Raw genomic sequence first — 57,671 nt, 5'->3', positions numbered from 1 at the left:
TTTTTCTAAAGATATTGATAAGGCTACAGAACTTGCTGAAAAGCATTTTGATACAGGAATGGTTTTTATTAATTCCTTCGGATTAGCAGAACCTTCAATGCCTTTCGGCGGAGTCAAAGATTCTGGTTACGGTCGTGAACATGGCGGGTTCGGAATGAAAGAGTTCGTTAATGTAAAGTCTATTATTATAATGGATGAGAAGTAAAAAGTGACAAAATAAAAGGCAGTCAAATGACTGCCTTTTGTCTATTATATGATTTCTATTTTTATAAACTTTCGTTAAAAAATGAATGTTCATTCTTTTTTTGTAATACCTTTGAATTGTATAAAAATAGCATATTGAATTTTCTGATGTATACCGTGTATCAACTCATAGATAACATCTGACATATTTAAAAATTAAATAAATAACTTATGATTAAGTCAATTAATTTAAAACAGCGTCCGGTAGGTACTCCTACCCTCGCAGATTTCGATTTTATAGAATTAGAGAATAACTTAAATGTATCTGAAGGTGAAATACTTTTAGAATCAAAATATATCTCTGTTGACCCTTATTTACGTGGTCGTATGAGCGATGCAAAATCTTATGTACCTCCCTTCAATGTTGGTGAGCCAATTAGCTCAGGTATTGTAGCTGAAGTTATTGAAACCAAGAACGACAAATTCAAAAAAGGAGATTTTGTTTCAGGCTTATTGCAATGGAAAGAGAAACAAATTTCAACTGGCGAAGGCTTACAGAAGATAGATAAAAGTAAAGCCCCACTAAGTGCTTATTTAGGTATTGTTGGTATGACTGGGTTAACTGCCTTTTTAGGACTTCACGAAATAGGTAAACCTAAAAAAGGAGAAACTTTAGTGGTATCTGGCGCTGCTGGTGCAGTTGGTAGTGTTGTTGGTCAGATCGGTAAAATACTAGGACTTAATGTTATTGGTATTGCTGGTACAGATGAAAAAATTGATATGCTAAAATCTGAATTTGGGTTTGATCATGGTATCAATTATAAAACTACTAATGATATGAAAGCTGCCATAAAAGAAGCGGCACCAAAAGGAGTTGATATCTATTTTGATAATGTAGGGGGTCCAATTTCTGATGCTGTTTTATTTAACATAAATCAGTTCGCAAGAATTATCATTTGTGGCGCTATTTCGGTCTACAACAAAACCGAACTACCTATGGCTGTTGCTGTACAACCTTTCTTGGTTAAGAATAGTGCTTTAATGCAAGGATTTATTGTTTCTAACTACGCCGATAAATTCCCTGTAGCTATGAAGCAATTAGCAACTTGGTTAGGTGAAAGTAAATTAAAGTATAAAGAAACTGTTGTTGAAGGATTTGAGAATACGCCACAAGCGTTCTTAGATATGATGGATGGTAAAAATAAAGGAAAAATGATAGTAAAGGTCTAACATTTAGACTCGCTATAAATCAATAACTTAAAACAAAAAACAATGAAAATATTATTTGTATTAACGTCTCACGATCAATTAGGAGACACAGGAAAGAAAACAGGATTTTGGATTGAAGAGTTTGCAGCTCCGTATTACGCATTATTAGACAAAGGTGTAGAAATTACAGTAGCTACACCAAAAGGCGGTCAAGCACCAATTGACCCAAGTAGTGATACCGAAGATGCTCAGACAAAAGATACAAAGCGTTATAAAGAAGATAAAGATGCTCAGAGTGTTATCAACAACACTAAAAAATTAGCTGATGTAAATGCTTCTGATTTTGATGCAGTTTTCTACCCAGGTGGTCACGGACCGTTATGGGATTTAGCAAACGACGCTACTTCAATCAAATTGATTGAAACATTCAATGAACAAGAAAAACCAATTGCTTTTGTATGTCACGCTCCTGCAGCTTTAAAAGGTGTAAAGGGAAAAGATGGTAAAGCTTTAGTAAATGGTAAAAAAGTAACCGGGTTCACAAATAGTGAAGAAGCGGCTGTTCAATTAACTGAGGTTGTTCCTTTCTTGGTAGAAGACATGCTACAAGAAAATGGCGGAATTTATTCTAAGAAAGAAGATTGGGCTTCTTACGCTGTACAAGATGGAAATCTTATAACAGGTCAGAACCCAGCTTCATCCGAAGTAGTAGCAGAGAAATTATTAGCTGCTTTGAAGTAATAGCATTTCATATTCAATATAAAAGCCTGCAAGCAATTTGCAGGCTTTTTTAGTTTTATATGGTAATTAAACCTTAATATTTTTGATACAAATTATTCCGCATCATATGAGAATATTAAGTTTGTCCTGCCTGTAGTCAGAAGGCATATCTATACTCGTATGCTAATTGATCTATAATTACATTTCATATCTTTAAAACGGACACGTACTTTGTTCAGCCGTATTCTTCACCCTAAATCCACAATTATTATCATCCACTTTATATATAAATTCATCAATTGAATTCATTACCTAAAACAAAACATACTGTATCAAATCCGTTTTAAATATTCTTAAATTATGATTTTGGAACAATATTCTGGTTTACCCTAAAAAAGTTAGTGGGGTCATATTGATGTTTTATAGCTGCCAAACGATTATAGTTGTGTTTATAACTCGCTTGTACCCGTTCTTGACCTTCATCCATCATAAAATTAGAATAGGCACCACCTGCGGTATATGGATGCAATGCATCATAATATCCTTTACACCACTCCGTAATTTTAGTAGCATTATTTGGGTTGGGATCAACACCAACGTATACACCACAATAATCAGCATCACGGTAAGCCCAAGGAGTTTCGGTTGCTCCTACCCTACTTGCGACACCTGTTATTGGGTATAAATGCATTTGTGATAGTGGCGTCGGAATTTCAGAACCAAATTTTAAATGCTGAGCGGTAATTTCAGGAGTCAAAGATTTAAAAAAATCGGCTCTCCAATACCATTGCATTCCTGTTGGAAACAAACCATCGAACATAGATTGCATAGCCGGATAAGGCATTTCTCCCATATGAGCAAATAAGGGATTCTTTTCTAAAATCGGAGCAAAAGTTTCATCCATTTTGTCCATTTCACCTGTATAACACCAAACAATGGCGCAAAACTTCTTATTATGTAGGTGTTCAGGAAATGGCGATTCGGGAATTATCATAGTAGCGATAAAGCCGTTTATATCATCTGGCGCGTTTCTTATATAACCATCAAACCAACCCATTATCTCCTCAGTTTGTTCTATGGGCCACAATGTTGGTCCTCCATATACCATTTTCTGTTGATGTGCCTGAAAAGTAAATTTAGTCACAATTCCAAAATTACCGCCACCCCCGCGAATAGCCCAAAACAAATTAGGAAGTTCATCTTTGTTAGTGGTTACTATGGAACCATCTGCCAAAACCATTTCAGCTTCCAGGAGGTTATCAATGGTTAACCCGTATTTTCTAGAAAGATATCCAACACCACCACCTAGTGTAAGTCCCCCAACGCCGGTACTTGAAACCATGCCGGAAGGTATTGCCAAACCGTGCTCATGCGTGGCATTGTCTACCTCGTTCCAAATACATCCACCACCTACCTTTACGGTCTTATTTTCTGTATTGACGGTAATTGATTTTAGACCTGATAAATCAATGACCATTCCGTCATCACATAATCCTAATCCGCCACCATTGTGTCCACCTCCTCTAATTGCAACGAGTAAATTATTATTTCTTGCAAAGTTTACAGCGGTTTGTACTTCAGTAGTATTCGTGCACATAACCATGACTCCAGGATTTTTGTCTATCATGGCATTATATACTTTACGAGACGTATTATAGTTTTGGTCGGTCGGTGTTATTATGGCACAATTTATTAGCTTTCGTAAGCTTTCAACTAAACTTTCTGAACATGATTGTGTATCTAGATTCATGATTTTATATTTTAGATTATTAAATTCCACTTTTCAAACCTTGTGGGTCTATGGTATTATTATTCGATAATTTGGTAAAAGGGATAATCATGGGAACCTTTTTTTGATAATCGATATAGGTTGTACCTAATGCCTTTTTTAGGTCTTTCTCCTCTAGAAATTTAACTGCAATTAGAATATAGCAGGTTGTTACTACTGCGAATAATAGATGACCTATAGTCATAGTTGGTGTAGCCCAAAAAGCAATTATAAAACCTAGCATAATAGGATGACGTACCAGCCCGTAGAAATAGTTGACCTTAAATGAAGGTTCTTTGGTTAACTTGTTTTTAAGATTATCTACGATTTGAGTGAGACCGAACAGTTCAAAATGGCTTATCATAAACGTAGATAATAAAACGATTAACCAACCCATAAAAAAAACTCCTTGAATAATAGAAGCTAAAACTACATTATCTACAGACCATAGCACCGAAGTCATTGGCTGCCATTGCCAATAAATTAATAGTAACGCCAGGCTAGATAAGAGTATATAGGTACTACGCTCTGCTGCTTTGCCTATAATGTTAAACCACCATTTTTTAAATGCCGGTCTTGCCATAACACTATGTTGTAAGGCGAAAACACTTAGCAAGCCAACGTTTATAAGTAAAGCATTTAGTGTATCTATTTCAACACCGGAATCTATACTTTTTGGCACCCATAAATTATTGACGAAACCTATGGCATACAGAAAAGCAATTAGGAAAATAAAATAAGCTAGAATACCGTAAATAAGGATGATAATTTTTTTCATGACATTGATTGTTTTGGTTTTATCTTCCAAATCTAGCCATGCTTTTTCATTGTAAATTCTACATTTCAACCAAATACTATAACTTTTCGGTCATTAATATAAAAGTCAAATTATTCTTTTAAACACTTTTTAAATAATTGGAAGGCAGAATATTATATTCTTTTTGAAAGCATTTTGTAAAATATGCCGCACTATTAAACCCTGTTTCAAATGCTATTCAGAAATGTTCATATCTTTTTTAATCAAAAGTTTGATAGCCTTATTCAACCGATGTCTTTGAATTAAATAATTGGTTGATGTTTGTAGTAGACTTTTGGTCTTTCGATATAATTGAGAATTGCTTAACCCCAAATGCGAACAAAAATCGTCTACACATAAATTGGGATTTTGCCATTCGCTATCTAAATAATTCATAACATCGTTTAGAAACTCTTCTTCTTGAAAAAGGAGTATTTTAAATATATCAGGATTTAATCTTTTGTTCTGATTTTCACTCTCATATAACTCTTTAACTTCTGTAGTTACAATGATATGCGAATGTTGAATATCTGTTAAACGTTTTGCAGTCTTAATCGTTTCTTCAAAAAAACCATGGTTTTGGGTAATTGGTACTCCTGCTCCAATACCAATACGAATTTGTTCTGTACTTTTTTTAGTTAGAACATAATACTTTTTCAATTCTAAAATACCATGTAGTGCGTTGGTTGTAGATGTAAAAGATATCAGCAGATATTCTTTATGACTGTCTATGAGTCGACCTGCATATTTTTCAATGATGTTTTTTATTTTTTCTAGTACTCTTTTTTTCGGAGAAGTTGAATACTGTCTATCCATAAATTTTAGTACAGCCAAAATTCGAAAACTAGGATTATTGACAATATTTAGTTCTTTTTTTTGAGATTTGGATGGGTCCTCAATGCGTCCTAAAAAAGATTCGACAATACTAGTATCGACTTCAATTATAGTGTTAGGCACATCACCATGTGAATTGGTATGCATTTCTATAATCGCTTCCATATTTGGAGCTTCGACTAAACAAAATGCGGTAGAACGGTCTTCGTCGAACCAATAGCTTAGACCTTTACAGCAATATTTATGCTGAACAATTAAATCTTGATTATGTAGATCTGCTACATCCTCTGCGGTTACTCCTTGAGACACATCGTGTCTATCCATGTATATGGGCATGTTGGTATTTTTTACAAGGTTACTGCTCGTAAAAACCGGAGGATTATGTTTTGTAAGCCATATAAAAGTAAGTATTTTTTAATAGGGGATTGATTGTTAATAGGTTGTAATTCAATTTTTAACATTAATATACCTAATACTAGGGATACAATTATATAGTCTATTCAACGTAAAACTAAGCTAGTAGATATTACATTTCTTTCAATAATGCATTTACATCGGTTATTAATTGGGCAACAGACGCTCTATTGAGTCCGTTATAAATGCCTCTTATGTGCTTGTTTTTATCAATCAACAGAAAATTTTCTGTGTGTAAAAAATCATTGATATCATTAGGAATACCTAAATCATTTTCTACAAAATATTCGTTTCTACCTAAGTTGTAAATTTCAGTTTTATCACCTGTAACTAAGTGCCATTTAGAATCTATAACTCCGTTCTTTTCAGCATATGTTTTAAGAACAGAAACCGAATCTATGGATGGAGTAACGGAATGTGAAAGAATAGCTACTTCCGGATTATCTAAAAAGGCTTCTTGTACCTTGGTCATATTATTGGTCATCTTCAAGCAAATACCTGGGCAACTCGTAAAAAAGAAGTCCGTAATATAAATTTGATTATCAAATGATTTTTGCGTCAATGTATCTCCTAATTGATCCACCAATTTAAAATCTGGAATTTTATGAAATTGTTTCTCTTCTTCAGTATTTGGAGTTATCCAATGTGGCGTAAATGACTCATCGTTATAAAATGGCAAGTGCTCTACCCTACTGGTTTCAGTTACCTGAATATTCTCTTTTTTTACCGTTTGTTTACAAGCAGCAAAAAGTAATATAACAACTATAGAAAGTACTGTCTTGTTCATAATAATTCGTTTTCTGATTTAATTACAACTTCATCTTCTAATTGATAACAAGAATTTGCTCTCCGTAATCCAAAAATACGTCCGTTTTTAGCTTCATAGTTTACGTACAAAGTTCCATTTTGCAACCATGCTTTTTGTAAACCTTCTTCCTTACCATTTAACAATTGTCTTTTTTTTGCCAATTGCCCGTCTGGATACCATTTCTTTTCAACCCCGTTCATATTACCATTAACGTAATTAGCATCTTGCGCTAATTGACCATTTTCCCACCAGCTTTTATAAGAACCTTCAAGTCGATTATTTTTATAGTGATATGCCACTCGTAAAACTCCGGCTTCAGACCATTTTTGGGCTTTACCTTCTCTTTTACCTTTTATAAAACCCACCTTTTCTGCCAAAGTACCATTTTCATGTAAGGCTATTGAATAACCATCATAAGGTGAGTTTTTATAATACCAAGTTCCTTCCAATTGATTTAATGTCAACTCTTCTTTAAATTTAGTTTCTTGCTTAATTTCTATTGGTTTCTCCACCAAAGTTTTGGGCTCTGTTGAATTCTTACAACCAATTTGAAAAATCAGTATAAAACAAATAATATGGAAGTGAACTATTCTCATTTTTAATATCCTTGGTAAGGACCGGCAAATGCTAAGTATGATCCTGTTGTTGAATAAACTTCATTTATAATATGGTAATGATATTCTACTTCACCATCAGTGTATTGAGTAATAGTGGTATGTCCGCCAGAAGCATCAAGATCTGAAGGATAATCTCCTGTTGAATTACATTTACGACCATAAATAAAAACACCATCTAACAGTATTCCTACTAAGTTTTCATCATCATCAGTAAACGCTTTTGGCTCTAAGTGATAGTGATAAACACCAGGACCGATATGAGCGCCTGTCCAATCTAAACTACCAGCTGCTTGATCTAGTGCACCACCACCTTCTTGGTCATTAAATAATGAAGAACCACTTACAGCGATACCAATAGTACCTAATTCTGTTTCAATGGTGCTACCGGTTAAATTTGGTATTGCATCTATACGAATCGTTGTCGCATTATTATTGCTAGACATAATACTTGGGGTTTTGTCAACATCAGGTTCTTCTCTATACAAGGCATTACCTTCTCCCCAATAAATTGTTTCATGATTAGGTAACCCTGTAGTTTCGATAACTACGTCAGAACCATCTAAATAAACGGTTACCGCATCGGAATTAAATGCGGCGTAGGCTGCATGTAATTCGGTAACTACTTCTTCATCTTCTATAGTAGATTCGTCACTGATAATAGTATCATCTGTGCTATCGCTGCTACAAGCGATTACAGAAATCAATACCAATGCCGATACAAAGGAAAATGAAGGAACATTTTTTAAACTATTTTTTTTCATAATATTTAATTTGAGCTAATTTTCTATTTATAATCAATACAATACTAAGTACTTAACGCATACCAAAATGTGCAAATCAGTGAATAAGACATAGTTTTCAGCGAATACCCGTTAACTTTCAGATTAATGATTTATCGATACTGACTTTTGTTTTAATTCAATCAGTTTTAGATGAAATCGCGATGATGTTTTCAATATATTCTACGCATTTATGATCTGTGTAATTCTTGATCTATTTTCGTGGCAATAGTTTTACTTCTTAAGTTTTTTGCTATAGCCAATTGACCTTTAGTCTGTAAGAGTCTATGTATTACTCCGTTTTGGTACCCTCTACTCGCCAATAAATCTGGATAGTTCGATTGTAAACCGTAGTTTTTCACACGCTGATAGCTGTATAATCACCTAAATAATTTAAAGTGTTATGTAGCATTTGAATGCTCTTTGTATAACTTACAATTGCACTATCGAGAACTATTAAATTAGTGTCCAGTTCTTGACTTAAGCTTTTATAAATTTTAAGTTATACTACCCTATTTTTTTTAATTTCATTTATGTTGTTGATTTTCCAGGCAATCAATAGACCTACTACTATTAATGCTATTTCGCCAAGCGCGTAAACGAAGTACGTTTTAAACTTTTCTAGCCTTAATAATTTACTTCTAACCTTTCTGAACAATACCATTGAAAGCTATTTTGTAATCCGTTGTAAGACTTTTGTGTTTAAATAAAGCTACATGATTTCTCACGAAGCTTTGAGCTAACATCAACAACAATTATTATCTATTTAGGTAACTATTTACTGCCGCAGTTCTACTTGTGGCATGGGCATTTAATTCATTCACCGCATTCTGAAAATCTGCACTAGAGTTTAAAAAGGTATACCCTTCAGTTTCAGAAGTTGCATAAGGTTCAATTAGCGTGGAATAGCTAGCATATAATGCTTGTACCGTTGCCTCGTTAAAAGGACCTTCAATAACTTCTTGAACGTAGGCATCATACTTAGCTTGGTAAACATCATCAGTATACAAGTATGATATTAAAGGCCATTGCGATGCTGTAATATTTGAGAAATCTAACGCTGCAGAACCTTGTTGTTTACCGGTTTGTAGAGCTTCATTATTGTCCCATGGTATCCACGTTAACTTACTGTTATCTGGGTTGTTATATAGATAGTAGTTATGTGACATTCTACCATAGGTATCCCAATTTTGAATAATAGTATTGGTAGCTAAGTATTTCAAGAATACATCAGTATCAAGTGTTGCATTTAAATTTGTTCTCCATGCTGCAGCATCTGTTGTTCTTGACGCATCATGTAGAATATTTAAAAGACTTTCTACATCAGAAAAATCGGCATCATCTTCATTTGTCTTTTTAACATATTCATCTTCATCATAAGTACCTGCGGCAAAAGTAGCGGCATCACCATCTGGCTTATACAAATTTCCGTCATCATCAGAAAACTGCTCATCTATTACGGTATCATCAACTTCTTCTACAAGGGTGTACAATCCGAAATAAATAGGGCCATCGCCATGATCGACATAAACCGTGTAAAATGCAGTGTTTGAAACGGCCAACCCTGCACTGCGAAACACATCTGCTGCCACTTTTTCACGAAGCATTGATTTATCGTCAAAGTTATTTTTAAGACTTAACTTCTTAAATCCATAAAAGCGTTGATTATCTATTTGAGGATAATCATCTTCATACTCATCAAAATCTAGTTTAAAGGAAAGTTTTAAGTTACCTGCTTGCCAAGTAGATTGTAAGCTAGAGTTTCCTTTAAATCGAACACCAACTCTATACCATTCAATACCTTCATAGAATACTTCTGCAGGAACAAATATAGGATCCTCATCAGTTGATGTAGTGCCCACTGGTCCGCCTCCTTGGCTAGATCCGCCAAAGGAACCATAAAGAGATGTCATGTTATCTAACATACTTTCCCAACGATCCTCGGTTATAACAATATCAAGGCGTTTTACCACATTATCTTCAAATACCTCGTCAAAATCTGGGTCGGCATCTTTACTGTGTGTTGCGGTGGTCCAATCTGTAGCTTCAAAATCGGTATCGTCAATAGTAGTACTAACTTCTTCCTTTTCAACTATTTCTTCTTCATCCTCGTCAGTACTTGTTACTGTGTCATCATCACTACAGGCAATAAAAACAGAAATGAATATGAAAAATAAAATCTTTTCAATCGGAAAAACAGACTTGATATCTTTATAACTCATGTGTAAAATTTTAAGGGTTAATTTGAATTAGTTTCTAGGTCTTCCTTTTGGTTTAGGAGCTTTTTCTAATTCTTCTTCAGTAAGAAAACCATCTTCATCAGTATCAATTTTATCGAAATCATCTTTTAAAGGTCCTTTTACTTCTTCTTTAGAAAGTTGACCATCTTCGTCCTTATCCATTTGCTTTAAAAGCTCGGTAGCCGTTGGTGGTTCTTTTCTTTCTCCTTTAGATTGTGCATTTGCGGTAACGGTTCCAAAAGCAACCAACATGGCAAATAATAATCCTGTTTTTAGTGTAATACGTTTCATATGTTTTAATTTAATAATTACTATTCGAGAACAAAGATGTGAGAAACTTCAATGTAATATGAGCGCATTAAGTGTTTGCCGTTTACTTTTAAGTGAAAGCCATATTTTGGACAGCGAACACTTTAATATCACCGGTTTATAGCCTTGTTTATGGGGTTTGTTTGAATTATTATTCCTTTTATTTGCAACATGAACAGACATAAGAATTTTATATTTCACGTAGCACTATGGTTACTGATTTGGTCAACTGCTTGGATTTTTAGCGGAAGTGATATTCAATTTGCAGTGGTAAACGGAATGGCTCTCGTATTTCAGATATTAGTTATTGCCATATTAATCTACTATACGGTTCCTCAACTATTATTAAAGAAAAAGTATATAGCATTTACTATTGTCTCTTTAATCACAGTTTTTGTAGTCACTTTAGTGTTAACCAACGTTGTACCAAACCAGATACTTGGGTTAGAAAACGTAGACCAGGCACCTGGACCTAGATTAGGACCGAGACCCGAAGGGCTTGGACCAGGGTCAGGACCTAGATTTGAAAATGGACCACCATTAGAAAGTAACCGTAGACCTCCATCGCGGTTCTTTATCAATTTATTATTGATTGCAATTGCCTATGTGATTGGTACGCTTGTGGAGATATTTCTATTAGCTCAGCGCAAAGAAGAGGAAATAGTCATTAATAAAAATGAAGCATTACAAACAGAATTGAAGCTGTTAAAGTCGCAGATCAATCCGCATTTTTTATTCAATGCCTTAAACAATATATATGCATTATCTGCAATAGATTCTGGAAGAACGCAAAAGAGTATTAGTTATTTGTCTGATATGCTTAGGTATGTTTTGTATGAGTGTGAGCAAGAGATTGTACCGCTTTATAAAGAGATAGATTATATTGAAAATTATATAAAATTGTTTTGTCTTAAAAGCAGTAAAACATATCCTATAACGACTTCTTTTTCTATAGAAAACCAGAATATTCAAATTGTACCCATGTTATTGATTCCTTTTTTGGAAAATGCCTTAAAGCATAGTAATATTGAAAAAGTAACTGGTACATTTATTAATCTAAAAATTAATGCTACCGAAAATAGTCTTGATTTTGAATTAGAGAATAGTAAACCTGAATTTAAGATAGTAAAGGATGATGTTGGTGGTATTGGAATAGAAAATGTAAAGAAACGTTTGGCAATTCTATATCCAAACCGACATGAATTGGTTATAAATGAAACCACAGAGGCTTTTAAAGTGAATTTAAAACTTCAATTGAATGAATAGAATAAATTGTATAGTCGTAGATGACGAAGAATTGGCACGTGCCCTACTCATAACTTATATACAAAAGTTAGATTATTTAAATTTGGTAGGCGAGGCTGAGAATCCGTTAGAGGCTTTACAATTAATGAAAGAACATGACGTAGACGTGTTGTTCTTGGATATTCAAATGCCCGAAATTAAAGGAACAGATTTTGCCAAAATGGTTGATTCCAATACTAAGATAATTTTTACCACAGCATACTCACAATACGCCTTAGAAGGCTATGAGTTAAATGCAGTTGATTACCTATTAAAACCGATAACGTTTGAGCGTTTTGTTACTGCCGTAAATAAAGTGAAACCGAGTAAAATCATTGAAAAGACCGATACCATTACTATAAAATCTGGCTATGACCTACATAAAGTAAAATATGAGGATATTCTTTATGTAGTTAGTGATAGTGAGTATGTTACCTTCCATTTAGGTGATAAGAAAATAATTAGCAATCAGCGATTAAAAGCTTTAGAACAAGAGTTGCCGAGTTCTATGTTCATGAGAGTTCATCGATCTTATATTATTAATAAGAATAGCGTAACGGGATTAAAAGGCAGAGATTTACTACTGTCTGATGTTATAATACCTATTAGCGATTCGTATTATGACCAAGTAAAAGAAGAATTGTTTTAATCGAGATTCCTTTCCATTCTTACACTTTGCAATAGTTCAAAATTCATGAATTATTCAACATATCTCTAAGTGTCTAATTTTTAGCGTACTATCATCACGACCGTTAAATTGTGAATATCTATTACATTTTTTGACGTTGCAAACTATGGCTAACGAGTATATTTAGCACCCCAAAAAAAATAGAAAATATGAGCGCAACTTGGTATGAGTGTAAAATAAAATATAGAAAGCTTGATGAAGCTTCAGGTATGTTGAAAGTGAAAACAGAACCTTTTCTGGTTGATGCTATTTCGTATACCGAAGCAGAAAGCAGAATTACAGAAGAAATGTCGGCTTATTTAAGCGATACCGAAGAAATAAAAATTACGAATATTAAGGTTGCTAATTTTGCTGAAATTCATCCGTTCGAGAATTCAGACAGATGGTTTAAATCAAAAGTATCGCTAATTGCTTTTGATGAAGAAAGTGGCAAAGAACGTAAAACCAATATGTATTTATTGATACAGGCCAACGACGTAAAGGAAGCTTATGATAATACCATTAGTGTTATGAAAGATACAATGGGTGAATACTCTGTACCTTCTATAGCGGAATCTCCAATTATGGATGTTTTTCCTTATTTCTCTGGTGAAGAGGATGATATGGAGCGTGTAGAAAAATTCAATGTTTTGAAAGATTCAGTTCCGGTTGATAATTCAATGGATGAAGAATTAGAAATGAGTGACATATTGTCTAGCGAAGAATAAGCACAGTTGGTTAAATAGTATAAAAAAGAGGATCCGATGGGTCCTCTTTTTTATTCATAGCAGTTTAAAATTTACTTCATTAAAAGCACATTATTAATAATATGTACCACTCCGTTAGAAGCTTTTACATTTCCAAGAACAACTTCAGTCTTGTTCCCTTTTTCATCTTTTAAAACAATTTTCTCTCCTTTAAGGCTTGCCGTTAAATCTTTACCGCCAACCGTTGTAAATGTATACTTTCCATTTGCTCCCTTTATAGCTTCTACCAGTTTATCGCTAGTAATTTCTCCAGAAACTACATGATACTGAAGTACCTGGGTCAATAATTCTTTGTTTTCAGGTTTTCCTAATTCTGCAATAGACATTTTTTTAGGTAGCTTCTCAAAAGCATTATTTGAAGGAGCAAAAACAGTATAACTTCCAGGTTCCGATAACATTTTATCTAAATCTGCAGCTTTCAAAGCAGAAACCAATGTAGATAGTTCTTCGTTATTGCTAGCTACTGCTGCAATACTGGTTGCCATCATTTCTTTTTTCTTCGTTTCTTCTTTTACTTTAGCCTCTTCAGCTTTCATATTACTTTCTTCCATGGAAATTTTCTCTTCCATAGCTTTTTTATCAGCGTCTATTTTTGCTTGGTCTTTACATGAGCTCAAAGCAAGAACTGCTACAGCAATACAAACTAAATTTTTAATATTTCGAGTTTTCATAATTAACTATGTTTAATTATTTACGTACTATTTTAACTTAGATTTCCATTATTGTCTTGCATTGAAATATTCTATTAAAGTATGTTACATTCAATGGATTTTAATATGTGAGGAATATTGAATTTATACCGGAACGTTATTGGTATGTTGTCTTCTTTCCCAATTTCTATGTTTAGCGATACTGCTTACAAAATTAGATGCAGTGTCATTAACATGAATAGCTTTGTCCTCTTTAAAATTAACTACGAAGGAAGCATTTAATAGCTCCTCACCTTCATCATTAACAGCGATAGCTTTGCAATACTTAAAAGTCTCATTTATAAACTTTAAATATTTTCCATTATTAAGCAATGTATTTATGGATTTCTCACCACCAGGAATGTAAATAGCATCAAATAGTACACTTTCGGTAGTTGCAATTGCAGCATCAACTTTATGTGACATACCTTCGTCGCACTTTATGGAACCACCGTGTGGAGCTACAATTTTAACTACAGCACCTTCTTCTTCTAATTTTTGTTTAAAAGGTTTGAAATTCTTCATGCTAAATCCATCGGCTGCTAATACAGCTATTTGTCTAGTTGCAATACTGTCAAATTTGGTGTTGGCCATGCTCAGTGCTTCAGACTTCTCTAAATAAATTTTCTTCTTACCAGGTTGGTGTTTTTCTATATCCGCATCTGCTCCTATGGCTTGATTAATAGGTTTATCTATAGTAGATGGTATTTCCATACCAAGTCCTTCCGCTACTTCTTTAGAGAGGTCGGTATCAATTTGTGAAATTAGCCAAAGCATACGTTGTTTAATATGATCATGGTTGCATTTTCCTAATTCAAAAGTATATGCGGCAGCTACATGTTCTTTTTCCCAATCTGCTAAACTTCTGTAAAACAATGCAGGTTGCGAGAAATGATCATTAAAACTTTCACTCCTTGTTCTTATTTTCTTAGCATCAATTCGCTCTTCATAAGAATGAAAAGCTCCTTCAGCCATTTTTGAAAGATGTGGACAACCACCACTTAAACTATTTGGAAAATATGCTGTTTGTCCTTTAGGTATATCCATCTGCATATGGGCATCACGCTGATTATTATGCGTTTCCACAATAGGACGATTAATTGGAATTTGATGAAAATTAGGACTACCCAATCTAGATAACTGAGTATCGCGATAAGAAAATAAACGCCCTTGTAATAAAGGATCATTTGTAAAATCTATACCTGGAACTATATGCCCAGGTAAAAATGCAACCTGTTCTGTCTCAGCAAAAAAGTTTTCTGGATTTCTGTTCAAAGTCATTTTACCTATTATTTTAACAGGTACCATTTCTTCAGGTATTAATTTTGTTGGATCCAATAAATCAAAATCATATTTATGCTCATCTTCTTCAGGTACAATTTGTACACCTAATTCCCATTCTGGGTAGTGTCCTGATTCAATGGCATCCCATAAATCTCTACGATGAAAATCTGGATCTGCACCATTTATTTTTACAGCTTCTTCCCAGGTAACGGAATGTACACCCAATTTTGGTTTCCAATGAAATTTAACGAAATGAGCTTCCCCTTTATCATTGATCAATCTGAATGTATGAATTCCAAAACCTTCCATCATTCGTAAACTTCTTGGAATTGCACGGTCGCTCATCACCCAAATATGATTATGAAGAGTTTCTGTAGTTAAAGAAACGAAATCATAAAAAGTATCATGCGCTGAGGCAGCTTGTGGAATTTCTTTATTAGGTTCTGGTTTAACCGAATGAATTAAATCAGGAAATTTCATGGCATCTTGAATAAAAAATATGGGCATGTTGTTCCCAACCAAATCCCATGTGCCTTCTTGTGTATAGAACTTTACGGCAAAACCTCTTACATCTCTTGCCAAATCTGGAGAGCCTTTAGAGCCTGCAACCGTTGAAAAACGAGCAAAAACAGGAGTCTTTCTTGCAGTATCAGTGAAAATACCAGCTTTACTATATTCTTCTAAACTATCATAAAGCTCAAAATATCCATGAGCCGCGCTACCACGAGCATGTACAATGCGTTCTGGTATTCTTTCATGGTCAAAATTTGTTATTTTTTCACGTAGTAAAAAGTCTTCTAATAAAGTTGATCCACGCTCGCCAGATTTTAAGCTGTTATTCGTGTCATTGACTTTTAAACCTTGGTTGGTGGTCAATGCTTTACCGGACATATCCTTTTTGGACTTCTCTAAATCCTTAATTTTTTTATTGTCAGTTTTATCGTTCTTCATAGTGTTAGGGTGTTTTATTCTGAATAATAAAATTATAAGTAACCAGTAGTTATGATTAGCTGTGAAAAAAATAAAAAGAGCTCAAATAAGAATAGATGATGTAGTTATATACTAGGAGAATTAAATCTTAAGAGTTTGAATTATAAGAGGTTGATAGGTGAGTTGAATTTAATTAGAGTAAGATATATTAGTGATTTTAAACAACCGTTCTACCTTACCTAAATTTAAAATTGCACTATCACCTACTTTTTTAGAAATTAATATTCTGGCAATAGGAGAAAGAAACGATATTTTATTTTCAGCAATATTTGCTTCATCAACCCCTACAATTTGAAACTCTTGATCAGTTTTAGCAGAATCAATCAATAAAGAGACCGTTGCTCCAAACCTAACTTCATTTTTGGGTTGTTCCTCTAGGTTTACCATTTTTACACTAGAAATGCGTTCATTCAATAATTGTAATTTGGCGTTTATTAAATTACTGGTTATACGACGTTCCTTTTCATTGTCGTTTGGTAAAGATTCCTTTTCATTTTGTAGCTTCTGCCGTTCTTCTAACAGCTTATTAAATCCGTTTTTTGTCACGTAATTAATTGCTCCAAGAGGCAAATCTGCCCTTGGCGGTACCATTGGTATTTCTTCTTGATCTTCTTCTTTTACGAACCCTCTACTCATTACTCTGTAATTTAGAATAAAGTTAGCCACTGTGCATGGGTAGTATTAATGAGATTCAATATTTAATTATCTCAATTAGTAATTTATAAAGAAAGGAAGGTAGCATACTCTATTCCTAACAATAAATTCAAATTCAATGTGATTATTACACTTCCAGTTTCATTATATTTAGGTACTTAATAAACAACAACAAAATATGAGCTCAAGAAGAAATTTTATAGAAAAATTATCTGTTACCGCAATAGGTTTACCACTTTTATATAGTCCGGCACAACTATTTGCCAATGATACGGAACCGTATGATGGACCAATTTTAAAGGTTGCTATTATGGGATTAGGTAGTTATGGTACACGAGTAGCAGAAGCTATGATATCTTGTCAAAGAGCAAAGTTGATGGGTGTCATTAGCGGAACTCCTTCTAAGGTCAAGCAATGGCAATCTAAATATAGTATTCCGGCAAAGAACTGTTATAACTATGAAAATTTCGATGCCATAAAAGATAATCCAGATATTGATGCAGTCTACATTATAACTCCAAATGGATTGCATAAAAATCAGACGTTACGAGTAGCTAAAGCAGGTAAGCATGTAATTTCTGAAAAGCCAATGGGTATTAATGCTGAGGAAGGTCAGCAAATGGTTGATGCTTGTAAAGCAGCTAACGTAAAATTACTGATTGGATATAGAATGCATTTTGAACCTAAAACAGTAGCAGTTATTCAAATGCGAAAAGACGGTGTATTTGGTGATACTAAATTTTTTCAAGGTCAATCTGGATTTACCATTGGTGATCCTACACAATGGCGTTTAAATAAGGAATTGTCTGGTGGTGGTGCCATGATGGATATTGGTATTTACTCTATAAACGGAGCAAGATATATGCTAGGCGAAGAACCTATTTGGGTTACCGCACAGGAAACAAAAACAGATCCGGTAAAATTTAAAGAAGGTATTGATGAGACCATTCAGTTTCAAATGGGTTTCCCTAGTGGTGCAGTGGCAAATTGCCTTTCAACTTATAACATGAGCAATTTAGACAGGTTTTATATGACTGGATCAAAAGGATTTGTTGAGATGCAACCTTCCACAGGATATGGACCTATAGAGGGGCGCACGCATGAAGGAAAATTGACCCAACCACACATCACACACCAAACATTACAAATGGACGGTATGGCAGCATTAATTTTTGATGGTGTACAACCCATTGTACCAGTTGACGGAGAGGAAGGCGTTAAGGATATGAAAATTATAGATGCAATTTTCTTAGCGGCAAAAACCGGAGAGAAAGTTACCTTGTAATTAATATTCCATAAGTTCAATAGAACGAAAATCAATAGGGTGGCTGTTTGACTGTAAGGAGATAAAGCCACCTTTTACTCTTTTGTCCCCATTGGTCATCAACAATTTTGCTGTAGCGTTTTCAATATTATAAGTTGGATTGGAGTATCTTAAAATTTCTTCACCATTAACGTAGTGGATAATTAAACCATCTTTAATATCAATTTCAGCAGTAACCCACTGATCGCCGTGAAATGTTTTTAAAACATCAGCAGGTATGCAAGTTGTTTTATTCTGTACTCTATTATGCTCTATGAACATTCCGTTAGTGCACGCAGCACCTAATGGGCGTTCGTCTGTTCCATTTCCTCCATGAAAATTAAATTCTAAACAAACAGGAAAGGCTTGATCTAACTTTTGAGTTGCTGGCGGTTGGCCATGAAATTGAATTCCACTATCACGATAGCCCCAAGTTGGAGCACCTGGTGCCGTTTCTCCCACAAATCTATACACAACCTTTAATCTATAATTGGTAAGATATTTATCATAATATACTGTACCGAACCTATCGCCAAATTCCGGTCCGTATTCATCATACCTAACTTTTAAAATACCATCTTCTACCCTTAAGGTATTGCCGAAATTTTCACCTAATTCATGTCCAGGAATTTTAATGGTCCATCCAGTTAAGTCATTTCCATTAAAAATAGAAACCCATTCTGTCGCCGTATTTTCTTTAGTATTTTCAACTTTATCTTCTTTTTCAGCATCTGATTTTTTCGTGCCACACGAAACTATAATTGATAATACAAGAATTGAAAATAGCGATAGCCAAACATTTTTATTCAAATTCATATTGATGCATTTAGTTCTTGAATTTTAAAAGTAACAAAAAAAGGCATGTCAATTCATGCACCTATACTTTGATTTTTTTTACAGTTTAACTCTAAAATGCTGACTCATTTTTTAACAGATTAAATTCAGAAACTAATTCAGAGTATCGCTCTTTAGCATCTTTACCAATTTCCTTATCAGCATCGCCAATGATGTATGATAAATACGATATTTGAGCAATCAACATTTGCTGCGGATAAGCACCTTCTGCATTTTTAAGTTTTTTCAGAATAGTATCCAATAAAGCTTTTTTTTCTGAATTTGTACTTTTTTTAAGCTCGCCTTCTAATGTTACTTGAAATTTAATTGCTTCTGACAACAAATTAATGACCTTGTTTTGAAATTCTAGTTGTTCTATGAAAGTTGAATTGGTAATACCCTCCTTTTCTAACCGAGGATCCACTAGTATTTCGAATGATTGCTCTAAATTTTGTTTCCCGACTATTAACCTCGCGGTATATATGCCTGGTGGAACCATAGGTCCGTTTTTAAAAGACCTTGATTTCTTATCGCTCCAAGCTCCTTTCTGTTTTAAATCCCAAGTAAATCGATTTAATCCTTTCTTAGTTTCAAGTTTGGCATCTAAATACGTAAAGGTCATACTTAAACCCATGTCTTCAATCTTTTCAGATGTTGATTTTAATTGAGTGGAATCACTTACAATGGTGACAATAGATTTTTTGTTAGCATCCAATATTTCTAATTTGACATCATTAGTTAAATCATTGGGGAGGTAATAATCAATTAGTACACCCGTAGCCGGATAATTAGGAAAATCACCTGAAGCTCTACCGGTTCTATATCGTATTGTTGTATCGGGTTTAAATAATATTGGTGCATCCTTTAAATTAGTTATTTCAGAATTTCTTAGCGAAGTAATATTATCAAGAATCCAAAATCCGCGGCCCATTGTACTTAATATTAGATCACCTCTGTGAATAATTACATCTGTAATTGGCGTTACAGGTAAGTTTTGTTGAAATGTTTTCCAAACTTTTCCATCATCCAAAGAAACGAACATACCATATTCTGTACCTGCATATAAAAGTCCAGCAGTTTCTGGGTCTTCACGTAATACTTTAGCGGTATAGTCAGATGGTATTCCGTTTGAAGCAGTACTCAATAACTCCCAAGTTTTACCATAATCTTCGGTTTTATAAAAGTACGGAGTAGCATCACCCAACAAATGTCTATCAACAGATATATATGCTTTCGCGGGATTAAATTGGGAAGGTTCTATAGATTCAACTCTTCCTCCTTTTGGCATTTTCTTAGGTGTAACATTTGACCATGTTTGTCCGCCATTTTGGGTTATTGAAACAACACCGTCATTAGATCCCGTCCAAATAAGATCTTTCTTTATTTTAGATTCTCTTATCGAATAAATTGTACTGTAATATTCTTCACCGGTAATGTCTCTCGTTATTGGACTTCCTGAAATCACTTGCTTATCTGCTTCAAAGGCAGTTAAATCTGGAGAAATAGTTTCCCAAATAACTCCGTCATTTCTTGTTTTATGCACAAATTGAGAACCCATGTAAACTACATCAGGATCATGTGGAGATACGTGAACAGGAGCTACTCGTTGAAACCTGTATTTTAAATCTTTAGGGTTGTGACCGTAAATATTGGAAGCACCGATAGAGTATTCTCTACCTGTACCTGTTATTTTATTATAAACACTAAAGCGTCCTTTACAATTGTTGTAAACGATATTGTGATTGCCAGGTTTTGGAATTGACGGACCTGTTTCACAACCACCAACTTCAATCATTACCTGTGTACCTTGAGCAGAAGTTCCACTTGGCGCAGAACTTGGAATTGCAATGGTGGTATTATCTTGTTGAGCACCATAGATCCAATAAGGATATTGATCATCTACCGCTACCTGATAAATTTCAGCTGTTGGTTGGTTGAATTGTGAAGACCATGTTTTACCACCATTATGAGAAACATTAGCACCACCATCATTACACTGAATTAATAAATCAGTATTATTAGGGTTTATCCAGATATCATGATTATCGCCATGTGGTACAGCCATCATTGTCCAGTTTTCACCACCATCCGTAGACTTTAATAACGGATTGGCATTAGAATACACAATATCAGGATTGGTTGGGTCTAACTCTATGTTTGTATAATAAAATGGTCTGTTGACCAAACCTTTATTACTTGACGTTTGCACGAATGTTTTTCCTTGATTAACAGATTTGTAAACTCCGCCTTCATCGCCTGGAGCTTCTATTACTGCATAAAGTAAACTAGAATCTACGGCAGATACCGCTAAATCTATTTTACCTATCAATCCTTTTGGCAATCCTGTTTCCAGCTTTATCCAATCTTTACCTCCATTAACTGATTTATATATACCGCCTTCTTTGTTCTCTCCACCAGATAGAATTGTCCAAGGAGTACGTTGTGCTTTCCAAGCAGCAGCATAAACAACATTAGGATTACCCGGTAATAGCTCTAAATCTGCAAATCCGGTAGTATTAGATATGTGAAGCATTTTTTCCCAAGTAGCACCACCATCTATAGTTTTATAGATACCACGTTCTTCATTAGCTTTAAAAGCATCACCAATTGCCGCTACCCAAACGATGTTATTATTGGTAGGGTCAATTTCCACGGCACCAATTTGTCCGGCTTTAGCTAGTCCAATATGGTCCCAAGTTTTTCCGGCATCTATAGATTTATAAACTCCTTTTCCGCTGATGATGTTACTACGTAGTCCGTCAGAACCAGTTCCCACATAAACGATATTAGGGTCATTAAGAGCAACTTCAATAGCACCAATAGAGGGAGTATCAAAAAATCCGTCAGAAATATTATTCCAAGATGTGCCATAATCATCTGTTTTCCAAACACCGGCACCAGATGCACCTAGGTAAAAAGTACCTGGTAAAACAGGAGTACCAGTAACCGTAGTAACACGACCACCTCGCGACGGACCAATAGTACGGTATTCAAATGCGGAAAAATCTTGGGCTAGAACTAAGGTTGTACTTAGTAAAAATGTAGAAATGGAAAGGAAACGAACAAGGGTTTTCATTTAGTTTAAATAATAGGTTGGTTAAAACCTAAAGTTACTTAAACTGATACGTATAACATATACTGAAAATCATTTTTACGATTTTCTTAATTTGACAATTACATATTGAGATTTGACGTACTCTCGTTGCAGAAATTTATATAATATGCTGTTATTATAGCGTATATCTACTTGTCAGTATCTTTAAGCTTATCATTTTCCCAAATACCACTTATGACAGAGCCTTCTTTCTTATGAAAAATACCTTTGCCATTTCGCTTGTCGTTTTTCCACTGTCCTTTGTATTTTTCACCGTTAGGCCAAAAATAAGTGCCTTCACCATTTCGCATATCATCTTTGTAACTACCAATATAATATTCACCGTCAGGCCAGTAAAATGTGCCATTACCTTCGCGTAGATTGTCTTTCCATTCGCCTTCATACCTGCTACCCGTTTCAAGTACGGCAATGCCGATACCATTGGCCTTGTTGTTTTTTACTTGACCAACATAATGCAATCCAGTTCCTTTTTTACTAGTAAAACTAAGGTATTCTCCAAATGATTTATTGTTCAATTGCTTGCGCATGTTACTTAGTTGAACGCGAGCTTTTTCTAATGCAAAACTTAAAGAATCAATACTTCTAATTTCACTTTGCGCAATTGGGGCAATAGCAATTGAATCGACGGATGTTTTTTTGGTTTCTTCATTAGAAGCATTTACAATATTGTTTTGCATTAACTTTTTAGCAAGAGCAATACGTAATGGAATAACGGAATTCAACTCTTCGTGATTTTGAAGTGTAGTAGTATAAGATTCAATAGCTTTATTATAATCGCCTTTCATTAAAACAGAATCGATTGCGATTAATTCTTTATTACCAGTTACAAGAACATCTAACTCCTTTTTTACCTTGCTACTCTCCCCTATTTCATTTTGCAGCGTGCTTGATTTGATGCCAAAATAAATTGCCAGTACAGATGTGATGGCTAACAGACTGTAGAATGTTACATCTCTTTTTTTCATAGTGTTTGTTTGCTCTATGGTATTAATCTGTTAAGTGAATTTCTGGAAGCTTGTTTTTAACCTTTCTAAAATCTGGTGAATAGTATACGTGAAAACGCATCGCCCAACTTTGCTTGTAATATCCGCCGTTCTTTAGATCTTGACCCTGAGAATACATGGCTCCTGCCGCAACAGTTAATCTTGGTGTAAGAATATAGCCCAAAGTAGTCGTTAATCGTAAATCTTCCATAGGGCTAGCGACAACCGCTTTTCCACTTTGCATAATTAATTCAGCCTCAGGAGCTAAATAAAAAGTCTTAGGTTTTAGCTTATGATTGTTCAAAGGGATCTTCATTCTGAACATATACCTCCATCGGTTTCTAAATATGTATTCACTATTCTCCACAAAACTTTGTGTCCAACGATGTTCAATACGAATACGGTGATAAATCATCATACTCGACAATGACTGCGCAAATTGATACTGATGCCAAATACGCCATTCAGGTACTAAATTACGATCCGTAGAGGCTTCATCTGTATTGAAGTTTAAACGTAACACTCCGCCTAAACGAACATTGAAATATTTCGAGTGTATATACCCAATAGCATGTCTATTATACACCTGAGCTACCTGACCAAAAAATGGTGTAGCTTCCGTTTCCTCTAATCTTAAATGCGTTTGTGCATCCCAAAATAAGCGTTTGCTAATTCTAATATTCCCGTAAGTATTAATCCAGGTTTTTGTTCCTAAATCTTTATACTTCGAATATTCTGGCAATTCTACGGCTTCTTTTTCTTGTGCTAATCCTTTAAAAACAAAGGCAAAAAGCATTAAAAAAGAAAGCTTTACGAAATGTGTACGAAACGTTTTCATAGGCTATTGCTTTGTAGTGTTTTGTACATTCAACATCTCTAATACGGTAACAGGGTCTTTTTCATTTTTGAGCTTTCTTTCCAGCTTTTTGGTGTCTTGATCTTTTAGTTCTAGAACCTTTTTGTACGTAGCTGTAATAGTTTTGTTTAATTTTTCAATAGTCTCACACGATATATGTTGTTCTATTTCAGATAAGAAGTAAGGTTCTAAAATTTTGGAATAAGCTGATGTGATTTTCTTTTTAATATCCTCATCCATCAATGTTGCCATAAACGGATTCCAAATACGATCGGTATAACTTTCTTTTATACCCGTATGGTACACTGGCATTTGCGAAACTGTTCTTGATAAATCGTTTAAATTGTCAAGACATTCAACCGTATTTCTAGCAGCAGCTAATCTGTTTTGAGCAGATTTCACTTTAGAGTAATCGTTCAATATTGTACTCGCAAAAGATTTAATTTGATGTAAAGAATTGGCATATTTTAGTGGAACACTATCCTTTATTGCTTCAATAAAAGTTACTAATGAATCGTTTTGTAATATGATTTCCTCTTCTAAACTAGCCAATTCATTTTGTCTTTTTTCTTGCGCTAGTGTTTCTTTAACTTCGTTGGCAATAGACAGAATACCGTCATATCCCATTTTAGCAACAGCCTCAATATTCGCTATCTTAGAATTATTGGTATTAGTTACAGCATTTGAAGTAATTGTATACAACTTAGAAGATGTTACACTATCTATTTGCATCTCAATATCCACTTTAGATTTTGGCATTCCTGTAGGAAATACATGGTTTATTAGCTGTTGGCGCGATGTATATTCCAAAATACCCAAAGAATCATAACTTACAATTTCTTGAATAGGGGTAAGAAAATTTTCTTTTAGGTGAAGTACGGTGTTGTACTGATACGCTGTATTGGTATCAGATAATTTTAGAATATTCAATTGTGAATTGTGTAGTATAGATTCACTTAATTCATTTCCTTTTTTATAATAGGATACGATGCTATCAACCTTAGAGACTTCTAAAGAATCTAACGGATAATAAGGAACCTTGACTTTAAATTCAGGAAGAAATTCTGACTTACCTAATTCAGATAAAATGTCGTCAACCTCTTGATAACGTGCTGCATTTTGCTTTAAAAGTTCTGGTAAACTATTATGATGTAGAATGTCAACATCTACTTGCGAAAGTTGAATTTCTAAGGCTTTAATATAACCCGCATTTAAATTAATGATTTTAGTTTGCCCGTTGTAGCCTTTGTATCCTTTTATAGTTTTATGATCACTTTCGTCATCCACCCTAATCGATTGCAATAAGCCATCTTTAAAATACCAACTTTCAGATTGATCCATTCCGTTTGAAGGAAACAACGACCACTCATCATGAGCGAGTCCATCTCGTAGAAATCTACCTACTAGCGTATAGTTTTCATTATTTATACTAAAATTCTGTTGTGGAATACCGTTGTCAAAAAAAACAACACTTTTAAACAAGGTTTTTGATATTTCAGAATTTTCAATCTGTTCTTCTAAAATGGTCCACTTACCATTGGGTTTACCCATTTGAATTTTTCCACTAGCGGATTTTTGAATTCCACTTACCAAAACGCGGTATTGGTAATCTATGATTTCAGATTGACTCTTGGAGTTAAATTCTCCAAATTGAAACTTCCATGGTCCGTTTGCGGTGCCATCAACGAAAGCTCCCTTAAATTGAAACGAATAATCTTGCTTCTCTAAAAGTTCTTGAAGATTTGAACGTAGTACCGTAAAATCGCCATCGAGAACAGTATCGTTCTCAATAATTTTATAAGAGTACGTTGCTTTACCGTTATACTTACCTATTTGTAAAGGTCCGTTATATGTTTGTGTTTCTTGACCGTTCATCGGAATAGAAATTCCGACAACTATAAATACAAGAAATTGTAGTAATGGTTTGATAATTAGCCTAATCATGCCGCAAAAAAACGAAAATAGATTCAGACTAGTAAATTAGAACGATAAGAGTTTTGACTTTTTATTAAATGTTTCTAAACAATTTGGAATGCAGCAATAAAAACAACATTTTTTAAGAATAATGTAACTACCAATCTATTGGAAAATAGTCTTTTAAGAATTTACCACACCAATGTTTTCCGGTATTAATACCGTCAAATAAAGGATCCATTACACGAGCAGCGCCATCAACGATATCTAGAGGTGGTTGAAAATCGTGAACTTCTTGTTTCTTTTTAGCCAATTCAGCAGGATCTTCATCGGTTACCCAACCCGTATCGACAGCATTCATGAAAATTCCGTCTTTAGCCAATTCACCGGCAGCAGTATGCGTCAACATATTCAGGGCTGCCTTTGCCATATTGGTATGTGGATGACGAGATTCTTTAAAGAAACGGTGGAATTTACCTTCCATGGCCGTAACATTGATAATATGTTTTTGACCCGTATTTTCTTTCTTCATCAATTCTGCCAAACGGTTGCATAACACAAAAGGAGCTACTGAATTAACGAGCTGAACCTCAATCATTTCGGTGGTTTCAATTTCACCTAACTTTAACCTCCAGCTATTGGTTTTACGTAAATCTACTTGTTGTAAGTCGGCATCCAATTCTCCCGTTGGGAAAACCTCTTGGGCTACCAAAGCATTATCAAAACTATATGGTATTTGAGACAGTTTCGCAGAGGCTCGTAAACCAATACCAGGTTCTGGTCCGTGCCAAGTAACCGGCATGTTTTGATTAGGAGAAGCTTTAGAACTAAATGATTTTAACTCGTCTAAACAACTTTCATGGTCGCTTAATACCATTTGGGCAAACTTCGGTAAAGAAGAAAATTCTCGTTCTTCATTTTCCATTAAGTGATGGTAAAAACCTGCGGGTCTGCGCACCGTTTGTGCAGCGTTATTTATTAAGATATCAAGTTTGTCATATTGCTGCTCAATAAAGTTACAGAAGATTTCAACACTAGGTATGTGGCGTAAATCTAATCCGTGAATTTTTAGTCGATGCCCCCACTCCGTAAAATCTTCCTCCTTAGAAAAACGAAGTGCAGAATCTACAGGGAAACGCGTGGTGGCTATAACTGTAGCTCCGCCACGTAAAAGCATTAAAGTAATATGATAACCAATTTTTAAGCGAGATCCGGTAATAACCGCAACCTGACCTTTTACATTGGCATTCTGGAATCTCTTTGCATAATTAAAATCACCACAATCGGTACACATGGTATCGTAAAAATGATGAAGTTGTGTAAACTCAGCCTTGCAAACGTAGCAATTTCTAGGTGTGGTAAGTTCGGGTAAATCTTTAGTTTCTAAAACAGCGGCAGATAATAACTTCGGAGCAACAAAAACATGCGCTTCGCGAGCACTTCTTATACCTGTTTCTTTACGAGCATGCTTATCGCGAACTGCTTGCTTTCTTTTCTCGTTACGTTTAGCGTCTTTAACCCTTTTAGCAAACTCTTGCTTGTTAGGGCGAGATAACTGACCGGCAACTTTAATTAAGGCAATTCTTCTATCTTCAGGAATTTCAAATATTTGATTGGTATCGGTTACCAAACGATTTAAAATTTCAATACAATTTTCAATCTCGTTTAAATCGATATCAGTTTCGTTCTCGTGTTGTTTATCCTTCATCATACTACCTTAAAAAGGGCAAAAATACTAACTATGATTAAAGTACGGTAATGCGCACTTTTTTCTTTTTTAATCTGGAGTTATTTAACTCGCTTACAAGTTTAACTGATTTGCTTTTAGGTACTGCTACAAAAGCACAATCTTGCTTAAGTTCAATATCACCTAATTGCTCTTTAATCAAACCGCCTTGCTTAAAGAAAAGTCCCGCAATATCACCCTTAGATATTTTATCTTTTCTTCCGCCAGAAATAAATAAGGTTTCCCAAAGAGGATCTCCTAACTTATTAGTTTTACCAATGTTTATAGGCTTAGACTTCTTTATAAAAGGAGGTAAAGATTCTTGATCCCATTGTAAAACATAGGCAGTTCCTGTTTCATTTACACGCGCAGTTCTACCATTACGGTGGGTAAACTCTTCGATACGATGTGGTAATTCGTAATGAATGATGAATTTTAATTCGGGTATATCTATTCCTCTAGCAGCTAAATCTGTAGCAATCAATATACGACTGCTACCATTTCTGAATTTAATTAAAGCACGCTCTCGGTCTTTCTGTTCCATACCACCAGAAAAGCACTCATGCTGAATACGTTTCTGACTTAAATAGTCACTAACACTATCAATACTTTCTTTAAAATTGCAAAAGATTATACCAGGTTCTTCACCTATATATTTCAACAATTGTACAAGTGTTTTCAACTTGTCTTTATCTTCAGAAATTACAGTATTGATTGTAAGTAGTGACGGAGTTACTTTATTGAGAAAGTTGACACGCTTCGGATTCTCCATACCCACAAACTTCGGAATCTTAACACCCTCAGTTGCTGAAGTAAGAATACGTTTTTTGAGGTTAGGTAGTTCCGCTAGAATTTCACTCATTTCCTCTTCAAAACCGACTTCTAAAGATTTATCGAATTCGTCAAGAATCAAAGTTTTAATATGCTCTTTGGTAAAACGGTCTGCCATAAAATGGTCAAGAATTCTACCAGGCGTTCCAACTAAAATTGCCGGAGTATGTTTTAGCTCTATTTTATCTTTAGACATTGCCCTACCACCATAAATGGCATTCACTTTAAAACCAGTACCCATATTACGAATAACCTGTTCAATTTGAATAGCTAATTCTCGAGAAGGTACCAGAATCAATACCTGGACTTCAGGATTATCATGGTCCATAAAATCTAAAACCGGTAAAAGAAAAGCCAAGGTTTTTCCTGTACCGGTCGGAGAAAGTAATATGGTATTATTCGATGATGAGATAGCATCTAATGCGCTCTCTTGCATCGGATTTAACGCATCAATATTCAATTTTGATAAAATCTCTTTTTGATTTTTCATGCGTCTTTAATCACCGTTAATTTATATTCGATTATGCCTCTTGAAGGTCACGTTTCGATTTTCTGTACAAATAATTTGGAAAAATACTTCTTTTCGCGAATCTGTTCAATTTATTAGAATTGATCATTTTCTGAAAAATAGGCTTCGTTACTCCGAAATACTCGTACGTAGCACCATCAACAAAAGTAACCTCTAATACCAAACCGTTGTGCTGAAAATCGGCAACACCAGAGTTGATAGACTCGTTGTAAACCTCTTTGTTAGCCTCTTTAGTTTCTGGAGCGATACTCACTAAAAAGTGGTATCCGTCAATGATACGACGACTTTGAACTTCAGCCTCTTCTCTTTTGTCATCACCTTCTTGAAATTTATCTGGGTGCCATTCTTTCACCAAATTTCTGTAAGTAGACTTAAGTGCTTTAAGTTCAATTTCTTTTTCAACTCCGAAGAGTTTTTTATATTCATTAATACGCTTCATAATGCAGCTTTTTTGCGGGTGCAAAATTACATCTTTATTTTGACGTGGATGCCTGAATTTCAGGAATAAAAGAAAAAAATAATTGACTAAATATTAGTTACTCATTATTTAGACCTTTTTCAAGAACGGACTTAATACCTGCAAGATTTTCAGAAAATTCCATCATTTGCGAAAGCACTTGTGCCATCTCATTAGCATTACCAAAACTCTTGATTTTATTATTCTTAACAAATTGCTCCTTAATAGCGCTCCAGCGTGTATCTTCTTCAATTGAAAGATTGCCTATTAACTCATTGTATTTTAATAAATTAGCTTCTGCTGAACCAGTCAAAGTTTGCGCTTCGTTCTCGTAATGTGAACGTAACATGGTGTTTAGTTCTTTTTCGTTCATAATGGGTACAATCTGAGCCACTAATTTATTCATGTCTCGATAAGAACCTTGAAGTTTAAAAGAAGGCTCCGTACGGTATTCGTCTTGCATGGCAGCACTTTTAATGTACGTTGCATTTACTTTCAACAATACATCTCTTACCCGTAAAACTTTCTCAAGAACTTTTTTATATTCTTCAACTTCTTGACTAGAATGGTTTCCGATAAGTTGACCTTCATCAGACTTAGACTCAATTTGTTCTACCAAAGTATATACATCGTCAAATTCTTTGCTCGCCAATTGTTGTAATATTGGATTGGCGGTAAGCGAATTTTCAATAAGGCTAAGTCTGAATAAATGCTCGGTCTCACCAATAATATCACCAAGATTATAAATATCGGCACGGTTGGCTAACATATCTGGAATCTGAAATTTATCTCCGCTTTCCGTATATGGGTTACCCGCCATAATTACGCAGAACTTCTTACCACGTAAATCATAAGTTTTAGGTTGATTCTCATATACACCTTCTATTTTACGGGTACCATCTGATAGCGATATAAATTTCTGTAGAAACTCCGGATTACAATGCTGAATATCATCGATATAGAGCATCACATTATTCCCCATTTCAAAAGCAAGATTCAATTTTTTAAGTTCTTCTCGGGCAGCACTATTCTTTGCAGAGGCAGGATCAACATTCGTTACCTCATGACCAATTGCAGGTCCGTTAATCTTAACGAAAATTAAACCTAGGCGATTGGCAATGTACTCCATCAAGGTAGTTTTACCGTAACCTGGCGGAGATATCAACAGCAACATACCCATTCTATCGGTACGCTTGTTCGCACCTACAGTACCCAATTGTTTGGCTAAATTATTCCCGAAAATTGGTAGATAAACTTCATCTATTAATTTGTTTCGTACGAAAGAAGTAAGCACTCTTGGCTTAAACTCTTCTAACTTTAAATCGGTCTTTAATTTTTCAGTGATTTCAAGCTTCGTCTTTTTAAACTTAAGAAAAGCAGGAACTTCATCTACTACGAATAAATTCAACCTAGAGATAAAATCATGATAATTGAATGAATAGACGCCTTCCACAATTGTAGCATGAGAACCTCTTAAGTCTTTTAAAATTTCATTAGGCGAAACAGCTTTAATTTTAGAAGAAGATTCATCTCTAAACAAAATGGCTGCGACAATTTCATTTTCGTATCTATTACTGTTTGTTAAATCGTCAACGTCTTTTTTAGATTTTAAAAATGCACCTACCCATTGCTTCACTAAGCGAACCCTAGTTGCAAGATTGGCAGATTCTTCTACACTTTTCTTAAACTTTAAATCTGCCTGTTGCGATTTAAGTAATTTTAAAAACTCATCCTTTAATTGAAGGGCAAAGCTACTGTAGACAAACTCAGAATCAGATTTCAGTTCTTCGAACAAATATGCAGCAATATCTTCGCTTAAAAGTGAATCAAATAATCTTGTATCTGTAGCAAATACCTCAATTTTCTTTTTTAACTCCTCTATAATCGAAGCATATTCTTTAGATTCTGGGAAGTATTGTAAAACCTCACCTGCAGCCTTTAAACCTTTATCTAATTCATTCTTAACATCCTTATCTAAATCGTTCCAGAAAAATTGGGCGAAACCACGTATTTCTGGTCGGTATATGAGCAAATCTAATTCATGGTGCTTATGTACTAAAAGCCTTAGTATTCTTGATGCATCTACATCATGAACCCCTTTAATATAACCTTCAGAATAGTCGTTTCTACTTTGTTCTTGAACAACTTTCAAAAGCTCTTCTTCACTTAGCAGAAGCAAATCATCTTCAGTGAAATTTCTAAATATCTTAAATGCTAAATAAGCTGAACGATATATATCATCAGTTTCTGAAACATATTCTTGATCCCATAAATGTCGGTTTTTAATGAACTTTTCGTTATTCAGTACCTTATAAAAATCGGTACCTGTTAAATGATAATTAAGTTCATTATTATGAAAAACAATAGTTAAGTCTAACTGTTGCTTATTTACTCCGAATTTGTGTTTTCCTAAGCGAATTATACTATCGCCCTCTTCATAAAGGTCTAACTTATCTTTTAATTTTCTAAGCGCATCTTCACGAGCGGTCTTAAGTTGTGTTTCAATCTCTTCAGCTTTACCGCTATCATCAAGTTCTTGTAATTGAGAAATGATATCTCGAAGCTTATTGATCATTAAATCGGAAGCAAAGTATCCGTTGATTTCTACGGCAGTATCAAAGCTCTGTGCCTTTTTCTGAACACCTTTTAAAATTCTGCTAGATGCATTTGCTAATGCACTAGATTTCTTATTACGCTTTTCAATTAAAGAGTTCTTTCTGGCGTCGAACGCAGCATATACCTCTTCTCTCTTTTCAATGATTGTTTCAATAAACTCTTCAAATTCTGTGAATTTACCCTCGAGTTCTTCTAATTGAATAGAAGTTTTTGTCTGATATTCATCACACTTTTCTGGTGTAGCTGCCATATCTAGATAATTGATGATACTTTGATCGATCAATTTTAATTGTGCAGCAAACTCCGCTTTAGCTTCAGATATGCCAAGAGAATTCCTCTTGTTTTTTAAAGCAGCTTTAAGTTCATTTATGGTAGAGAAAATCAATGAAATATCATCGATTATTTTTGTGGAATGAGCTGTGTCTTCAATCTCTAAATTTGAAACAATATCGATCAACATTTCAAGATCGGCACTGATTTCATTAATTTCTTCTTCTTTCTCCTTAGCTTCAATTACCTTTTCAACTTTGGCAATAAAATCCTTCTTGTCTTTTAAAGCATCGTGATACGGTTGTAGCGCATTCGGATTCAAAAGAAATTGAACACAGCGTTCAGATATTTTCTTGGTCTGTTCTGCTATTTGCTCTTCGAGTACTTCTAAATACTCCAAATCAATATACCTCACTTCTTTTAACGAAATAGCTTCGCCTCTTAAAGATCGCAGTCTAGTAAGTAGTGCAACAAACTCATCGATACTTTTAAATGAGGTACTTTTAATTTTATTAAATAACTCTTCTGAGTTTTGCTGTATTAATTTAGACTGATTTTGAGCATTTTTACGAAGTTGTACTACCTTTTCAAACTCATCAATAGCAGCGTTAGATGCTTTGTTGATTTCTTGAATAGGCTCGTTTAATTGATGTGTATCTGGTTCAGGCAGCCAATAATACGCATCTAATATATCTTTCGAGAACTTTGCAATATCACTATATAATCCGGCGTAATTGTCGTTTTTATTCAACAAGGTAATTAAGCTGTTGACTTCTGCCATAGCTTTTACAATATCTTTGTTTCCGATTTTATACAGCAGTGTATCTTCATGTTGAGATGGTACGTAATCTCCTTTTAAATACGGAGTTTGCCATATTTGAACTACATGATGTTTGGTTTGCTCTTGCTCCGTTTTAAAGTAACAAAGCTCACCATTTTCTAAAATTGTGAATCCATTACAAATTATAGGCGTTTTAATAACCTGACTTATAATGTTATAAGACATAAGGTTATACAGCCCTTCTGCAGCAGAATAAAAAACGTACAGAAAATCTTCTCCGTTCGGGGAAACAATACGTTCTTGGAATTTTACATTGGGAATGGAATTATCAAAAATATGATACTCTCCTGTTTGTAAATAATAACCCGTTGGAAAAATGATTCCCTGGTCATCTGGTAATAAAATACAGGCATTTTTAACCGATTCAATTTTCTGAACCTCCTTCATTTTGTCATTAAAAACAAAGTAGCGAGGCGATTCTTGAAACGGTTTTATTTCTAATATTAAAAGATTGCCCAAATCCCCAAAACGATACTGACCATCATCAAGGGTTTGATCAACGTACTCTACAGGTTCATCTAAAATACCTTTGCCTTCAGCAGTGTTATCTTCAATTTTGATAGTAAGATCACCACCAATAGTTTCTACAAACACACGGTCTTTGATAGATACATGAGGATGCACACCATAACGTTGCATATCTCGTGTAGCTTCTTGCCATTTAAATTCTTGCTGAACCGGAAATCTGTATTCATGTTCACTACGGTTATCAATATACTTTAAAGCATTATCGACCAGTAGCCATTTAAAAGTTTTAATATCAGTCGGACTTTCGCTTAACTGAAAAACCATATGAAGATAATTTCCGATGATGGCAAAATTGGAAAATATCGTATTTCTATAGTATTTGTATAAGTTTGTAAAATCTGTTTTGAAAGTTTCATCTTCCAACAACTCAAGACTAGCGGCTTTAAAACTGTTTTCTGTAAAAGTGAAACTACTAAAAACGTCTTTAATAGTTATCTCGGTTCTGAGTCCGAAATGAACATTATACCCGAACAGACACGTATCACCAAAAGAAACAATGTCGCGTGCAATACAGTTGTTTTCTGTATTGATTCTGGCATTCGCAATAAGTTTTGTTTCTAATGAGCCGAATACGGTTTTTCTGTCATCATTTAGTTCGATGAGCTTACTCTGTAATAATTCTTTCTGCTTCTGCAGTCGATTTTTAATTACATCGTAAGTACCACCATCTAAAATATGTTCTTCCGTTTTGTCTGTTCGGGATTCTTCTGCCATAAAAGTAACTAGACTTTAGTATTACATTAATAATTTACTTTAAATCACTCATTGAAAAGCATTTACTCGATAATCGAGATGATAACACTTCGAGGCTTGCCACGAAATTTTACAGTTGTTTATGTGTAATGTTTCGTGGGTTTACCTCTGAGGTAGTTTACTTTAGCTTTTTATCACCCATACCTAATCCTTTTGCAAGATTAAATAGGTTACTAAAAAGTGTTTGCTCTTCATTGTCGTTAGACTTAGCTTTTAAGTCCATCAGTAAATTGGCAATAGTTACGTTTTTAAGATCTTCAGATGAAATCCCGTATTTATCAGCGAATTCTTTTACCTTCTCTAATAAGTTACCTTTAACATCATCACTACCTAAAATAGCATCTTTTACATCTTGTATGTTGGTGCTGTTTGCCACCAATCTATCATATCCTTTGGCTCTAGTAATTTGTCCGATAATTTGATCAAAGAACATCGTTTCACCACCTACAATATCAATTTTAGCTGCTTTTAATGCATCACCAATAACTTGTGCCTGAGCATCTGCTATATCTTTTTGAATATTGATGTGAGCAAGATCAACTTGTAATTCTTTATCTAAACGCAATTTAAATTCTTCGTGCTCTTTACCAACACCGTCTAATTTCTTCATTGCATTCGCTTTCTCTTCAATACCAGCGGCATCTGCTAAAGCTTTTTCTTTGATAACAGCAGCTTCTGCCAATCCGTCTTTGCGTTTCGCTTCAGCTTTTGCTTCAATACCTGCAGCTTCAGCCTTCGCTTTTTTCTCAATGATAATTGCTTGCACAATTCCTTCACGTTCGTAAGCATCAGCTTTAGCATGCATCACTTGGGCTTCAGACATACCAACAGTTGCTTCTTCTTTTGCTGTTGCTTCAGCTAGAATTTTACGTGCTTCAGCCTCTTTTTCACTCGCTTCTTTATGCGCTAAAGCTTCTATATTAATTTCTTCAGCTTTTTGCTTAGCAGCTTCTTTTTGAGCCTCTGCAGCCTTAATTGTTTTTATTAAAGATTCTTCTGCGTTTGCTTCTGCAACCGTTATTTTTACTTGTTTATCTCTATCGGCAGTCTTGAAAGCTTGAATATCTTTCATGTTTTCTTGCTCTTCCACTACTCCTTTTTCTAGCGTAACACGATCACGAATAACATCTTGAATGTTCTTCTTCTCGACTTCAACTACTTTCTCTTTCTCAATTTGGGCAAGCGTTACTACTCTTTCTCTTTCGGTAGCCTCTAAAAGTCTGTCTTTTTCTACTCTTTCCGTTTCTACGGCTTCGGTACGTTGTTTATTTTTTAACGCAACTATTATTTGACGCTCCATATTTTCTTCGGCAACTTTCACTTTTTCGCGAGTTGCAATACGTGCAGTTTCTGATTTTAATAATTCTTCTTCAGATACCTTCAAAATTTCAGATTCTTCGCGAGATTTAATATTTGCAATTTCTCTTTTTTGTTGTTCTTCTTTTTCAGCCAATTGCTTATCAAGTTCTAGAATAGCTTCACGTGCTTCAACATCTTGCTTACGAATGGTTTTTTCCTCATCACGCTTGATAAGATTTGACTGCACATTTTGAGCAGCAGTTAAATCGTTGATTTTCTTAATACCTTCTGCATCAAGAATATTATCAGCTTTTAAATGAGCAACAGCGGTTTGCTCTAGGTAATCGATAGCACAATCTTCTAAAGTATACCCGTTAAGATCTGTACCAATGATATCTACAATTTCATCTCTAAACTCTCTACGAGCTTCATATAATTGAATGAAATCAAACTTTTTACCAACTGTTTTTAAAGCCTCAGAAAACTTAGCTTCAAATAATTCTTCTAAGGTTTCTTGACGAGATGCCCGTTGAACACCAATAGTTTGTGCTACTTTTTTGATAAAATCAACTTCATTGTTTACTCTAACAAAGAATGCCACTTTTATATCGGCACGCATGTTATCCTTACAAATTAGTCCTTCGGTAGCGAGTCTTTCAATTTGAATTTTCTTCACAGAAATATCCATTATTTCGACCCTATGAAATACTGGTACAACGTAAAGTCCTTTGTCCGTTGCTACTTTAGTTCCTCCAAATCCGGTTCTTACCAAGGCTTGACCTTGATGAACTTTTTTGTAGAACATTGCGATAATTGCAAAATAAACGATGATAAGGAAGAGGATGATCCCGAGACCTATACCGATAATTGAAAAGATGGATTCCATAAATGATTTAAGATTTATTGATTATATGATTGAACTAAAAAGTATGTATGATCCGCAGATCTTTTAATGATTAAAACCGTACTACCATATGTTAATGGTTTTTTGTCTAAAGATTTCACATAAATTGAATGGCTGTTACCTTCTGCCTTCACTTCTGCATTACCCATTTTATCTTCACTGATGTTAGATAATAAAATTGCTTCTCGACCTAAAAAGTCTACAGGTGCATCGCCATCTTTATTCAATTGCTTGAAGAAACCTTTAAACGGACTAGTAAATAACTTGTTGACAAACAATGCAGGAAAAAGTGCAGCTATCATAATAATGAAACCTATAAAGTTATCATAGGTAAACGTTAATGTAGTCAATAGTGTTGTAATCAGCCACCAAACAAATATCCAACAGGTAAACGTGAACATAAATGGGAGTCCGACAAAATTGAAATAAATCAAGAATATTTGCCACCACTTTAGCGGTCTACGTCTTTTACCAATGACATCATCTTGGTTGACTTCGGTATTAGAGATATCTTCAAAATCAAGATTACCACCTTCAATACCAGAGTCAAGGTCTATATCGGCATCGATGTCAATATCGACATCAACGTCTATATCGAAATCAAGACCACCTATCATGGTAATGATCCAGTATACCAGAAGAATTATCAGCAATAATGTTAGCGTGATATTTACCTCAGAAAATAATATGTCTATTAGTTGATTCAAATTTTTTATTTTTTGGTTTTATTAAACCCTAACTGTTCTTTTAACTTTTGAAGCTCATCATCTGCCACGGCTTCAGTGGTATCAGCGGCTTTATCAAGTTCATCATCAATAGATTTACTTGATTTTGCTATGTCGCCATATGCCTCGGCCAAAGCTTCTTCTTGGGCAATTTTCTCTTTCATTCTTTCGAGCATTGACACCGTACCGGTGCTATCTAACTCTGCCATTTGCTTGTTTAAATTTTTAGTGGCATTACTAACCTTTACCCTAGCCTTTAATGTTTTCAACTCATTTTCCCAATTGCCGATGTTAGATTTTAAAGCTTCAACATTACCTTGCATTTGGCTAACGTTAGCCTCAAATTTTTCTGTTTCAGTTTTTGTAGCGGCTAATTGTTTTTCATTAGCTTCTTTTTGCATTAAAGCTTCCTTTGCAAGTCTGTCTGCTTCGGCAGCATCCATTTCCTCGCTGTTAGCCTTCTTTAGAATGATAATGGCTTTGTCTTGATACTCTTTGGCTTTGTTCTTATAAAGGTCTTGATCGTTCTTAGAACGAATGGCAAGTGCCTTTACTTGTGCAAGAGCCTCTAAACTTTTTTCTAGGTCTAATTTCATATCCCTAATGCCCTGTTCGGTCATTTTTATAGGATCTTCCATTTTGTCAATCGCTGAATTGGTTTCAGCCTCTCCTATTTTAAATAGTCTTTTAAATATATTCATGATTTTTATTTTTAATATTTAGAAAATTCAATTATTTGATCTGAGTATTCACTCATTAATAAGCTTAAAGAATTAAGACTGGCCTCAAATTCGTTTAAATCCATATTCTCGATTTGTAAGGTGTCTCTAAAAATGACACGATTTGCGGTCTCGTCTAGAACAAAAGCTCCATGTATAATATCTCTATTCTTCTGAAGTAAGTTTCTAAAGATTTTTTCAGATTGATTATGTACAGAAAATATAAATTGTTCCATTATCAATATCGGTGGCGAAACTCCTAAAATGAGATTTTTGATTCCGAAATCTTCTTTAGCTACCACTAAAATTCCGTCTACTCTATTTTCTTTGACGATATTAAAGTTCAATTCAAGAAGATAATCTCTGGTTATATTAAAATGGTTTTTCATATATATTGGTTTATGTAGGTGGTTTCTTAAATTCAATAATACAACATATTATTGGTGTGATTTTTTAAAATGAGATTAGGAACGCTAAAATGTAAACAATTACGATGAACATAATATTGTGTTTTAAATTCGGTTAATAAAAAATACTGGCTCAAAATAATAGCAATTCAAATTATTATTGCTAATTTTGTTAGACAAATATAATTATATTTTTATCAATTGCAAATTTAATTAGCAAAAAAATGTCATACTTTGGAAAAAATATACGGAAGATAAGAAGTTTAAAAGGTCTTAGCCAACAGTCATTTGCTGAGCTATTTGAACTAAAAAGAGGTACTTTAGGTGCTTATGAAGAAGGACGAAGTGAACCTAAATTAGAGACGCTAATAAAAATTGCTAATTATTTTAGCATTCCTATAGATGATTTATTAACAACCGAATTAACGGTAAATAATTTATTGAAGTTTAAAGGTAACTTAACCGTTGAACAAGATTTAGGGGAGCAAGAATTTTTTGTTAAGGTGCCCTGTATAACCACCTTAAATCAGTCAGATTATATTAAATATTACAATAAAGATTCTTACATACAAGACTTGCCTTTTTTGTCTTTACCAATAAATCCCGATAAGAAGTTTCGGGCATACACTGTTCAGAATTTAGAGATGAGCAAGAATGAATTAGGTATGTTTCCAAAAGACATCGCTATTGGAGAATGGATACCACCAGAAGTATATTCAAAACTAAATAACGGTACATTGGTATTTACGGTATCAGATAAGAATATCATTTTAAGAAGACTATTTATAACTAATGATAAATTCGTTTTACGTGCAGAACATAAAAACGTAGAAGATATAGAGTTACAGTTAAAAGAAATACATGAAATGTGGAGGGTTAGATATGTATTCTATCATAGATTACCAGAGACTAATTTCAATTTAGAGGAAAAGTTATTTCAATTAGAAAAAGATTTCGATAGACTTAAAAATGATTTATAATAAAAAAGCTCTTCATTTCTGAAGAGCTTTTTCTTAAACTTGAATGTATATATGTCTTAGATAACTTTAACGTTCACTGCGTTTAAACCTTTGTTTCCTTCTTTTAGTTCGAATTCAACTTCATCGCCTTCACGAATTTCGTCGATTAAACCTGAAATGTGCACAAAGTGATCTTTTTCAACTCCTTCTTCAGTGATAAAACCGAAACCTTTTGTGTCATTGAAAAATTTTACTGTTCCTTTACTCATTGTAATGTAATTTAATTTATAATACTTATTAAGTTGCAAAGATGACGCCAATAGTTGACAAACAGCGATTAAAGTTCTGTTATATCTATTTTTTGTGAATACTTTAAGAGTTTTTGCTTGTTTAAAGCATTATAAAGACAATTTTTACTTTTTCTGAGCCGCTAGCCACTCCATAATACTCACATTTTCACCCTTTAATAAGACAGGTTTATTATCAAAATCGAAGTTTGCATGGTTGGCATGACTATAAATCCAAGACCAATGCCCTGGAAAATAGTAATTTTCACCACCATAAAATCCGGTAAAATCAATAACATGGTCATAATAAGAAAAATGAACATTTGGCGCTTTAGCCTTAATAAGTCTTTTATATAATGGTACAACAGTTTCGTCTGGTAGTGTAGTGGTATCATCTTTCGAATGTATAAACCAAATTGGCACATTTTTGATGCTTTCAATTTGTTTATCGGTAATATTGGAATTTGAATAAGCAAGTGCACTTATATAACCTGCTGCGAAATAGCTTGGGTGTTCGAGTATTAGTTTCAAACTCATATACCCACCATTAGAACATCCACCAATATATATTCTATCTAAGTCTATCTTCGGATTATCTTTTACGAAATTGTCGATTAGGTTGAACAAGGCTTTATTATAAATATCATCAGTATCACCCCTAGTATAGTCTCCATTGGCATTTTGCATCCAAAATGTTGGAGCTTGTGGCACTAGCACATATGCACCGTTAAAAAAGGATTGAATTTCAGGAAATGCATAGTTTGTCGCCTTATTGGCAACCAAAGCAATACTCGGGTCAGTACCACCTTCGCCACCACCATGTAACCATATAATTAAAGGAGACTTGGCAGAAGTAGTTTTAGGTTCGAAATAAGCGTATGTTAGGTTAATGCCATTGCTAGAATATTTTCCTTTTAAATCAAATCGATCTAAATCTTTATATATACGAGAGGCTTCATTATTCCATATTTTACTTGTTGACGTATTGGTAATGGTCATTTTATAATCGATCCATTGATTACTACCTCTACCATCTTTAAAAACATATTTTATGGGTGAATCTATTGGATTATTAGGGTGCACTAATAACACCAAGGTTACATGATTTCCTTCACCGACTCTACTTCCATTGGCATCAGAAACATAAGCGAATACTATTTCTCGACTACCATTTGCCTCTTCTGGCTTCATTTCTGCACCATCGGCACTTCTTTCTACCTCGATTATATAATCGCCAGCATTAACTTCAGTTGTTAATACTGCGGTAGGTAATATTACCTTTTTGACGGCTGGTCCCCAATCGTATCCTTCTAAAATTAAGGTATAGCTACCATCTTCATAATTAGAAAATGTTTTGGTTACGGGTTCCATCGCCAAAAGCGGGTTTAGTATCTTCAATATAAGAAATGCCGATAATAAAAGAATTGATTTTTTCATTGTTTGAGTTTTGTTGTTTGGTCTAGTAAGATACGAGATTAAGATAGCATTTATGTCCAAATTATATAGTTCAAGATTTTCTGAAATTTATTTTTGAGTCGAAATGAATTCTATTGCGGTCAAGTTAATATTTGATACTTTAGTAGAAACAACTAAACAATAAAATCAAATACTTACAAATGAAAAAAGCAATCAGTGTAAATAAAATAATATCAGGCTTAGCATGTACCCTATTCTTTAGTATCGGAACAAATGCCCAAAAAGCAGCATTCGATATGGATAAAGATTTATTGCTGGTGCAATTAGACTGTAAAACCGATATTGACGATTTACATACTGCAGCAGGTTTCGCTACGCTACTAAATCACCCAGATTATAAGGACTTAAATTATCTTGCTGTCGCAGGCACTTATGGCATTCAAGAAGGTTTATACGTACCACCAAATGCGTTAATGCCAATGGTCTTCAATGAAAATTGGTTAGATGCAGATAAAGAATGGAAAACTTCGGTTGATAGCGTGGTAAATAAAGCATTGAAAATTATTGAAAATGGTGGTTCTATTTGGATAGCTGAAGCGGGACAGTCAGATTTTACGGCTGATTGGGTTTCAAAACTTGTAGAAAAGAATCCTACTATAAATATAAAAGAGAAAGTTCATGTTGTGCAGCATAGCGATTGGAATGAATCAGTTACAGAACCTACCAAACTTAAGTACACACAAACAGTAACGGATTACCATAAAATTGCTGATGGTAATGAAGTTGGTAATGGTACACCTGGTTTTAAGTCTGATGGTAAGGTAGATTGGGAATCTAAATTAAATGATGAACACTTGACAACGGTTTGGAATACAGCTATTCGCCTAGGAAATCAATATAATGGTAAAGATGGCAGGTATTTAAATGAAAGTGTTGATGAAGGCGGACTTGATTTTTCTGATTTAAGTGAAGTATGCTACATTTTAAACCTTATGGATATTAAAGATGCAGATGAATTTTTCACCTATTTTAAGGTAGACTAGAATCTTATTTTAGTTTTAAAAAGGCCTCTTGTAATCTTTGCGTTACGGGGTCTTTTTCATTTCCTGTATATAGTCTGTAGTCATCAATTTGTTGAATTGCAGCAATCTGTGTACTCGTACCTGTTAAGAATGCTTCATCAATAGTATTCAATTCTTCTAATGAAATAGGAGTTTCTTTAATTTCTATGCCTAAAGAGTGACATAGCTCAATTACTACCATTCTAGTAATACCATTAAGAATATACTCATTTGCCGGATGTGTGTATACTATTGCATCTTTGACAAAAAATAAATTGCAATGAGATGCTTCTGTGAAAACGCCATTTCTATGTAATATGGTTTCGTAACACTCATGTTGCATGGCTTCTTCATTCAACATCACATTACCTAAAAGAGAGGTCATTTTAATATCGCAGCGAGACCATCTAAAATCATTTCTAGTAATTACATGGGCATTTGCAGTATTTATTTCGGGCAAAACCTTTGGTACTGCATACATCATAACCGTTGGCTTCATATCTACAGGAAATGAATGTTGTCTTGGTGCTATTCCCCTAGTAATTTGAATATAAAGCATGCAGTCTTTATCGTTTAGCGCTACTGCTTTTAACAAAGTGGTAATTTCATTTTTAAGTGAGTTAGCATCGAACTCAATATTGATTTTTTGGAGTCCTGATTGTAATCGCTCTATATGTTCTTTTTCATAAAAGAATCTGCCGTTTATCTGTACCATTACTTCATATAATCCATCACCAAAAATAAATCCGCGATCGAAAACAGATACTTTAGCATCTGCAGAATTTACAATACTTCCGTTTAGGTATACTTTATCAGGATAACTCATATAACTTATAAATAACGTTTAAGATGCTTTTTGAAATAGGTTGCGCTATCGGTAATACTTTGCATAGAGTTCTCTGCAAAATTTCCACCTTGCTCTATATAGTAATATTGTAAATCATCTTTGTTAATAGATGATAACATACTTTTGTAATCAATAGTTCCATTACCCATTTCAGAATAATCTCGAGTTACTTTGTCCATATCTTTAATATGCCACATAACATAACGACCTGGGTTTTCTGCAATTAATTCAGCCGGACTCTTATCTGCAGAATGTTCGACCCAGTATATATCCATCTGTAGTTTTACCAAATTTGCATCTGTGCCAGATAAAATGATATCATAGCCTTGCTCACCATTATGGTCGGTGAATTCAAAATCGTGGTTGTGATATGCGAACTGCAAACCTGCATTGGTTACCTGTTCGCCAATTATATTTAATTTATCCTTCAGGATTTTAAAGTTTTCAATGGTTCGGTACTCCTGAGCTAACCAGGGCCAAGTAATGTATGTACTGTTTAAAGTGTGAGAACCATCTATACATTGGTCAACATAACGCAAAAGTTTCTCTTCAGAATCGTTAAAGTGACTAGAGAAATCGTAATGGCCACTAGAAATAGTAAAATCTAAATCCTCGATCTGTTTTTTAAATTCCTTAGATTTTATACCGTAATACGTATCGTTATCACCATCATAACCATAAATTTCTCCGTCAGCATAACCAAGCTCACGTGCGTATTTAATACTCTCGATGGGGTTTTTAGCCATTGCATCGCGAATGGTGAACAATTGCAAACCCATTTTATATTTATAGTCCATCGGTAATACAGATAATGGCAATATAGAACTTACCGAAAGCACACCAGTCTGTTTTAAAAATGTTCTGCGAGAATTTGAGCTGTTCATGATAATGTTGCAATTAAATAAATATGGATTATAAATATAAGGTTTGCATAAAGAACTTGAACATGTTATAAACAATAAAGCAGCCATAAAGGCTGCTTTTTTTTTCTATTGCGTTCGTAAATCTACTGGTTATTTGCTACAGCAGTTTCGCTGTAAGAAACACGATATATGGCATCGCCAAAATCATCTGAAATCAGCATAGAACCATCTTTTAGCATTAAAATATCTACAGGTCTTCCTGTTGCTTTTTGAGCTACTTCGTCTAACCAACCATCAATAAAAGGTTTAGTGCTAATTGCTTCACCATCTTGAATGTCGACCATCATTATTCTGTAACCTACTTTCTTACTTCTGTTCCATGAACCGTGTTCTGCAATGAAGGCTTTACCCTTATATGCTGCAGGGAACATAGTACCGGTATAAAATTTAATGCCAAGTGGAGCAACGTGCGCATCTAACTGTAACGCAGGATCTACAAAATCTGAACAAGGCCGTAAATCTCCAAATTCAGGATCTTTTACAATACCACCATGGCAAAAAGGATATCCAAAATGCTGACCTGCCTCAGTTACTGTGTTTAGTTCACAAGGCGGAATATCATCACCTAACATATCGCGACCATTATCTGTAAACCACATCTGCTTCGTATCAGGATGCCAAGTGAATCCGACAGAGTTTCTTATTCCTCTAGCGTAAATCTCACGATTGCTACCGTCAGGATCCATTCTTGAGATAGTTGCAAATCGCTCATCTTCATCCGTCCTATTACAAATATTACAAGGAGCCCCAACAGGAACATAAAGCTTATCGTCTGGTCCGAAGGCTATATATTTCCATCCGTGGTGAAATTCCGTCGGAAAATCATCATAAATTAATTCCTTTTCTAATTCGCCACCAATCTGCTCTTCAATATTCGGATATTTCCATAAGCTACCCACTTGAGCAACATACAAATCTCCGTTTCTCATGGCGATACCATTAGGAACTTCCATCGTATCTAAAACAATAATGTTATCGGCTTTAAAATCTCCATCAGTATCTTGTATGGCATACACGTTGTTTTCTGTGCGAGTACCAACAAATAACGTCCCGTTATCTCCCATAGCCATAGAACGAGCACCATCTACTCCCCTAGCATAAACCTCAATTTTAAATCCTTCAGGTAAGTTTAAATCTAACAATGCCAAATCGGTACTGTCAAGTTCCATCTCTTTAACCGCACTATCTTTATTTTCTTTCTTGTCCTCTTTACAAGAATTTAGAGATATTACTACGGCGAGCGCCATAGTTATCCTTAAAAATGAAATTTTCATATTTAGTTGTTTAGTTTATTACGAAGATACGCAACAAGCTTTAGTTTTAACATCATTAATACAGATGTATATAATAGTAAAAGCATCCACAAATCGAATATTTATATGGTTAATTTACCCTCTTCGCCAAGATCTGTTTTTTCACCTGTTATAGCGCCGATTCCCATTTTAAATAAGCTGATTAGCATATTATTCTTAGTATCCCAATAATGTGCATCTTTTGGTGTCACTTTTATAGCTGTAATATTAGGGTCGTTTTCTCCATCGAACCAGTTGTCATCACTTTTTTGGTATAATTCTGATATGATATTTTTATCATCTAGAATTTCGGCAGTGCCATACACATTCATAAACTCCATACTCATTGGCTTTGCATAGAATAAATGAATTTCTTCATCTCTTTGAATATTTGCATTATGTGTGCTGTGCTTATTACTTAAAAACAAAATATTTCCGTTTTCATCAACCTTTTTTGTACTCATAGGTATTGCATGAATTGGTCTTTTGGATAAATTGGTCGCGAGCATTGTAAAATCTATTGCTTCAGCTAATTCTTTGATTTTATCTTGTGCGCTCTTATTAAATAGATGTTTAGTAGCCATAATTTTTTTAATCTAAATTAAGGCGAGTTTCACTCTTTTACCTAATAACAGAAACATCTTATTGTTCCAAAAAAAGGAAATATTAATGCAAAAAAAAAAGACCCAATAATGGGTCTTAATTAATTTTACAGCTATGCTATTAAGCATCCATTGCTTTACCAATTAAAGTATCACCTTGTATAATTTCAAAAGTTGAATTAATGGCGGCATCATCATGTAAAGATCTTACCAATGTCTGCGCTACGTCATCTCTAGTAATAGAACCCTTTTTGTTCAATTTAGATTGAAGTTCAATTTTACCTGTACCAAACTCGTTTGTTAATGAACCAGGCCTAACAATGGTATAACCCAAATTTGCCGACTTTAAATATTCATCTGCATTATGTTTTGCCTTTAAATATTCTTTTAAATCGCTAGCATCTTCAGGATTATCCGCCCCCATAGAACTAAGCATTACAAATTTTTTAATGTTAGCTTTTTTAGAAACATCGATTAAATTTTTAGCACCTTCTTGATCCACTTCAACTACCTTTTTACCACCAGATCCAGCGGCAAAAATTACTTTATCTATATTTTCTACAGTATGTGATAAATCCTTTTCTAAATCACCAAGCACTGTTTTTATGTTTTCTTTTTCAAACTGTTCTTTTTGCTCTTCTTTTCGCACCATTGCAATAGGTTGAAAATATTGAGAGTTTTTCAAAAGGTTTACTATTTTTTTTCCGGTTGTACCGTTGGCTCCGGCTACTAATATATTTTCCATGTTCTTTATTTTAGGTACAAGTTTGCTAAATAACATAGTAAACATTGATGCTTTACCGTTTTATATTGACACAGATGCTAAATTGCTAGAAAGTAAATAACCTAGGGACAAGCCCACAAGGCATTCGTAGGAGAACTACAATAACATTACGAGGCAGACCTCATAGCATTTAAATATCGATTGTCTAGTAAAAAAAAAAGCAGCCTTAATAGGCTGCCTTTAATTTATATGCTATTGAACTTGATATTACGAAAGCTTTGTATTTAGCACTATTTCAGTATTTAATAATTTAGAAACAGGACAAATCTTTTTAGCCTTCTCTGCAATGGTTTTAAATTCATCTTCTTTAATATCAGGTACATCGCCAATTAAATTTAGAGTTATTTTCACTATCTCTCCATCTTTAAAATCAACTTTTGCATTAACATCTAAGCTTGTGGGTGTATAACCCGATTCGCCAAGTAAAAAGCTTAATTGCATGGAAAAACAACCCGCATGGGCAGCACCAATTAACTCCTCGGGGTTAGTGCCATTACCGTCTTCAAATCTTGTATTAAAAGAGTATTGAGCATTTTGTAAAACTGTACTTTCAGTGGAGATAGTTCCTTTTCCTTCTTTACCACTTCCTTTCCATTGTGCTTTAGCGCTTCTTGTGAATTTCATAAATTTTATTTTAAAATTAATATTCTAGAACTACTTCTTAAGCCAAGTGTTCTTCTTTTTGATAATTTGGGTAATCTGTGTAACCTTCTTTACCAGTGGTATAAAAGGTATCTGCATCCCATTCTGCAATTGGATAATCATGTTCAAAACGTTCTACCAAATCCGGATTAGAGATAAACGGCTTACCAAATGCCACCAAATCTGCATTACCTTCTTCAATTACTTTATTACCGGAATCTTGGTCAAAACCAGCATTAATCATTAAAGTTCCGTTATAAAGAGGTCTAAAATGCTTCGCGATATGTTCTACAGCGAATGGTACATTCGATACATCATTAAAAGGTTCAGATAAATGAACATAAGCTAAATTATAATCATTCAGTTTCTTAATAATATATTCGAAAGTTGGTATCGTTTCTTCATCTAAAGTAATACCGAACATATCGTTCAATGACGGATTAAATCGTACTCCTATTTTTTCTTGCGGAATAACTTCTTTCATGGCATCTAAAACTTCAAAAAAGAAGCGGGTTCTATTTTCAATATTCCCACCATATTCATCTGTTCTAACATTAGAAGTGCCATTAAAAAACTGGTGAAATAAATAGCCGTTGGAAGAATGAATTTCCACTCCGTCAAATCCTGCTTCGACGGAATTGATAGCTGCGTTTTTAAAGTCTTCAACCGTTTGTTTAATATCTTCTATAGACATTGCTTTAGGGGTCACGGTATCTTTAAACCCTTCAGGTGTATATGATTTCGCATTCGGGTTTAAAGCAGAAGGAGCTAATGGCAATTCCCCATTATGAAAATCTGGGTGAGACATACGACCAACATGCCACAATTGAATAAAAATCTTTCCGCCTTTATCATGAACGGCTTTTGTTACTTTTTTCCAGCCTTCTACCTGTTCTTTAGAATAAATACCTGCAGTGTTAATATAACCTACGGCATCTTTAGAAACCTGTGAGCCCTCGGTAATAATTAATCCTGCAGATGCCCTTTGAGTGTAATAAGCTACATGTAATTCTTCGGTCGGTATATTACCTTCATTTGCCGCCCTACTTCTAGTCATAGGTGCCATTACGACACGATTTTTTAAGTTGATATTTTTATGAAACGGGGTTAATAATGCTTGATTGCTCATATGTGCGTGTAAAATGTTTTGTTTATGACACAAAGATCTCACTATTAAATGGGGCTTTTTGACTCTTACCAAAAAAAGATTGCTATAAAGCATAAATTACTTTGAACTATGGCTATAAAAATTATTTTTGCCGTTTTGTAAAAAATTATAAAACTAATCTTGTTTTTTATCGTAGGTACTGCAAAGGACAACCTTATCTAAATTTTATTTTATGAATTATAGCTATAATTGGGCATTAAAGCTGTTGGTATTTACCTTTGTACTAATTGCATCAAATGTTGTAGAAGCACAAAATCTAAAAGGTATAGTAACCGATAAAGAAGGCATTGCTTTAGAGAATGTCGGTATATTTAATCAAACATCAGGGCAACATAGCCATACTAATTTATCAGGCGCATTTTCACTCCCGTCAACATCAGTAAATGATTCCGTTTATTTCTCCAACTTGGGTTTTAAGACCTTTATATTGGTTGTAAATCAAAACCATTTTAATGAAGGGGTAAATATAATATTAGAAGAATCCAGTATTAATTTAGATCAAGTAGTAGTTGTTTCTAAGGTAGATGCCATGACAAGATTTGTGAATATAGATGTACAAAACGATCCCGTAAAATCATCACAAGAAATACTACGTAAAGTACCCGGACTATTAATTGGTCAGCATGCCGGTGGCGGTAAAGCAGAACAGATTTTTTTAAGAGGATTTGATATTGATCACGGTACAGATGTAGCCATTAGCGTTGATGGTATGCCAGTGAATATGGTATCTCATGCTCATGGTCAAGGGTATGCGGATTTGCACTTTGTAATTCCAGAAACTATAGATAATATTAACTTCGGAAAAGGACCATATTACGCAGATAAGGGAGATTTCAATACTGCCGGCTATGTAGATTTAAGTCTTAAGAAAAGTGTAGACAAAAGCATGGTTTCTTACGAGTCGGGCCAGTTTAACACCAATCGATTTGTTGGTCTTTTTAATATTTTGGAAACAAGTAAAAGTGATGGGTATTTAGCTTCAGAAATTTATTTAACAGACGGACCTTTTGATTCGCCTCAAAACTTTAACCGTGTAAATATTTTGGGTCGGTATCATTATAAGGATATAGGAAAAGAAGAACTGACATTAACAGCTTCTCATTTTCAAAGCAAGTGGGATGCTTCTGGTCAAATACCCCAAAGAGCAATAGACCGAAATATTATAGGTCGTTTTGGAGCTATTGATGATACCGAGGGCGGACAAACAAGTAGGACAAACTTAATGTTGAATCATACTAAATTCTTAGGTGAGGATCAATTTTTAAAGACAAGAGCTTTTGTGAGCAAGTATGATTTTGAGTTGTTCTCAAATTTCACATTCTTTCTAGAAGATCCTATAAATGGTGACCAAATACGACAGTATGAAGATAGAACCATAATGGGTGCCGAAACTGTTTTTGAACAGATTGATATTGCCGTAGGTACTGATGATAGATTCAAATATGCTACAGGAATCGGGTTTAGAAATGATAATGTAGATGATGTTACTTTAGAGCATACATTAAATCGAAAAACATCTTTAGAGCAGTATGCATTCGGTGATGTAGACGAAACCAATATATATGGGTTTGTGAATGGAGAATACAAAACGGGAAACTGGACCTTTAATCCTTCAGTACGATTAGATTATTTCAATTTCGAATATGAAAACAAGCTAAGCGAGTTATATGATAACAAAAGTGAAAGCAAGGCAATAGTGAGTCCGAAATTAAACACCTTATATTTCGTGAATAGAGATTGGCAATTATTCTTAAAAACCGGTTTAGGATTTCATTCAAATGATGCACGAGTGGTAACGGCAAATGAAGGTCGAGATGTGTTACCAAAAGCATATGGTGTAGATTTCGGAACTATCATTAAGCCTATAGATAAACTAGTGCTAAATGCAACTTTATGGGGACTGTACTTAGATCAAGAATTTGTTTATGTAGGTGATGCCGGTATTGTTGAGCCAAGTGGTAAAACTAGAAGAGTTGGTGTTGAAGTTGGTGGTCGTTATCAAGTTCTAGATTGGTTATATATTTATAGTGATGTAAACTATACCTATGCACGAAGTACGGAAGAAGCAGATGGAGAAGATTATATTCCGCTAGCACCAGATTTTACAGCTGTAGGAGGATTATCTTTTAGTGATATCGGTAATTTTTCTGGAAACTTAAATTATAGATATTTAGGTGATAGAGCTGCAAATGAGGATAATAGTATTGTAGCAGAAGGTTATTTCGTAACCGATTTAAACCTAAACTACCATATCAAAAACTGGACAGTTGGTGTAATTGTTGAGAATTTATTTGACACCGAATGGAACGAAACTCAGTTTGCTACTGAAAGCAGGTTGTTTAATGAAACCGCATCAGTAGAAGAAATTCATTTAACTCCTGGCACACCGTTTTATTTACGAGGTAAGGTTTCTGTGCGATTTTAAGAAAACTGTTGTTTATAAAATTTAAAAAGGTTGGTTCTATGCATATGTAATGAATCAACCTTTTTTTAGACCAAGTTTTCATGCAAGAAGTTTTTAAAGATTTTAGTACTGGTGGATTACTTAAAATTGGTAATGAGTTATTATTAGAATCTTATAAAAAACCAAAGCAAGCAGGAATTTATATTTTTATTAGAACCACTACTCAAAAAGCTTCTATAGAAGTAGATGGTGTTCCTTATACAATTTCTGAACATAGTTTATTGGCGTTAACACCAATTCAGTTTTTACATTATTCTGAAGGCAGTAATTTAATTGTCTATCAATTTAATAGAGAATTTTATTATATTAAAGACCATGATCAAGAAGTAAGCTGTGCCGGTCTATTGTTTTTTGGAAATGCCCATATACCTGTAATCTATTTAGGAGAAAAAGAACAGCGAAAATTTGATACGTTGCATGAGGTGTTTGTTGATGAATTAGAAACAGAAGATACTATACAAGCAGAAATGCTTCGTATGCTCATGGCTCGTTTTATGATTATGAGTACAAGATTACTTAAGGCTAAAGAAGGATTCAGTGAAGTTACCAACGATATAAAAGTTGATTTGCTAAGAGGATTCAATTTGTTGGTTGAAGAGTATTACAAGTCAGAACATTCAGTTTCATTCTATGCAGACAAATTGTTTAAATCCCCGAAAACCTTATCCAATACCTTTTCTAAATTTAATACCACTCCCCTACAGATAATTCATCAGCGTATAATTCTTGAGGCAAAGCGATTACTTATCTATACTGATAAGACAGCAAAAGAAATAGCGTATGAAATTGGTTTCGATGACGCCTCGCATCTAAGTCGTCTTTTTAAAAACCAAACACAACAATCTCCATCAGATTTCAAAAAACAACTTAAAAAATCATTTTAGGGAAATATCGACAACACCTTGGGTGATATTGCCCGTTTTAAGATTCATAATAGCTAGATCTTTGTAGTGTAGAATTAAAACAACAAAGACATGAATTTAAAACACAAATCAATCTTCAATTTAATAGAAATATTTACGTCTAAAAAGGCCGTGGTGACTAATGCCATCAATGTAGAAAAACATTGTCACCATAATCATTTATCAGATTACTACTGTGATTCTGATACTTCTTCAAGATTAACCAAAGCATTCAATACATTTCCGTAAAGGAAAAATTGACATGTAGAAAGGAAGTCTCTACATGATTAGAATACTATTCTGAATATACTTTTGTACCAGATAATTAATAGAACAAAAACAATTTATAATAAAATTTAAAAATAAAATCATGAGCACATTTAACATACCAACAAAAGAAGAAGTAAGCGAAAACAATCAAGCAATTTTCGATAACCTTAAAAAAGCATTAGGCTTTGTACCAAACTTATATGCAACCTATGCAAATAGTGATACAGCTTTGGAAAACTATTTAAATTTTGCCAATGCTAAAACATCATTATCAGCTAAAGAAAAAGAGGTTGTAAACCTTGCAGTTAGTCAGGTAAATAACTGTGTCTACTGTTTATCTGCACACACGGCAATAGGTAAAATGAATGGATTCAATGACGAGCAAATTCTTGAACTAAGAGCAGGTAAGGCAACATTTGATTCTAAATTAAATGCATTAGCACAATTAGCTAAAAATGTTACTGAAAACAGAGGTCGTACAGACGAAAAAGTTTTAGAAAACTATTTTGCAGCAGGTTATACAAAAGCAAATTTAATTGACACCATTTCATTAGTAGGTGATAAAACAATATCGAACTACATTCATAGCACTACGCAGGTAGCAGTTGATTTTCCTGTAGCACCATCATTATAAACAATTTCATAAACAATAATTATTAATCTATCCATTAGAGCAAGAGCTCTTTAAATTTAAAACACATGAAAAAAGTATTATCAATTTTAGTTATCGTATTGGCATTCTCATTTAGCGCAAACGCTCAAGATAAAATGATGAAGCAACCAGTTAAGAAGATTGCCTTAGAGCAAACGACTGGTGAGTTTACGCAGAAATCAATTACTGTTAGCGAAGGAACTTATGTTTTCGATGTTGCAAACAACAATGTAGGTAAAGATGTTGGTTTGGTTTTGGTGAAAAAAGGCAAAGATGCCTCTAAATCAGAAAATCACATTCAGGCTGCATATGTAACTGCTGCAGTAAAAAATAATACTGTTGGGCATTCTAAAGAAACGAAACTGGAAAAAGGCGAATATGTATATTTCTGTCCTTTGAATCCGACTCCGCAATACAGTCTTATTGTTGAGTAAGAAGTAATTAGCTATACATAAAAAGGGCTGTTCTTAAATGAACGCCCTTTTTTATGTTTGTAAATTCTATAAAAAAATAGAATTTTATGTGCCAATTAATCCTCTGGCGGATGCCCATGAATTTCTTCAAATACAGTATCAAAATTTTCACGTAAATACGCATTTAATTTCTTTTGATAATCATCTTTTAACCAGCTCAAAAAATTGTAGGTACTCTTGCTAATGCATTTTCCGTACACATGAATACGGTTGTCTATATCTTCTTTTAGCAATTTCGCCAATGCCAAAGCATCATAAACATCCTCACTATTTTCGACACACATATATGCATGGTGAGCGATAGAACGTTCTAAAACTACTTTAGAAGAATCTCCTGCAAACGTTGCCGTTTCGTAGGTTTCCTTAATATCGAAATAGGTTTCTTTAGAATTTTTAAACTCTTCTTTAACTTCATCAGAAAGCTCAAGTTTAAAATCACTTTCAATATCCTCATCATCTTTAATACGATCCATGTAGAAGTTCGGAGACTTAAAAATAGCTCCCCAATCTAAGTCTGCACCCCATGGTCCGAAACGATAAAGGTTGTTACCTAAATCTATAACCGTAAATTTCGATTTGTTGTTCAAAATCCTAGAACCCCTACCGATCATTTGGTAGTAAAGTGTTAGCGATTTTGTTGCTCTATTTAAAATAATAGTATCAATGGTAGGTTCATCAAAACCTGTAGTTAAAATACTCACCGATGTTAAAATCGCATCAGGTGTTTCTTTAAACCATTTTAATATTTGCTTACGCTGTTTTTTAGTAGCGGTATTATCAAGGTGCCGAATATTTAAACCTGCAGCATGAAAAGTATGGTAAACTTGAATAGAAGTTTCGATACCATTGTTGAAAATTAATGTCTTTTTATTCTTAGAATGCTTAGTATACGCTTCTAAAAGCTTGTTCAACATTGCCGGACTCGTATATAAATCAGCAGATGATTTAACGGTATAATCACCATTAGAACCAATTTCTAGAGATGTAAGTCCCATGTCATACTGAAATACCTCTGCCCTAGCCAAGAAATCATTGGCTATCAAATTTTCTATGGTTTCACCTGGTATAAGCTCATCATAGTTTTTGTTCATTGGCAAATCTTTGTTCGAACTTAACGGGGTTGCCGTAACACCAAGAACAAAAGAATTTTCAAAAAACTTGAATAGTTTGGTAAAAGAATTATAGTGGGCTTCATCAATAATAACAAGACCAACATCAGAAATATCTAATTGATCATCGTTCAACCTATTGTTCAAGGTTTCTACCATGGCTACATAACAGCTGTAGCGTTCATGGTCGTCAAGATTTGCTTTACTATTGACTACTTTGTTAACAACACCAAAACTAGTTAGCATTGCCGAAGTCTGGTTACAAAGTTCAATACGGTGGGTCATTACCAAAACTTTCTTGTTGTGGTTTTTTAAATACTGACGTACCATTTCAGAAAAAATCACTGTTTTACCACCACCGGTAGGTAGTTGATATAGTAGGTGATAATCATCTCGTTCTGAATCGAACTTATCAAAAATTTGTTGAATTGCTCCTTGTTGATAGCTGTAAAGTTCCTTATCGGTCTTTCTATCTTGTAATTCAAAAACTGTCTCTTGCATAAAATCTTCTCTGGAGGGTACAAAGGTAACATTCTCTATAGTAGATTACTAATTCATGCGTTAAAAAGGGTATCTTTTGCGACCATATGTCATCAAAATAAACCGTAAAGGGTAAAATTAATGCAGCACAGCCATTTTAAAATCTATAAACCCTTTGCAATGTTGAGTCAGATGAGCTCTGGAGAAGATCGGCAGCTACGAAAAAAACGATTTTTAAGTGAGCTTTTTGATTTTCCGGATGGAATAATGCCAATTGGCAGATTAGATGAAAAATCTGAGGGTTTATTATTAATGACCACGGATGGGAAGTTGAGCGACACCATAAATAGCTCAGGGGTAGAAAAGGAATACTTAGCCCAATTGGATGGCTTAATCACTCCTGATGCAATTCAAAAAATAGCGGAAGGAATAACCATTGGTATTTTCGGGAATAAATACATGACAAAGCCTTGTAAAATAACGATTTTAGACGATTTACCATCGCTGCCAGATGCCGATCAAGCATTGCGAATTGGTAGGCATAGACCGACATCGTGGGTTCGCATTGTTATTAAGGAAGGTAAATTTAGACAAGTCCGTAAAATGACAGCTGCCGTAGGGTACCCGACCGTTCGATTAATTCGTGTTCGCATCGGCATAATTCACTTAGATAAAATGACACCTAAACAAGTGTTGCCTCTTGAAATTACTCTACCGGAGCTTTAGGAATCCGTTTTCCTGAAAACCTAGAGAAAATGGTCAAACTCTTTTTAGTATTTATAAAGTAAACACCCGTTAGCAGTACTACAGATGCAATAGCTGATTGTATGGTGATATCTTCATTTAAAAAATACCAACCCAGAATCATCGCAATTATCGGGTTTACATATGAAGAAGTAGCTACTTTTTCTGGCGATACAAGGCGTAGTAAGTAATTGAAGGCTGTAAAGGTTACGATGCTACCAAAAATTATCAACAACGACATAGACCAAAGAACAGGAGTGCTCCATGTTACCGGTGATGACCATTGTTCCCCTAAAACTAGGCTGATGATTAAAAGTGAAAATCCACTAGTAAGCATTTGATAACCCGTATTTACAAAGAAATTTTTGGGTAACTCGGCACCACCAACAAACAAACTGCCATAAGACCAACTAAGCATACAAAGAAAAATTAGTACCATTCCCAATATCGCTCCGTCTTGTGCAATTATTTCTTTCTGACCGACTAAAAGAAAAATACCTGTAATACCAAGAAATACACCCACTAGTGACATTGGTTGAATTTTCTTGCCTTGAAATACACGCATCATTAATAAAACCACTAATGGTTGGGCAGATACTTCTAGAGCCGCAAAGCCACTATCAACAAACTTAAGAGCCCATACTACTACGCCATTTCCAAAAGTTAGAAATAGAAATCCCGCAAGAAAAGTATTCTTGAATTGTTGCTTTGTAATTTTTAGGGAAAAGCCCAATATTTTTGAAATGACAAAAATTAGGCTACCGGCAATAACAAAACGAATGCCTGCCAACATAAAAGCAGGCAATTCGGTTACTGCTATTTTATTCCATAAATAGGTAGATCCCCAAATGAAATAAATGGCAAAAAATGACAATACTACCAAAACGGTGTTACGTTGCATTTTCACCATTAAAAATCTTTAAAACTAAATCTTCTTTACACGAACGGCATTCATACCCTTCATGCCTTTTTCTAACTCGTAAGAAACTTTATCGTTTTCCATAATCTCATCGATAAGACCACTAACGTGAACGAAGTATTTTTCGTTGTTTTCAGTATCTATAATGAAACCAAAACCTTTTGTAGTATCGAAGAAAGAGACTTTACCGTTTCTAACTGGATCGAATTCTTCTACATCACCTTCTTCTTTCTTTGGAATACCTAAAATGATATCTTCTGCATCGATTTCTACTTTCATCGCTGGATCTGGCGGAGTGTCTACCAAGTTTCCGTTGAAATCTACATAAGCAAGTGGAATACCAGAAGTACCACTTTCTTTAGTAGCTGCTTTTCGAGCAAGCATTTTTTTCTTTTTTTCTTCACGCTTCTTTAAGCGCTTTTTTTCTTTTTCAGTTTTATTAAATGTCTGTTGTGATTTTGCCATTCGTAATTTTAATGATAATAATAGATTTTACTGTAAAGGAATTGAAATACGTGGTGACGTGTATAACAAATGGTAAGCCTTTTGAGTAAACTTATAATGCCACTTGTTGTAAGGTCATTGCAAGAATCATCTGCATCCCTTTAAAGTTCTGCAAAGATAAGATTTGTATTTCAATTATTTAGCATTAAAATGACTCATTCTATCAATCTTTTAATAGAGCTAATGTTTGGCTCAGATTTGCATTCTATTATATGCCATAATTTCAGATTTTACACGCTACCCTTCTACTTTAATCGGTTTACTTTTTATTAGATAAATAGAATTATTGTTAAAATGAAATAATCTTAGTAGTAATTAATACACTGATAAACAGTTGATTAAAATAGTATAGCTAATGAATTTTGTTAAAAATAGTACCTTTTTATGCATAGTACTGTAACAAAATAGAAACATCGTCGTCTACTTAGTATAACAAATTTATTAATCATCAATTAAAAATCGAATATCATGAGAACTTTTATCAGAAACACACCGACAGAAACTAGAAGAAATACATTCTTTTCAAGTTTTAAGAATAGTAAAAGAGTACA

At 34.2% G+C, this 57,671-nt stretch carries 53 protein-coding genes (1 of these 53 running past the window's edge); 15 read left to right on the top strand and 38 right to left on the bottom strand.

The annotated features are described in order from the left end of the window. The 3 genes from ACEN2N_RS04325 to ACEN2N_RS04315 form a co-directional block, all read left to right on the top strand. Window positions 1-205 carry the 3' portion of an NAD-dependent succinate-semialdehyde dehydrogenase gene (locus tag ACEN2N_RS04325; protein WP_441823175.1) on the top strand. It extends 1,196 nt beyond the left edge of the window, so the window shows 205 of its 1,401 coding nt (coding positions 1,197-1,401); the start codon falls outside the window, past its left edge; its stop codon occupies window positions 203-205. A 209-nt stretch (window positions 206-414) separates the two neighbouring features. Then, on the top strand, window positions 415-1,413 hold the full coding sequence (locus ACEN2N_RS04320; protein WP_441823174.1) for an NADP-dependent oxidoreductase: 999 nt from the start codon (window positions 415-417) through the stop codon (window positions 1,411-1,413). Between the two features lie 42 nt (window positions 1,414-1,455). Further along, entirely contained in the window at window positions 1,456-2,133 is a 678-nt protein-coding gene (locus ACEN2N_RS04315; protein WP_441823173.1) for a type 1 glutamine amidotransferase domain-containing protein, read from the top strand. Between the two features lie 337 nt (window positions 2,134-2,470). Here the strand turns inward: ACEN2N_RS04315 and ACEN2N_RS04310 are convergent, their stop codons facing one another. The 10 genes from ACEN2N_RS04310 to ACEN2N_RS04265 all read right to left on the bottom strand — a co-directional run bounded on the left by ACEN2N_RS04310 (window position 2,471) and on the right by ACEN2N_RS04265 (window position 10,659). Next, window positions 2,471-3,862, bottom strand: coding sequence for an FAD-binding oxidoreductase (locus ACEN2N_RS04310; RefSeq protein ID WP_441823172.1), 1,392 nt, complete (start codon window positions 3,860-3,862; stop codon window positions 2,471-2,473). Between the two features lie 19 nt (window positions 3,863-3,881). After that, window positions 3,882-4,658: a methanethiol S-methyltransferase gene (gene mddA, locus ACEN2N_RS04305; protein ID WP_441823171.1), complete on the bottom strand. Its 777-nt coding sequence runs from the start codon at window positions 4,656-4,658 to the stop codon at window positions 3,882-3,884. 118 nt (window positions 4,659-4,776) lie between these two features. After that, a complete protein-coding gene (locus tag ACEN2N_RS04300) occupies window positions 4,777-4,875 on the bottom strand; it encodes an AraC family transcriptional regulator (protein ID WP_441823549.1) in 99 nt (32 codons plus the stop codon). Continuing rightward, complete coding sequence (locus ACEN2N_RS04295; RefSeq protein WP_441823170.1) at window positions 4,872-5,834, bottom strand: nickel-binding protein; 963 nt, start codon at window positions 5,832-5,834, stop codon at window positions 4,872-4,874. Before ACEN2N_RS04295 ends, ACEN2N_RS04300 begins: the two co-directional genes overlap by 4 nt. Before the next feature lie 202 nt (window positions 5,835-6,036). Then, window positions 6,037-6,711, bottom strand: a complete 675-nt coding sequence (locus ACEN2N_RS04290) for an SCO family protein (protein ID WP_441823169.1) — start codon at window positions 6,709-6,711, stop codon at window positions 6,037-6,039. Next, window positions 6,708-7,328 (bottom strand): toxin-antitoxin system YwqK family antitoxin, encoded by a 621-nt coding sequence (locus ACEN2N_RS04285; RefSeq protein WP_441823168.1) that lies wholly within the window; start codon window positions 7,326-7,328, stop codon window positions 6,708-6,710. The genes ACEN2N_RS04290 and ACEN2N_RS04285 overlap by 4 nt, the downstream gene beginning before the upstream one ends. Window positions 7,329-7,330: 2 nt before the next feature. Beyond that, the gene (locus tag ACEN2N_RS04280; protein WP_441823167.1) at window positions 7,331-8,110 is read right to left on the bottom strand and encodes a YHYH protein; all 780 of its coding nucleotides are present in this window, start codon (window positions 8,108-8,110) and stop codon (window positions 7,331-7,333) included. A 209-nt stretch (window positions 8,111-8,319) separates the two neighbouring features. Next, window positions 8,320-8,490 (bottom strand): hypothetical protein, encoded by a 171-nt coding sequence (locus ACEN2N_RS04275; RefSeq protein WP_441823166.1) that lies wholly within the window; start codon window positions 8,488-8,490, stop codon window positions 8,320-8,322. Window positions 8,491-8,886: 396 nt separating this feature from the next. Then, window positions 8,887-10,350 carry a CotH kinase family protein gene (locus ACEN2N_RS04270; RefSeq protein ID WP_441823165.1) on the bottom strand — a complete coding sequence of 488 codons (1,464 nt, stop codon included), beginning with the start codon at window positions 10,348-10,350 and terminating at the stop codon, window positions 8,887-8,889. A 27-nt stretch (window positions 10,351-10,377) separates the two neighbouring features. Then, the gene (locus ACEN2N_RS04265; protein WP_441823164.1) at window positions 10,378-10,659 is read right to left on the bottom strand and encodes an EF-hand domain-containing protein; all 282 of its coding nucleotides are present in this window, start codon (window positions 10,657-10,659) and stop codon (window positions 10,378-10,380) included. A 189-nt stretch (window positions 10,660-10,848) separates the two neighbouring features. On the opposite strand from ACEN2N_RS04265, the gene ACEN2N_RS04260 reads away from it, so the two are divergent. The 3 genes from ACEN2N_RS04260 to ACEN2N_RS04250 all read left to right on the top strand — a co-directional run bounded on the left by ACEN2N_RS04260 (window position 10,849) and on the right by ACEN2N_RS04250 (window position 13,356). Continuing rightward, the gene (locus ACEN2N_RS04260; protein WP_441823163.1) at window positions 10,849-11,943 is read left to right on the top strand and encodes a sensor histidine kinase; all 1,095 of its coding nucleotides are present in this window, start codon (window positions 10,849-10,851) and stop codon (window positions 11,941-11,943) included. Next, window positions 11,936-12,610, top strand: a complete 675-nt coding sequence (locus ACEN2N_RS04255) for a LytR/AlgR family response regulator transcription factor (protein ID WP_441823162.1) — start codon at window positions 11,936-11,938, stop codon at window positions 12,608-12,610. Before ACEN2N_RS04260 ends, ACEN2N_RS04255 begins: the two co-directional genes overlap by 8 nt. Before the next feature lie 188 nt (window positions 12,611-12,798). Continuing rightward, window positions 12,799-13,356 (top strand): DUF4494 domain-containing protein, encoded by a 558-nt coding sequence (locus ACEN2N_RS04250; protein WP_441823161.1) that lies wholly within the window; start codon window positions 12,799-12,801, stop codon window positions 13,354-13,356. A 71-nt stretch (window positions 13,357-13,427) separates the two neighbouring features. Here the strand turns inward: ACEN2N_RS04250 and ACEN2N_RS04245 are convergent, their stop codons facing one another. From ACEN2N_RS04245 to ACEN2N_RS04235, 3 genes are all read right to left on the bottom strand, one after another. Then, window positions 13,428-14,066, bottom strand: coding sequence for a fasciclin domain-containing protein (locus tag ACEN2N_RS04245; protein WP_441823160.1), 639 nt, complete (start codon window positions 14,064-14,066; stop codon window positions 13,428-13,430). Window positions 14,067-14,189: 123 nt separating this feature from the next. Beyond that, on the bottom strand, window positions 14,190-16,319 hold the full coding sequence (locus tag ACEN2N_RS04240) for a catalase (protein ID WP_441823159.1): 2,130 nt from the start codon (window positions 16,317-16,319) through the stop codon (window positions 14,190-14,192). Between the two features lie 168 nt (window positions 16,320-16,487). Then, a complete protein-coding gene (locus ACEN2N_RS04235) occupies window positions 16,488-16,994 on the bottom strand; it encodes a GreA/GreB family elongation factor (RefSeq protein WP_441823158.1) in 507 nt (168 codons plus the stop codon). Window positions 16,995-17,190: 196 nt separating this feature from the next. On the opposite strand from ACEN2N_RS04235, the gene ACEN2N_RS04230 reads away from it, so the two are divergent. Further along, window positions 17,191-18,297: a Gfo/Idh/MocA family protein gene (locus ACEN2N_RS04230; RefSeq protein WP_441823157.1), complete on the top strand. Its 1,107-nt coding sequence runs from the start codon at window positions 17,191-17,193 to the stop codon at window positions 18,295-18,297. On the opposite strand, the gene ACEN2N_RS04225 is transcribed toward ACEN2N_RS04230, so the two are convergent. The 13 genes from ACEN2N_RS04225 to ACEN2N_RS04165 form a co-directional block, all read right to left on the bottom strand. Further along, complete coding sequence (locus tag ACEN2N_RS04225) at window positions 18,298-19,131, bottom strand: 3-keto-disaccharide hydrolase (RefSeq protein ID WP_441823156.1); 834 nt, start codon at window positions 19,129-19,131, stop codon at window positions 18,298-18,300. A gap of 91 nt (window positions 19,132-19,222) precedes the next feature. Then, the gene (locus ACEN2N_RS04220) at window positions 19,223-22,225 is read right to left on the bottom strand and encodes a WD40/YVTN/BNR-like repeat-containing protein (protein WP_441823155.1); all 3,003 of its coding nucleotides are present in this window, start codon (window positions 22,223-22,225) and stop codon (window positions 19,223-19,225) included. Window positions 22,226-22,392: 167 nt separating this feature from the next. Then, window positions 22,393-23,229 carry an MORN repeat-containing protein gene (locus ACEN2N_RS04215; RefSeq protein WP_441823154.1) on the bottom strand — a complete coding sequence of 279 codons (837 nt, stop codon included), beginning with the start codon at window positions 23,227-23,229 and terminating at the stop codon, window positions 22,393-22,395. A gap of 22 nt (window positions 23,230-23,251) precedes the next feature. Next, window positions 23,252-24,085 carry a DUF2490 domain-containing protein gene (locus ACEN2N_RS04210; RefSeq protein ID WP_441823153.1) on the bottom strand — a complete coding sequence of 278 codons (834 nt, stop codon included), beginning with the start codon at window positions 24,083-24,085 and terminating at the stop codon, window positions 23,252-23,254. Between the two features lie 3 nt (window positions 24,086-24,088). Beyond that, on the bottom strand, window positions 24,089-26,047 hold the full coding sequence (locus tag ACEN2N_RS04205) for a hypothetical protein (RefSeq protein WP_441823152.1): 1,959 nt from the start codon (window positions 26,045-26,047) through the stop codon (window positions 24,089-24,091). A 127-nt stretch (window positions 26,048-26,174) separates the two neighbouring features. Beyond that, window positions 26,175-27,725 carry an SDR family NAD(P)-dependent oxidoreductase gene (locus tag ACEN2N_RS04200; RefSeq protein WP_441823548.1) on the bottom strand — a complete coding sequence of 517 codons (1,551 nt, stop codon included), beginning with the start codon at window positions 27,723-27,725 and terminating at the stop codon, window positions 26,175-26,177. A gap of 37 nt (window positions 27,726-27,762) precedes the next feature. Next, window positions 27,763-29,064, bottom strand: a complete 1,302-nt coding sequence (locus ACEN2N_RS04195; RefSeq protein WP_441823151.1) for a DEAD/DEAH box helicase — start codon at window positions 29,062-29,064, stop codon at window positions 27,763-27,765. Window positions 29,065-29,095: 31 nt separating this feature from the next. Further along, window positions 29,096-29,542, bottom strand: a complete 447-nt coding sequence (locus tag ACEN2N_RS04190; protein ID WP_423999940.1) for a KTSC domain-containing protein — start codon at window positions 29,540-29,542, stop codon at window positions 29,096-29,098. Between the two features lie 97 nt (window positions 29,543-29,639). Beyond that, window positions 29,640-34,529 carry a DNA repair ATPase gene (locus ACEN2N_RS04185; RefSeq protein ID WP_441823150.1) on the bottom strand — a complete coding sequence of 1,630 codons (4,890 nt, stop codon included), beginning with the start codon at window positions 34,527-34,529 and terminating at the stop codon, window positions 29,640-29,642. A gap of 157 nt (window positions 34,530-34,686) precedes the next feature. Then, entirely contained in the window at window positions 34,687-36,753 is a 2,067-nt protein-coding gene (locus tag ACEN2N_RS04180) for an SPFH domain-containing protein (protein WP_441823149.1), read from the bottom strand. A gap of 14 nt (window positions 36,754-36,767) precedes the next feature. Continuing rightward, window positions 36,768-37,478: a hypothetical protein gene (locus ACEN2N_RS04175; protein WP_441823148.1), complete on the bottom strand. Its 711-nt coding sequence runs from the start codon at window positions 37,476-37,478 to the stop codon at window positions 36,768-36,770. Window positions 37,479-37,483: 5 nt separating this feature from the next. Continuing rightward, complete coding sequence (locus ACEN2N_RS04170; protein WP_441823147.1) at window positions 37,484-38,197, bottom strand: PspA/IM30 family protein; 714 nt, start codon at window positions 38,195-38,197, stop codon at window positions 37,484-37,486. A gap of 11 nt (window positions 38,198-38,208) precedes the next feature. Beyond that, window positions 38,209-38,604 carry a molecular chaperone Tir gene (locus tag ACEN2N_RS04165; RefSeq protein WP_441823146.1) on the bottom strand — a complete coding sequence of 132 codons (396 nt, stop codon included), beginning with the start codon at window positions 38,602-38,604 and terminating at the stop codon, window positions 38,209-38,211. 242 nt (window positions 38,605-38,846) lie between these two features. On the opposite strand from ACEN2N_RS04165, the gene ACEN2N_RS04160 reads away from it, so the two are divergent. Beyond that, entirely contained in the window at window positions 38,847-39,602 is a 756-nt protein-coding gene (locus ACEN2N_RS04160; protein WP_441823145.1) for a helix-turn-helix domain-containing protein, read from the top strand. Between the two features lie 56 nt (window positions 39,603-39,658). Here the strand turns inward: ACEN2N_RS04160 and ACEN2N_RS04155 are convergent, their stop codons facing one another. Both ACEN2N_RS04155 and ACEN2N_RS04150 read right to left on the bottom strand, forming a co-directional pair. Further along, entirely contained in the window at window positions 39,659-39,850 is a 192-nt protein-coding gene (locus tag ACEN2N_RS04155) for a cold-shock protein (RefSeq protein ID WP_027067037.1), read from the bottom strand. 144 nt (window positions 39,851-39,994) lie between these two features. Continuing rightward, window positions 39,995-41,305, bottom strand: coding sequence for a prolyl oligopeptidase family serine peptidase (locus tag ACEN2N_RS04150; RefSeq protein WP_441823144.1), 1,311 nt, complete (start codon window positions 41,303-41,305; stop codon window positions 39,995-39,997). Between the two features lie 179 nt (window positions 41,306-41,484). On the opposite strand from ACEN2N_RS04150, the gene ACEN2N_RS04145 reads away from it, so the two are divergent. Continuing rightward, window positions 41,485-42,327 carry a hypothetical protein gene (locus ACEN2N_RS04145; RefSeq protein WP_441823143.1) on the top strand — a complete coding sequence of 281 codons (843 nt, stop codon included), beginning with the start codon at window positions 41,485-41,487 and terminating at the stop codon, window positions 42,325-42,327. 4 nt (window positions 42,328-42,331) lie between these two features. Here ACEN2N_RS04145 and ACEN2N_RS04140 read toward each other — a convergent pair whose 3' ends face one another. The 7 genes from ACEN2N_RS04140 to ACEN2N_RS04110 form a co-directional block, all read right to left on the bottom strand. Further along, window positions 42,332-43,171 carry an aminotransferase class IV gene (locus tag ACEN2N_RS04140; RefSeq protein WP_441823142.1) on the bottom strand — a complete coding sequence of 280 codons (840 nt, stop codon included), beginning with the start codon at window positions 43,169-43,171 and terminating at the stop codon, window positions 42,332-42,334. Between the two features lie 5 nt (window positions 43,172-43,176). Then, a complete protein-coding gene (locus tag ACEN2N_RS04135; RefSeq protein ID WP_441823141.1) occupies window positions 43,177-44,076 on the bottom strand; it encodes a sugar phosphate isomerase/epimerase family protein in 900 nt (299 codons plus the stop codon). A gap of 122 nt (window positions 44,077-44,198) precedes the next feature. Beyond that, on the bottom strand, window positions 44,199-45,389 hold the full coding sequence (locus tag ACEN2N_RS04130) for a PQQ-dependent sugar dehydrogenase (RefSeq protein ID WP_441823140.1): 1,191 nt from the start codon (window positions 45,387-45,389) through the stop codon (window positions 44,199-44,201). A gap of 101 nt (window positions 45,390-45,490) precedes the next feature. After that, window positions 45,491-45,991, bottom strand: a complete 501-nt coding sequence (locus tag ACEN2N_RS04125) for a pyridoxamine 5'-phosphate oxidase family protein (RefSeq protein ID WP_441823139.1) — start codon at window positions 45,989-45,991, stop codon at window positions 45,491-45,493. Between the two features lie 139 nt (window positions 45,992-46,130). Further along, on the bottom strand, window positions 46,131-46,754 hold the full coding sequence (locus tag ACEN2N_RS04120) for an SDR family oxidoreductase (RefSeq protein ID WP_441823138.1): 624 nt from the start codon (window positions 46,752-46,754) through the stop codon (window positions 46,131-46,133). Between the two features lie 246 nt (window positions 46,755-47,000). After that, the gene (locus ACEN2N_RS04115) at window positions 47,001-47,417 is read right to left on the bottom strand and encodes an OsmC family protein (RefSeq protein WP_441823137.1); all 417 of its coding nucleotides are present in this window, start codon (window positions 47,415-47,417) and stop codon (window positions 47,001-47,003) included. 37 nt (window positions 47,418-47,454) lie between these two features. Further along, complete coding sequence (locus tag ACEN2N_RS04110; protein WP_441823136.1) at window positions 47,455-48,564, bottom strand: alkene reductase; 1,110 nt, start codon at window positions 48,562-48,564, stop codon at window positions 47,455-47,457. Window positions 48,565-48,775: 211 nt separating this feature from the next. Between ACEN2N_RS04110 and ACEN2N_RS04105 the strand changes: the two genes are divergently transcribed. From ACEN2N_RS04105 to ACEN2N_RS04085, 5 genes are all read left to right on the top strand, one after another. Further along, window positions 48,776-51,028, top strand: coding sequence for a TonB-dependent receptor (locus tag ACEN2N_RS04105; RefSeq protein WP_441823135.1), 2,253 nt, complete (start codon window positions 48,776-48,778; stop codon window positions 51,026-51,028). An 80-nt stretch (window positions 51,029-51,108) separates the two neighbouring features. Beyond that, window positions 51,109-51,951 carry a helix-turn-helix domain-containing protein gene (locus ACEN2N_RS04100; RefSeq protein ID WP_441823134.1) on the top strand — a complete coding sequence of 281 codons (843 nt, stop codon included), beginning with the start codon at window positions 51,109-51,111 and terminating at the stop codon, window positions 51,949-51,951. Window positions 51,952-52,041: 90 nt separating this feature from the next. Beyond that, a complete protein-coding gene (locus tag ACEN2N_RS04095) occupies window positions 52,042-52,218 on the top strand; it encodes a hypothetical protein (RefSeq protein WP_441823133.1) in 177 nt (58 codons plus the stop codon). 121 nt (window positions 52,219-52,339) lie between these two features. Continuing rightward, on the top strand, window positions 52,340-52,873 hold the full coding sequence (locus ACEN2N_RS04090) for a carboxymuconolactone decarboxylase family protein (RefSeq protein WP_441823132.1): 534 nt from the start codon (window positions 52,340-52,342) through the stop codon (window positions 52,871-52,873). Window positions 52,874-52,938: 65 nt separating this feature from the next. Beyond that, window positions 52,939-53,325: a hypothetical protein gene (locus tag ACEN2N_RS04085; RefSeq protein ID WP_441823131.1), complete on the top strand. Its 387-nt coding sequence runs from the start codon at window positions 52,939-52,941 to the stop codon at window positions 53,323-53,325. A 95-nt stretch (window positions 53,326-53,420) separates the two neighbouring features. Here the strand turns inward: ACEN2N_RS04085 and ACEN2N_RS04080 are convergent, their stop codons facing one another. After that, window positions 53,421-54,974, bottom strand: coding sequence for a DEAD/DEAH box helicase (locus ACEN2N_RS04080; RefSeq protein WP_441823130.1), 1,554 nt, complete (start codon window positions 54,972-54,974; stop codon window positions 53,421-53,423). A 120-nt stretch (window positions 54,975-55,094) separates the two neighbouring features. On the opposite strand from ACEN2N_RS04080, the gene ACEN2N_RS04075 reads away from it, so the two are divergent. Further along, the gene (locus ACEN2N_RS04075) at window positions 55,095-55,679 is read left to right on the top strand and encodes a pseudouridine synthase (RefSeq protein WP_441823129.1); all 585 of its coding nucleotides are present in this window, start codon (window positions 55,095-55,097) and stop codon (window positions 55,677-55,679) included. Here the strand turns inward: ACEN2N_RS04075 and ACEN2N_RS04070 are convergent. Both ACEN2N_RS04070 and ACEN2N_RS04065 read right to left on the bottom strand, forming a co-directional pair. After that, entirely contained in the window at window positions 55,660-56,598 is a 939-nt protein-coding gene (locus tag ACEN2N_RS04070; RefSeq protein WP_441823128.1) for an EamA family transporter, read from the bottom strand. The two genes, ACEN2N_RS04075 and ACEN2N_RS04070, sit on opposite strands and share 20 nt — an antisense overlap. A 24-nt stretch (window positions 56,599-56,622) precedes the next feature. Beyond that, window positions 56,623-57,081 (bottom strand): cold-shock protein, encoded by a 459-nt coding sequence (locus ACEN2N_RS04065; RefSeq protein ID WP_423999896.1) that lies wholly within the window; start codon window positions 57,079-57,081, stop codon window positions 56,623-56,625. Between the last annotated feature and the right edge of the window lie 590 nt (window positions 57,082-57,671).

It is taken from the genome of Maribacter spongiicola, from assembly GCF_052119685.1.
Taxonomy (GTDB): Bacteria; Bacteroidota; Bacteroidia; order Flavobacteriales; family Flavobacteriaceae; genus Maribacter; species Maribacter spongiicola_A.
This window is presented reverse-complemented; position numbering and strand designations above follow the sequence as displayed.

Excerpts from the sequence above, each read along its gene's own strand:
- ACEN2N_RS04265 (WP_441823164.1), bottom strand. The coding sequence starts at position 10,659 with ATGAAACGTATTACACTAAAAACAGGATTATTATTTGCCATGTTGGTT.
- ACEN2N_RS04295 (WP_441823170.1), bottom strand. The coding sequence starts at position 5,834 with ATGGATAGACACGATGTGTCTCAAGGAGTAACCGCAGAGGATGTAGCA.
- ACEN2N_RS04160 (WP_441823145.1), top strand. The coding sequence starts at position 38,847 with ATGTCATACTTTGGAAAAAATATACGGAAGATAAGAAGTTTAAAAGGT.
- ACEN2N_RS04110 (WP_441823136.1), bottom strand. The coding sequence starts at position 48,564 with ATGAGCAATCAAGCATTATTAACCCCGTTTCATAAAAATATCAACTTA.
- ACEN2N_RS04135 (WP_441823141.1), bottom strand. The coding sequence starts at position 44,076 with ATGAACAGCTCAAATTCTCGCAGAACATTTTTAAAACAGACTGGTGTG.
- ACEN2N_RS04085 (WP_441823131.1), top strand. The coding sequence starts at position 52,939 with ATGAAAAAAGTATTATCAATTTTAGTTATCGTATTGGCATTCTCATTT.
- ACEN2N_RS04225 (WP_441823156.1), bottom strand. The coding sequence starts at position 19,131 with ATGAATTTGAATAAAAATGTTTGGCTATCGCTATTTTCAATTCTTGTA.
- ACEN2N_RS04180 (WP_441823149.1), bottom strand. The coding sequence starts at position 36,753 with ATGGAATCCATCTTTTCAATTATCGGTATAGGTCTCGGGATCATCCTC.
- ACEN2N_RS04120 (WP_441823138.1), bottom strand. The coding sequence starts at position 46,754 with ATGGAAAATATATTAGTAGCCGGAGCCAACGGTACAACCGGAAAAAAA.
- ACEN2N_RS04140 (WP_441823142.1), bottom strand. The coding sequence starts at position 43,171 with ATGAGTTATCCTGATAAAGTATACCTAAACGGAAGTATTGTAAATTCT.
- ACEN2N_RS04170 (WP_441823147.1), bottom strand. The coding sequence starts at position 38,197 with ATGAATATATTTAAAAGACTATTTAAAATAGGAGAGGCTGAAACCAAT.
- ACEN2N_RS04095 (WP_441823133.1), top strand. The coding sequence starts at position 52,042 with ATGAATTTAAAACACAAATCAATCTTCAATTTAATAGAAATATTTACG.
- ACEN2N_RS04200 (WP_441823548.1), bottom strand. The coding sequence starts at position 27,725 with ATGAAGGATAAACAACACGAGAACGAAACTGATATCGATTTAAACGAG.
- ACEN2N_RS04195 (WP_441823151.1), bottom strand. The coding sequence starts at position 29,064 with ATGAAAAATCAAAAAGAGATTTTATCAAAATTGAATATTGATGCGTTA.
- ACEN2N_RS04190 (WP_423999940.1), bottom strand. The coding sequence starts at position 29,542 with ATGAAGCGTATTAATGAATATAAAAAACTCTTCGGAGTTGAAAAAGAA.
- ACEN2N_RS04065 (WP_423999896.1), bottom strand. The coding sequence starts at position 57,081 with ATGGCAAAATCACAACAGACATTTAATAAAACTGAAAAAGAAAAAAAG.
- ACEN2N_RS04165 (WP_441823146.1), bottom strand. The coding sequence starts at position 38,604 with ATGAAAAACCATTTTAATATAACCAGAGATTATCTTCTTGAATTGAAC.
- ACEN2N_RS04255 (WP_441823162.1), top strand. The coding sequence starts at position 11,936 with ATGAATAGAATAAATTGTATAGTCGTAGATGACGAAGAATTGGCACGT.
- ACEN2N_RS04075 (WP_441823129.1), top strand. The coding sequence starts at position 55,095 with ATGCAGCACAGCCATTTTAAAATCTATAAACCCTTTGCAATGTTGAGT.
- ACEN2N_RS04280 (WP_441823167.1), bottom strand. The coding sequence starts at position 8,110 with ATGAAAAAAAATAGTTTAAAAAATGTTCCTTCATTTTCCTTTGTATCG.
- ACEN2N_RS04145 (WP_441823143.1), top strand. The coding sequence starts at position 41,485 with ATGAAAAAAGCAATCAGTGTAAATAAAATAATATCAGGCTTAGCATGT.
- ACEN2N_RS04270 (WP_441823165.1), bottom strand. The coding sequence starts at position 10,350 with ATGAGTTATAAAGATATCAAGTCTGTTTTTCCGATTGAAAAGATTTTA.
- ACEN2N_RS04290 (WP_441823169.1), bottom strand. The coding sequence starts at position 6,711 with ATGAACAAGACAGTACTTTCTATAGTTGTTATATTACTTTTTGCTGCT.
- ACEN2N_RS04115 (WP_441823137.1), bottom strand. The coding sequence starts at position 47,417 with ATGAAATTCACAAGAAGCGCTAAAGCACAATGGAAAGGAAGTGGTAAA.
- ACEN2N_RS04090 (WP_441823132.1), top strand. The coding sequence starts at position 52,340 with ATGAGCACATTTAACATACCAACAAAAGAAGAAGTAAGCGAAAACAAT.
- ACEN2N_RS04240 (WP_441823159.1), bottom strand. The coding sequence starts at position 16,319 with ATGAAGAACGATAAAACTGACAATAAAAAAATTAAGGATTTAGAGAAG.
- ACEN2N_RS04260 (WP_441823163.1), top strand. The coding sequence starts at position 10,849 with ATGAACAGACATAAGAATTTTATATTTCACGTAGCACTATGGTTACTG.
- ACEN2N_RS04080 (WP_441823130.1), bottom strand. The coding sequence starts at position 54,974 with ATGCAAGAGACAGTTTTTGAATTACAAGATAGAAAGACCGATAAGGAA.
- ACEN2N_RS04205 (WP_441823152.1), bottom strand. The coding sequence starts at position 26,047 with ATGATTAGGCTAATTATCAAACCATTACTACAATTTCTTGTATTTATA.
- ACEN2N_RS04285 (WP_441823168.1), bottom strand. The coding sequence starts at position 7,328 with ATGAGAATAGTTCACTTCCATATTATTTGTTTTATACTGATTTTTCAA.
- ACEN2N_RS04230 (WP_441823157.1), top strand. The coding sequence starts at position 17,191 with ATGAGCTCAAGAAGAAATTTTATAGAAAAATTATCTGTTACCGCAATA.
- ACEN2N_RS04125 (WP_441823139.1), bottom strand. The coding sequence starts at position 45,991 with ATGGCTACTAAACATCTATTTAATAAGAGCGCACAAGATAAAATCAAA.
- ACEN2N_RS04105 (WP_441823135.1), top strand. The coding sequence starts at position 48,776 with ATGAATTATAGCTATAATTGGGCATTAAAGCTGTTGGTATTTACCTTT.
- ACEN2N_RS04310 (WP_441823172.1), bottom strand. The coding sequence starts at position 3,862 with ATGAATCTAGATACACAATCATGTTCAGAAAGTTTAGTTGAAAGCTTA.
- ACEN2N_RS04100 (WP_441823134.1), top strand. The coding sequence starts at position 51,109 with ATGCAAGAAGTTTTTAAAGATTTTAGTACTGGTGGATTACTTAAAATT.
- ACEN2N_RS04215 (WP_441823154.1), bottom strand. The coding sequence starts at position 23,229 with ATGAAAAAAAGAGATGTAACATTCTACAGTCTGTTAGCCATCACATCT.
- ACEN2N_RS04150 (WP_441823144.1), bottom strand. The coding sequence starts at position 41,305 with ATGAAAAAATCAATTCTTTTATTATCGGCATTTCTTATATTGAAGATA.
- ACEN2N_RS04185 (WP_441823150.1), bottom strand. The coding sequence starts at position 34,529 with ATGGCAGAAGAATCCCGAACAGACAAAACGGAAGAACATATTTTAGAT.
- ACEN2N_RS04070 (WP_441823128.1), bottom strand. The coding sequence starts at position 56,598 with ATGCAACGTAACACCGTTTTGGTAGTATTGTCATTTTTTGCCATTTAT.
- ACEN2N_RS04210 (WP_441823153.1), bottom strand. The coding sequence starts at position 24,085 with ATGAAAACGTTTCGTACACATTTCGTAAAGCTTTCTTTTTTAATGCTT.
- ACEN2N_RS04220 (WP_441823155.1), bottom strand. The coding sequence starts at position 22,225 with ATGAAAACCCTTGTTCGTTTCCTTTCCATTTCTACATTTTTACTAAGT.
- mddA (WP_441823171.1), bottom strand. The coding sequence starts at position 4,658 with ATGAAAAAAATTATCATCCTTATTTACGGTATTCTAGCTTATTTTATT.
- ACEN2N_RS04245 (WP_441823160.1), bottom strand. The coding sequence starts at position 14,066 with ATGAAAACTCGAAATATTAAAAATTTAGTTTGTATTGCTGTAGCAGTT.
- ACEN2N_RS04320 (WP_441823174.1), top strand. The coding sequence starts at position 415 with ATGATTAAGTCAATTAATTTAAAACAGCGTCCGGTAGGTACTCCTACC.
- ACEN2N_RS04155 (WP_027067037.1), bottom strand. The coding sequence starts at position 39,850 with ATGAGTAAAGGAACAGTAAAATTTTTCAATGACACAAAAGGTTTCGGT.
- ACEN2N_RS04130 (WP_441823140.1), bottom strand. The coding sequence starts at position 45,389 with ATGAAAATTTCATTTTTAAGGATAACTATGGCGCTCGCCGTAGTAATA.
- ACEN2N_RS04250 (WP_441823161.1), top strand. The coding sequence starts at position 12,799 with ATGAGCGCAACTTGGTATGAGTGTAAAATAAAATATAGAAAGCTTGAT.
- ACEN2N_RS04235 (WP_441823158.1), bottom strand. The coding sequence starts at position 16,994 with ATGAGTAGAGGGTTCGTAAAAGAAGAAGATCAAGAAGAAATACCAATG.
- ACEN2N_RS04315 (WP_441823173.1), top strand. The coding sequence starts at position 1,456 with ATGAAAATATTATTTGTATTAACGTCTCACGATCAATTAGGAGACACA.